At 59.7% G+C, this 57,671-nt stretch carries 45 protein-coding genes (1 of these 45 running past the window's edge); 23 read left to right on the top strand and 22 right to left on the bottom strand.

What is annotated here, in order from left to right:
• Window positions 1-726, bottom strand: the 5' portion of a protein-coding gene (locus PMI36_RS07595) for a 3-oxoacyl-ACP reductase family protein (protein ID WP_008074135.1). Its footprint begins 21 nt before the window's first position; only the first 726 of its 747 coding nucleotides appear in the window; the start codon lies at window positions 724-726; its stop codon lies off the left edge, out of view.
• Between the two features lie 124 nt (window positions 727-850).
• Here PMI36_RS07595 and PMI36_RS07600 point away from each other — a divergent pair, with 124 nt between their 5' ends.
• Complete coding sequence (locus PMI36_RS07600; RefSeq protein WP_008074133.1) at window positions 851-1,774, top strand: LysR family transcriptional regulator; 924 nt, start codon at window positions 851-853, stop codon at window positions 1,772-1,774.
• Between the two features lie 148 nt (window positions 1,775-1,922).
• On the opposite strand, the gene PMI36_RS07605 is transcribed toward PMI36_RS07600, so the two are convergent.
• Window positions 1,923-2,663 (bottom strand): phosphoadenylyl-sulfate reductase, encoded by a 741-nt coding sequence (locus PMI36_RS07605; protein ID WP_008074131.1) that lies wholly within the window; start codon window positions 2,661-2,663, stop codon window positions 1,923-1,925.
• Window positions 2,664-2,837: 174 nt separating this feature from the next.
• On the opposite strand from PMI36_RS07605, the gene thrH reads away from it, so the two are divergent.
• Window positions 2,838-3,455, top strand: a complete 618-nt coding sequence (gene thrH / locus PMI36_RS07610; protein ID WP_008074130.1) for a bifunctional phosphoserine phosphatase/homoserine phosphotransferase ThrH — start codon at window positions 2,838-2,840, stop codon at window positions 3,453-3,455.
• Between the two features lie 92 nt (window positions 3,456-3,547).
• Here thrH and pabB read toward each other — a convergent pair whose 3' ends face one another.
• The 4 genes from pabB to rloA form a co-directional block, all read right to left on the bottom strand.
• Window positions 3,548-4,885 (bottom strand): aminodeoxychorismate synthase component I, encoded by a 1,338-nt coding sequence (pabB, locus tag PMI36_RS07615; protein ID WP_008074128.1) that lies wholly within the window; start codon window positions 4,883-4,885, stop codon window positions 3,548-3,550.
• A 225-nt stretch (window positions 4,886-5,110) separates the two neighbouring features.
• Entirely contained in the window at window positions 5,111-6,097 is a 987-nt protein-coding gene (locus tag PMI36_RS07620; protein WP_008074104.1) for an alpha-L-glutamate ligase-like protein, read from the bottom strand.
• Window positions 6,097-7,632, bottom strand: coding sequence for an osmotic stress tolerance membrane protein RloB (rloB, locus tag PMI36_RS07625; RefSeq protein ID WP_008074102.1), 1,536 nt, complete (start codon window positions 7,630-7,632; stop codon window positions 6,097-6,099). The genes PMI36_RS07620 and rloB overlap by 1 nt, the downstream gene beginning before the upstream one ends.
• 5 nt (window positions 7,633-7,637) lie before the next feature.
• Window positions 7,638-8,174 carry a retropepsin-like aspartic peptidase RloA gene (rloA, locus tag PMI36_RS07630; RefSeq protein WP_007902103.1) on the bottom strand — a complete coding sequence of 179 codons (537 nt, stop codon included), beginning with the start codon at window positions 8,172-8,174 and terminating at the stop codon, window positions 7,638-7,640.
• A 301-nt stretch (window positions 8,175-8,475) separates the two neighbouring features.
• Between rloA and PMI36_RS07635 the strand changes: the two genes are divergently transcribed.
• The 6 genes from PMI36_RS07635 to prpD all read left to right on the top strand — a co-directional run bounded on the left by PMI36_RS07635 (window position 8,476) and on the right by prpD (window position 17,123).
• Window positions 8,476-9,195: a GntR family transcriptional regulator gene (locus PMI36_RS07635; RefSeq protein ID WP_177319500.1), complete on the top strand. Its 720-nt coding sequence runs from the start codon at window positions 8,476-8,478 to the stop codon at window positions 9,193-9,195.
• Window positions 9,192-10,082, top strand: a complete 891-nt coding sequence (prpB, locus tag PMI36_RS07640) for a methylisocitrate lyase (protein WP_007902093.1) — start codon at window positions 9,192-9,194, stop codon at window positions 10,080-10,082. Before PMI36_RS07635 ends, prpB begins: the two co-directional genes overlap by 4 nt.
• A 184-nt stretch (window positions 10,083-10,266) precedes the next feature.
• Entirely contained in the window at window positions 10,267-11,394 is a 1,128-nt protein-coding gene (gene prpC, locus PMI36_RS07645) for a bifunctional 2-methylcitrate synthase/citrate synthase (RefSeq protein ID WP_007902092.1), read from the top strand.
• Between the two features lie 205 nt (window positions 11,395-11,599).
• Window positions 11,600-14,194: a Fe/S-dependent 2-methylisocitrate dehydratase AcnD gene (gene acnD, locus PMI36_RS07650; protein ID WP_008074099.1), complete on the top strand. Its 2,595-nt coding sequence runs from the start codon at window positions 11,600-11,602 to the stop codon at window positions 14,192-14,194.
• A gap of 52 nt (window positions 14,195-14,246) precedes the next feature.
• Entirely contained in the window at window positions 14,247-15,437 is a 1,191-nt protein-coding gene (prpF, locus tag PMI36_RS07655; RefSeq protein ID WP_008074098.1) for a 2-methylaconitate cis-trans isomerase PrpF, read from the top strand.
• 201 nt (window positions 15,438-15,638) lie between these two features.
• The gene (prpD, locus tag PMI36_RS07660) at window positions 15,639-17,123 is read left to right on the top strand and encodes a 2-methylcitrate dehydratase (protein ID WP_008074097.1); all 1,485 of its coding nucleotides are present in this window, start codon (window positions 15,639-15,641) and stop codon (window positions 17,121-17,123) included.
• 135 nt (window positions 17,124-17,258) lie between these two features.
• Here prpD and ppsR read toward each other — a convergent pair whose 3' ends face one another.
• Window positions 17,259-18,077, bottom strand: a complete 819-nt coding sequence (gene ppsR, locus PMI36_RS07665) for a posphoenolpyruvate synthetase regulatory kinase/phosphorylase PpsR (protein WP_007902088.1) — start codon at window positions 18,075-18,077, stop codon at window positions 17,259-17,261.
• A 332-nt stretch (window positions 18,078-18,409) separates the two neighbouring features.
• Here ppsR and ppsA point away from each other — a divergent pair, with 332 nt between their 5' ends.
• The 8 genes from ppsA (at window position 18,410) to PMI36_RS07700 (ending at window position 26,613) form a co-directional block, all read left to right on the top strand.
• On the top strand, window positions 18,410-20,785 hold the full coding sequence (gene ppsA, locus PMI36_RS07670) for a phosphoenolpyruvate synthase (RefSeq protein WP_008074096.1): 2,376 nt from the start codon (window positions 18,410-18,412) through the stop codon (window positions 20,783-20,785).
• Window positions 20,786-20,978: 193 nt separating this feature from the next.
• A complete protein-coding gene (locus PMI36_RS07675) occupies window positions 20,979-21,968 on the top strand; it encodes an alpha/beta fold hydrolase (RefSeq protein ID WP_032830574.1) in 990 nt (329 codons plus the stop codon).
• Window positions 21,969-22,142: 174 nt separating this feature from the next.
• Window positions 22,143-22,634 carry a ribonuclease E activity regulator RraA gene (rraA, locus tag PMI36_RS07680; RefSeq protein ID WP_008074094.1) on the top strand — a complete coding sequence of 164 codons (492 nt, stop codon included), beginning with the start codon at window positions 22,143-22,145 and terminating at the stop codon, window positions 22,632-22,634.
• A gap of 25 nt (window positions 22,635-22,659) precedes the next feature.
• Complete coding sequence (locus tag PMI36_RS07685; RefSeq protein ID WP_008074093.1) at window positions 22,660-23,655, top strand: zinc transporter ZntB; 996 nt, start codon at window positions 22,660-22,662, stop codon at window positions 23,653-23,655.
• Window positions 23,656-23,718: 63 nt separating this feature from the next.
• A complete protein-coding gene (locus PMI36_RS07690; RefSeq protein ID WP_007902080.1) occupies window positions 23,719-23,967 on the top strand; it encodes a hypothetical protein in 249 nt (82 codons plus the stop codon).
• Window positions 23,968-23,969: 2 nt separating this feature from the next.
• Complete coding sequence (locus PMI36_RS07695; protein WP_007902078.1) at window positions 23,970-24,794, top strand: mechanosensitive ion channel family protein; 825 nt, start codon at window positions 23,970-23,972, stop codon at window positions 24,792-24,794.
• Window positions 24,795-24,880: 86 nt separating this feature from the next.
• Complete coding sequence (gene sigX / locus PMI36_RS0129810; RefSeq protein WP_032830573.1) at window positions 24,881-25,471, top strand: RNA polymerase sigma factor SigX; 591 nt, start codon at window positions 24,881-24,883, stop codon at window positions 25,469-25,471.
• Window positions 25,472-25,578: 107 nt separating this feature from the next.
• Window positions 25,579-26,613 carry an OmpA family protein gene (locus PMI36_RS07700; protein WP_008074091.1) on the top strand — a complete coding sequence of 345 codons (1,035 nt, stop codon included), beginning with the start codon at window positions 25,579-25,581 and terminating at the stop codon, window positions 26,611-26,613.
• Between the two features lie 170 nt (window positions 26,614-26,783).
• Here PMI36_RS07700 and cobA read toward each other — a convergent pair whose 3' ends face one another.
• The 8 genes from cobA to PMI36_RS07740 all read right to left on the bottom strand — a co-directional run bounded on the left by cobA (window position 26,784) and on the right by PMI36_RS07740 (window position 38,484).
• The gene (gene cobA / locus PMI36_RS07705) at window positions 26,784-27,551 is read right to left on the bottom strand and encodes a uroporphyrinogen-III C-methyltransferase (RefSeq protein ID WP_008074090.1); all 768 of its coding nucleotides are present in this window, start codon (window positions 27,549-27,551) and stop codon (window positions 26,784-26,786) included.
• Between the two features lie 10 nt (window positions 27,552-27,561).
• Window positions 27,562-30,276 carry a nitrate reductase gene (locus tag PMI36_RS07710; protein WP_008074089.1) on the bottom strand — a complete coding sequence of 905 codons (2,715 nt, stop codon included), beginning with the start codon at window positions 30,274-30,276 and terminating at the stop codon, window positions 27,562-27,564.
• Window positions 30,276-30,593, bottom strand: coding sequence for a nitrite reductase small subunit NirD (gene nirD, locus PMI36_RS07715; RefSeq protein WP_008074088.1), 318 nt, complete (start codon window positions 30,591-30,593; stop codon window positions 30,276-30,278). The genes PMI36_RS07710 and nirD overlap by 1 nt, the downstream gene beginning before the upstream one ends.
• Complete coding sequence (nirB, locus tag PMI36_RS07720; protein WP_008074087.1) at window positions 30,590-33,043, bottom strand: nitrite reductase large subunit NirB; 2,454 nt, start codon at window positions 33,041-33,043, stop codon at window positions 30,590-30,592. Before nirB ends, nirD begins: the two co-directional genes overlap by 4 nt.
• Before the next feature lie 387 nt (window positions 33,044-33,430).
• The gene (locus PMI36_RS07725; protein ID WP_008074086.1) at window positions 33,431-35,101 is read right to left on the bottom strand and encodes a bifunctional protein-serine/threonine kinase/phosphatase; all 1,671 of its coding nucleotides are present in this window, start codon (window positions 35,099-35,101) and stop codon (window positions 33,431-33,433) included.
• A 7-nt stretch (window positions 35,102-35,108) separates the two neighbouring features.
• Window positions 35,109-36,320: a nitrate/nitrite transporter gene (locus PMI36_RS07730; RefSeq protein WP_008074085.1), complete on the bottom strand. Its 1,212-nt coding sequence runs from the start codon at window positions 36,318-36,320 to the stop codon at window positions 35,109-35,111.
• Window positions 36,321-36,681: 361 nt separating this feature from the next.
• Window positions 36,682-37,257, bottom strand: a complete 576-nt coding sequence (locus PMI36_RS07735) for an ANTAR domain-containing response regulator (protein WP_007896978.1) — start codon at window positions 37,255-37,257, stop codon at window positions 36,682-36,684.
• 15 nt (window positions 37,258-37,272) lie between these two features.
• Window positions 37,273-38,484: a CmpA/NrtA family ABC transporter substrate-binding protein gene (locus PMI36_RS07740; protein ID WP_008074084.1), complete on the bottom strand. Its 1,212-nt coding sequence runs from the start codon at window positions 38,482-38,484 to the stop codon at window positions 37,273-37,275.
• Window positions 38,485-38,714: 230 nt separating this feature from the next.
• On the opposite strand from PMI36_RS07740, the gene PMI36_RS07745 reads away from it, so the two are divergent.
• A complete protein-coding gene (locus PMI36_RS07745) occupies window positions 38,715-39,734 on the top strand; it encodes a quinone-dependent dihydroorotate dehydrogenase (RefSeq protein ID WP_008074083.1) in 1,020 nt (339 codons plus the stop codon).
• A gap of 252 nt (window positions 39,735-39,986) precedes the next feature.
• Here PMI36_RS07745 and rmf read toward each other — a convergent pair whose 3' ends face one another.
• Window positions 39,987-40,202: a ribosome modulation factor gene (gene rmf, locus PMI36_RS30885; protein WP_003223300.1), complete on the bottom strand. Its 216-nt coding sequence runs from the start codon at window positions 40,200-40,202 to the stop codon at window positions 39,987-39,989.
• Between the two features lie 530 nt (window positions 40,203-40,732).
• Here rmf and rlmKL point away from each other — a divergent pair.
• Together rlmKL and PMI36_RS07755 are read left to right on the top strand one after the other, a co-directional pair.
• A complete protein-coding gene (gene rlmKL, locus PMI36_RS07750) occupies window positions 40,733-43,003 on the top strand; it encodes a bifunctional 23S rRNA (guanine(2069)-N(7))-methyltransferase RlmK/23S rRNA (guanine(2445)-N(2))-methyltransferase RlmL (protein ID WP_008074082.1) in 2,271 nt (756 codons plus the stop codon).
• A gap of 142 nt (window positions 43,004-43,145) precedes the next feature.
• The gene (locus PMI36_RS07755) at window positions 43,146-45,536 is read left to right on the top strand and encodes a sensor domain-containing diguanylate cyclase (protein WP_008074081.1); all 2,391 of its coding nucleotides are present in this window, start codon (window positions 43,146-43,148) and stop codon (window positions 45,534-45,536) included.
• A gap of 136 nt (window positions 45,537-45,672) precedes the next feature.
• Here the strand turns inward: PMI36_RS07755 and dacB are convergent, their stop codons facing one another.
• Entirely contained in the window at window positions 45,673-47,133 is a 1,461-nt protein-coding gene (dacB, locus tag PMI36_RS07760) for a D-alanyl-D-alanine carboxypeptidase/D-alanyl-D-alanine endopeptidase (RefSeq protein WP_008074080.1), read from the bottom strand.
• A 234-nt stretch (window positions 47,134-47,367) separates the two neighbouring features.
• On the opposite strand from dacB, the gene PMI36_RS07765 reads away from it, so the two are divergent.
• Entirely contained in the window at window positions 47,368-47,712 is a 345-nt protein-coding gene (locus tag PMI36_RS07765) for a YggL family protein (protein ID WP_007896965.1), read from the top strand.
• 148 nt (window positions 47,713-47,860) lie between these two features.
• Here the strand turns inward: PMI36_RS07765 and PMI36_RS07770 are convergent, their stop codons facing one another.
• Window positions 47,861-49,051, bottom strand: a complete 1,191-nt coding sequence (locus PMI36_RS07770) for a benzoate/H(+) symporter BenE family transporter (protein WP_008074079.1) — start codon at window positions 49,049-49,051, stop codon at window positions 47,861-47,863.
• 357 nt (window positions 49,052-49,408) lie between these two features.
• On the opposite strand from PMI36_RS07770, the gene PMI36_RS07775 reads away from it, so the two are divergent.
• The gene (locus PMI36_RS07775) at window positions 49,409-50,173 is read left to right on the top strand and encodes a GntR family transcriptional regulator (protein WP_008074069.1); all 765 of its coding nucleotides are present in this window, start codon (window positions 49,409-49,411) and stop codon (window positions 50,171-50,173) included.
• A gap of 192 nt (window positions 50,174-50,365) precedes the next feature.
• Here PMI36_RS07775 and guaD read toward each other — a convergent pair whose 3' ends face one another.
• From guaD to xdhA, 4 genes are all read right to left on the bottom strand, one after another.
• Entirely contained in the window at window positions 50,366-51,670 is a 1,305-nt protein-coding gene (guaD, locus tag PMI36_RS07780; protein ID WP_008074067.1) for a guanine deaminase, read from the bottom strand.
• 41 nt (window positions 51,671-51,711) lie between these two features.
• Complete coding sequence (gene xdhC, locus PMI36_RS07785) at window positions 51,712-52,557, bottom strand: xanthine dehydrogenase accessory protein XdhC (RefSeq protein ID WP_008074064.1); 846 nt, start codon at window positions 52,555-52,557, stop codon at window positions 51,712-51,714.
• Between the two features lie 124 nt (window positions 52,558-52,681).
• Complete coding sequence (gene xdhB / locus PMI36_RS07790; RefSeq protein ID WP_008074063.1) at window positions 52,682-55,081, bottom strand: xanthine dehydrogenase molybdopterin binding subunit; 2,400 nt, start codon at window positions 55,079-55,081, stop codon at window positions 52,682-52,684.
• Window positions 55,074-56,528 carry a xanthine dehydrogenase small subunit gene (gene xdhA, locus PMI36_RS07795; RefSeq protein ID WP_008074061.1) on the bottom strand — a complete coding sequence of 485 codons (1,455 nt, stop codon included), beginning with the start codon at window positions 56,526-56,528 and terminating at the stop codon, window positions 55,074-55,076. Before xdhA ends, xdhB begins: the two co-directional genes overlap by 8 nt.
• Before the next feature lie 266 nt (window positions 56,529-56,794).
• Here xdhA and PMI36_RS07800 point away from each other — a divergent pair, with 266 nt between their 5' ends.
• Both PMI36_RS07800 and PMI36_RS07805 read left to right on the top strand, forming a co-directional pair.
• Window positions 56,795-57,454, top strand: coding sequence for a GntR family transcriptional regulator (locus PMI36_RS07800; RefSeq protein WP_008074060.1), 660 nt, complete (start codon window positions 56,795-56,797; stop codon window positions 57,452-57,454).
• A gap of 2 nt (window positions 57,455-57,456) precedes the next feature.
• The coding region (locus PMI36_RS07805; protein ID WP_007943786.1) for an AAA family ATPase at window positions 57,457-57,671 on the top strand (215 nt) is incomplete at its 3' end.

Genomic DNA, 57,671 nt, shown 5'->3' with positions numbered 1-57,671 from the left:
GATGGTCAGGCTGGCACCGGTGATGTAGCCGGCTTCGGGGCCAACCAGATAAGCGACGAAGCTGGCGATTTCTTCCACTCTTCCATAACGACCCACGGCCATCAGCGGGATCAGGCTTTCAGCGAAGTCGCCGCTGGCGGGGTTCATGTCGGTGTCGACCGGGCCTGGTTGCACGTTGTTGATGGTGATACCCCGTGGGCCGAGGTCGCGGGCCAGGCCTTTGGTCAAGCCGACCAGCGCCGATTTGCTCATGGCGTACGGGCCACCACCGGCGAAGGGCATGCGCTCGGCATTGGTGCTGCCAATGTTGACGATGCGACCGCCTTCGGTCATGTGTTTGGCGGCTTCCTGAGTGGCGATGAACACACTGCGCACATTGATCGCCAGGGTCTGGTCGAAGTCTTCGAGTTTGAAGTCTTCCAGCGACGCGACGGCCAGAACGCCTGCGTTGTTGACCAGGATGTCCAGGCGACCGAAGGCTTCGACGGTGACCTTAACGGCATTGCGAATCGCGACGGCATCGGCGCTGTCGGCCTTGATGGCCAGGGCGTTGCCACCGGCGCTGGTGATGCTGTTTTGCAACTCTTCGGCTTTGGCGGTAGAGCTGACGTAAGTGAAGGCGACGGTAGCGCCTTCGGCGGCCAGGCGTTTGACGATGGCAGCACCGATGCCGCGTGAACCGCCTTGAATCAGAGCTACTTTACCGCTGAGGTGTTGAGTGGTCATGTCGATCTCCAGAAATTCAAGGCGGGCTGCCTTGTTGTTGGAGTCGAGTATCGGCTTCGCACTACTTCGCGGGTAGACCGTCATTGCTATAGTCTGTGTAAACCAGAAGTTTATAGTGACGCTTATGGAAACCTTCAGCAGTATCGAATGCTTCGTGCGTAGCGCCGAGGTTGGCAGCTTCGCCGAAGCGGCGCGGCGCTTGAGCCTGACGCCGGCGGCGGTGGGCAAGAGCGTTGCCAAGCTGGAGGCGCGACTGGGTGTGCGGCTTTTCCAGCGCAGCACGCGCAGCTTGACGCTGACTGAGGCCGGTCAGCTGTTTCTCGGCGAAGTCAGCGCCAGCCTGCACACGATCCAGAATGCCGTGGCCAACCTGGCCAGCGCCGAAGGACGTCCCGCCGGCACATTGAAAGTCAGCATGGGCACAGTGTTCGGGCGTTTGTACATCGTGCCGTTGCTGGGCGAGTTTCTGCAGCGCTTTCCGGCGATCAACCCGGACTGGCATTTCGATAACCGCCAGGTCGACCTGATCGGCCAGGGATTCGATGCGGCGATTGGTGGCGGATTCGAACTGCCCCAAGGGGTGGTGGCGCGCAAGCTGACGCCCGCCCATCGGGTGTTGGTGGCTTCAGCCGAGTACCTCGCGAAATACGAGGCGATCGTCGAGCCTGACGACCTCAAATACCACGACGGCATCTTGATACGCTCGCCGCAGACGGGACGCGTGCGTTCCTGGCAGTTGACCAGTCGCACCCGGCAACACAGCCCGCTAACGCTCAAGGCGCGGATGACCATGAGCGATTCGGAAGCCGCCTGCGCCACGGCGGCTCAGGGGTTAGGCATTGCGTTGGTGAGCATGCCGTTTGCCGTGGGTTATCTGGATGCGGGGACGTTGCAGCGGGTGTTGCCTGACTGGTACGTCGATGACGGCAACATCTCAATCTATTACGCCGAACACAAACTGCTACCGGGCAAGACCCGGGCGTTTGTCGATTTCATCATTGAGCAGTTTGCGGAGCAGGGGTTGGGGCAGCGGTTCAGTGCGCTGTGAGTCTGATTTAGAACCGAGGTGCGGCCTTCGCGAGCAAGCCCGCTCCCACAGGGTTTTGAGTCGTATAGTAATGATGTAAACGACACAAAACCTGTGGGAGCGTGGCTTGCCCGCGATGAACGATAACGCGGTCTAAGACTATGATTTTTTAAGCCTTGGATTTGCTGATGATGTTCCCGGCATGCAGCCCGCATTCTTTCTGCGTGGCTTCTTCCCACCACCAACGACCTTCGCGCTCATGCTGGTTCGGCAACACCGGACGGGTGCAAGGCTCGCAGCCGATGCTGATGAAGCCGCGCTCATGCAGGCTGTTGTACGGCAGCTCCAGCATGCGAATGTAGCCCCAGATCTCTTCGCTGGTCATTTGCGCCAGCGGGTTGAATTTGTACAGGGTGCGTTCCGGGGTGGAGAACGCGGTATCGATTTCCAGCACCGCGACCGCACTGCGGGTGCCCGGGCTCTGGTCCCGACGCTGGCCGGTGGCCCAGGCGGTTACGCCCGAGAGCTTGCGACGCAACGGCTCGATCTTGCGGATACCGCAGCACTCGCCATGACCGTCCTTGTAGAAACTGAACAGGCCCTTTTCCTTCACGAAAGGTTCGAGCTTGGTGTAGTCCGGCGACACGACTTCGATATCGATCTTGTAGTGCTCGCGCACCTGCTCGATGAAGCGGTAGGTCTCGGGGTGCAAGCGGCCGGTGTCGAGACTGAACACCTTGACGTTCTTGTTCAGCTTCCAGGCCATGTCCACCAGCACCACATCCTCGGCGCCGCTGAAAGATATCCACAGGTCATCGCCGAACTCGGCGAACGCGAGTTTCAGGATGTCCTGAGCGGATTTGTTGGCATAGGTCGTGGCGAGTTCCACGACATCGAACGATGGGCTCATCAGGGCGGCTTCCTACAGGTCGGTGGCGCTGGGCGCTCTATATGTGCCTGATGGTAACAAAATCCTGCGGCGGCTGGTGCGCCCTCTGCGTTGCACGGAGAAGGGCGAGTCGCTAGAGTTCGGCAGTCCTTTTGCTCGCTCGACTCAATAAACAGTACAAAATGGGAGTGTCTTGTGGAAATTGCCTGTCTGGATCTTGAAGGTGTGCTGGTCCCGGAAATCTGGATCGCCTTTGCCGAAAAAACCGGGATCGACTCCCTCAGGGCCACCACTCGGGACATTCCCGACTACGACGTGTTGATGAAGCAGCGCTTGCGGATTCTCGACGAGCACGGCCTGAAGCTTTCCGACATTCAGGAAGTGATCGCCACGCTCAAGCCTCTGGAAGGCGCCAGCGAATTCGTCGACTGGCTGCGTGAGCGCTTTCAGGTGGTGATTCTGTCGGACACCTTTTACGAATTCTCCCAGCCGCTGATGCGTCAACTGGGCTTTCCGACCTTGCTTTGCCATCGTCTGATTACCGACGATGCCGGTCGGGTCACGGGCTATCAGTTGCGTCAGAAAGATCCCAAGCGTCAGTCGGTATTGGCGTTCAAGAGCCTCTACTACCGGGTGATCGCGGCGGGGGATTCCTACAACGATACGACGATGCTGGGCGAGGCCGATGCCGGGATTCTGTTCCATGCACCGGACAATGTGATTCGTGAGTTTCCACAGTTCCCGGCGGTGCACAGCTTTGCGGAGTTGAAGCAAGAGTTCATCAAGGCTTCGAACCGGGCGTTGAGTTTGTAGTCGTCAGGGAGGGCCCCATCGCGGGCAAGCCCGCTCCCACAGGATTTGTGTTGATCACATAACCTGTGGGAGCGGGCTTGCCCGCGATTCTTTTAAAGGTTTTGCAGTGTATCGAGCAGCACCTTCACCTTGGTTATCGATTCCTGATATTCCGCCTGCCAGTCCGAATCCGCGACGATCCCGCCGCCACCCCAGCAGCACACCTGTCCATCCTTGACCAGCAAACTACGGATGGCGATGGAGCTGTCCATCTCGCCGCGCACGTCCAGGTACAGCAATGAACCGCAATACAATCCACGACGGGTCGGTTCCAGCTCATCGATGATCTGCATGGCACGAATCTTCGGCGCGCCGGTAATCGAGCCGCCGGGGAAGCTGCCGGCAATCAAGTCCAGCGCATCCTTGTCATTCGCCAGCTCGCCGGTAACGCTGCTCACCAGGTGATGCACGTTCGGATAGCTTTCCAGACTGAACAACTCCGGCACCCGCACCGAGCCGATGCGGCAGGTACGGCCGAGGTCGTTGCGCAGCAAATCGACGATCATCAGGTTTTCCGCACGGTCCTTGGGGCTGGCCAGCAGTTCGGCGGCGTTCGCCGCATCTTCAACTGCAGTCAGACCGCGGGGGCGGGTGCCTTTGATCGGGCGGGTTTCGACGTGGCGCTCACTGACTTTGACGAAACGCTCCGGCGACAGGCTCAGCACCGCGCCGCCGTCGGGCAGGCTCTGGAAACCGGAAAAAGGTGTCGGGCACGCCGCCCGCAGCGCGCAGTACGCGGCCCATGGATCGCCCTGGCATTGCGCACGAAAGCGCTGGGCGAAGTTGACCTGATAGCAGTCGCCGGCCTGAATGTACTGCTGAATGCGTTCGAAGGCTTGTCGATAGTCGTCGGCGCTCAGGTCGGCACTCATCGGGCCGTCGAGTTTGAAAGGCTCGGTTTTCTGAGGTGCAGGTTGCGTGAACAGTTCGAGCAGCCGCTGCCGCTCGCTGTCGATCAGCGCCGGGTGGAACACCAGTTGGCTGGTGGCCAAGTGGTGATCGCTGATCAGGGCCCAGTCGTACAGTCCAAAACGTGCGTCAGGCAATTGCAGGTCGTCCCGCGCCTGGCTCGGCAGGTTTTCCAGATGCCGGCCGAAGTCATAGCTCAGATAACCGATCAGGCCACCGGCGAAAGGCAGGTCGAAAGGAACAGTGGCTTTACCGAGTCGCTTCAGAGTGTCGCGAAGGCGTTGCAGGAAATGGCTGCCGCTTTCATCCGGTAACACAGCCAGTTGTTCCAGCGGCCAGGCGCTGAGCAGGTCATAACGCCCACGCTCGGCGCTCGGCCGGCCGCTGTCGAGCAGCACGGCACCGGGGGCATGACGAATCGCCGCGAAGTACTCGGCGGGGTTGGCGCGATAGGGCAGCGGGTGTACGGAACAGGTCAGCATGGGCGGGGCAGATCAGCCATCGAGGCGGGGGAGCGATTGTAGTCCTCTGCGGGATTTGCTCCTAGAGGGTATGTCGGGGATTGGCAGATTGGCGACAGGGTTGAGGGCTGTGGTGATTGGGAGTCAGTCTTCGCGAGCAAGCCCGCTCCCACATTGGATATATGTAACGCCGAAGATCCAATGTGGGAGCGGGCTTGCTCGCGAAGGGGGCGACTCGGTTTTGGATCAGCCCTCAACCGCTGGAATATGCCCAAACATTTCCTGAACGAACTCAACGCGTTCCTGCACCGTTTCGGTTATCCCGCGCGCTTTCAATTCTTCCAGTCGCGCTTCGACTGCGTGGGTGCGCAACGTCAACCCGCAGTCATTGGCGATCTGAATGTTCAACCCGGGCCGGGCGTTAAGCTCAAGAATCAGCGGCCCTTTCTCCTGGTCGAGCACCATGTCGACACCGATGTAACCCAACCCGCACAGCTCATAGCAGCCGGCCGCGAGCTTCATGAAACCGTCCCAGTAGGGCAGTTGCACGCCGTCCACGGCGTTGGTGGTGTCCGGGTGTTTGTTAATGATGTTGTTCAGCCAGGTGCCGCGCAATGTCAGGCCGGTGGCCAGGTCGACACCGACGCCGATGGCGCCTTGGTGCAGGTTGGCCTTGCCGCCAGACTGGCGGGTCGGCAGGCGCAACATGGCCATCACCGGATAGCCCATCAGCACGATGATGCGTATGTCCGGCACACCTTCATAGCTGATGCTTTTGAAGATCTGGTCCGGGGTCACGCGGTATTCGATCAGTGCGCGGTCACGGTGACCACCCAGGGAGTACAGGCCGGTCAGAATGCTGGAGATCTGGTGCTCGATTTCCTCGTGACTGATGATCTTGCCCGACACCGTGCGATAGCGACCCTCGAAGCGGTCGGCGATCACCAGAATGCCGTCGCCGCCGGCGCCCTGGGCCGGTTTGACCACGAAATCGGTACGCCCGCCGATGATCTCGCCGAGGTTGTCGATTTCTTTCTCGGTGGAGATCACGCCGTACAGCTCCGGCACATGAATGCCGGCGGCGATGGCGCGCTCCTTGGTGATGATCTTGTCATCGACGATAGGGTACAGGCTGCGCTTGTTGTACTTGAGCACGTAGTCTGCGTTGCGCCGATTGATCCCCATGATGCCCCGGGCCTCAAGGGCTTTCCAGGTCTTCCAGAGACCGAACATCAGGCGTCAACCTTCTTCAGGAAAGCCTTGAAACGCACCAGCTCGGTCAGGCGGTAACCGCGATAGCGACCCATGGCCAGCATGAAGCCCACCAGAATCAGCAGGATCGCCGGGAAGGTGAACACGAAGTACACCAGCTCAGGCACGCTCATGATCAGATGCGCCAAAGAGGCGGCGAACAGGGTACCGATCGCCACTTTCATGGCATGGCCGCCCCCGCGCTCTTCCCAGGTGATCGACAGGCGTTCGATGGTCATGGTCAGAATTACCATCGGGAACAGCGCCACCGACAAGCCGCGTTCCAGGCCGAGTTTGTGGCTGAACAGGCTGATCGCCGCGATCAGCACCACCACGAAGGTCAGCACCACCGATAGCCTCGGCAGCATTTGCAGCTTCAAATGTTCAAGATAGGAGCGCAGCGACAGGCCCAATGTCGTGATGATCGTAAATAGCACGATGCCGAAACCGAGCTGGGTTTCCCGGAAGGCGAGGGCGATCAGCACCGGGGTAAAGGTGCCGAGTGTCTGAATGCCGATCAGATTGCGCAGGATCAGGATCACCAGCACGCCGATCGGGATCATCACCATGATCATGAAGGTTTGCTGGGTTTCCAGCGGCAGGCCGTACAGCGAGTAATCAAGGAAGTTGGCGTCGGAGTTTTCGTCGGTCAGCTTGGCCAGGCGAATGGCGTTCATTTCGCTGTTGTTAAGGCTGAAGGTGACGTTGGCTTTTTTGCCGCCATCGACGGTGATCAGGTTTTCATCGCCGGTCCACCACTGCAAACGGTCGGTGGGCAGGCCCTGTTCGCCGGTTTCCGGGTTGAAGTACAGCCAGTCGGTGCCGTTGAAGCTGCGCAACCAGAGTTCAGGCATCTGGGGTTGATCGGCCACCAAGCGGATGGTGTGGACCTTTTCGATCGGCACGTGGGCGATGGACAGTACCAACTCGACGATTTTGGCTTTGTTCGCGGTGGACGGATCGCCGCCCAGCAGCAGTTTCACGTTGTCGTCATTAAGGTTGTTGACGCGCTTGATGGCTTCGCCGATGAAGGTTTCGACGTCGGCCGAGTGTTGGCGGATCGGCGCGAGCAGGGCTTCGGCGGCGATTTTCTCCGGGCCTTCGACGGCGATGCTGTCGCGGAAGGTCGGACCTTTGACCTTGGATTTTTCGCCGCTGTAGCGCTTGGTCAGCACCAGTCGGTAATAAAGGGTCTGATTGCCTTTGGCCCGACGCGCCGACCAGGTGACTTTGCGGTTGCCATCGACACGGTTCACCGCCACGCCGTAATTATTGGAAATGAAACTCTCGTTGAGGCTCACGTAGTCGCGGCTCAGCGGTGGCACGAACATCTGGATTTTGATCGGATCCTTGGCATTGGCGACGAACTCGACCTTGGCGTCGATGTTCCACAAGTCGTCGGTAGCGTCTTCGGTCACCGGAATTCCGAGCACGAAAATCTGATAGGCCGTAACTGAAATGCCCAGCACCACCAGGATGGCGATCAGCAGTTTCAGATGGAGGGTAAGAGCGCGCATTGGAATTACTCTGCGGTATGTGCGTCGGTGGCGCAGGCGGGTTTGCCAGCAGCGTATTTAAGACTGGGGTCGACCAGCGCATCGAAGCGTTTGAGCGCTTCGGAGCCGATCAGGAGCGGGTATTGGAAGGCACTGCGGTCGGTCAAGTTCACTTCGATGCTGCGTAAAGCCGAACCCATGCAAATATCCAGCTCGATGACCGGACGGGCGGTGTACTTTTTGCCTTCTTCCGGGTCGTAGTCACCGGCCCGGCGCTTGATCTTGCTGACACGGGCCAGCGGTCGTTCGATCGGGTGCGAATGCGCGGCGTCGATAGCCAGATAGAAACGCACCCAGGATTCGCCATTGCGTTTGAAACGTTTGATGTCGCGGGCACTCAGCGAAGCGGTTTTCGCCCCGGTGTCGAGTTTGGCGGCGACTTCCAGATTGATGCCGTCCAGCGAAGCGTACTCATTGAGGCCGTACACAGTCTTTTCCCCTGCCGCGGCGAAACCTGGCAGGCCAAAAAGACAAAGGAATGTGGTGAAGGGCTTGAGTCTCATAAATCCTGGTGCGCAGCGGTCCGTTCTTCAATTCAAGGCCCTGGCATTGCTGCACAAGCTCCCTCGTATGCCTATCTGTTTTTTATGACAGGCAATGCAGATGACAAGCAAATGCGGGCGGCATTCTAGCACGGTGGGTTTATGGCGCCAGCGCTGGCCGACGGCTATAACTTGAGGTGTTGCTTCCTTATGGTGCAGGGTGGTTATTAGACGATTGTCGACAATATAGAATTATCCTTTGACGTGACCGGCCATATTCGCTAGTTTTTGCGGCATTGGTTTTCAAGGTGTCGACAATATGTTGGATCAACTCGATCCCCCGGTCACGATTCAGGACGACTCGGAAACACTTTCCGAAAACGTCTTCCGACGCATTCAGGCGGCCATCGTCAAAGGCGAGATCGCCCCGGGGAGCAAGATCTCCGAGCCGGAGCTGGCGCGCACCTACGGCATTAGCCGCGGGCCGCTGCGTGAGGCGATTCACCGTCTGGAAGGCCAGCGCCTGCTGGTTCGCGTGCCGCACGTCGGCGCGCGGGTGGTGTCGCTGAGCCACGCCGAACTGCTGGAGCTCTACGAAATTCGCGAATCCCTGGAAGGCATGGCGTGCCGTCTGGCGGCTGAACGCATGACGGTCGAAGAAATCGACGAACTGCGCCGGGTGCTCGAAACCCACGAGCGCGATGCGGCGTTTCAGGCCGGTGTCGGTTACTACCAGCAGGAAGGCGATTTCGACTTTCATTACCGGATCATCCAGGGCAGCGGCAACCGCACCCTGACCCAGATGCTGTGCGGTGAGCTCTATCAGCTGGTGCGCATGTACCGCATCCAGTTTTCCACCACACCCAATCGGCCGCGCCAGGCATTTGCCGAACACCACCGAATTCTCGATGCCATCGCCGACCGTGACGGTGAATTGGCCGAGTTGTTGATGCGCCGTCACATCGGCGCCTCCAAACGCAATATCGCCCGTCACTATCAGGACGGCGCTAACCCGACAGCCACTGAACGAGGTGAGTCATGAGTTCCAACAAGAGCACTCCAGGCCAGCGTTTCCGCGATGCGGTCGCCAGCGAACATCCGCTGCAAGTGGTCGGCACGATCAACGCCAACCACGCACTGCTGGCCAAGCGCGCCGGTTTCAAGGCTATTTACCTGTCGGGTGGCGGGGTGGCTGCTGGCTCCCTCGGCGTGCCGGACCTGGGGATTACCGGTCTGGATGACGTGCTGACCGACGTGCGTCGCATCACTGACGTCTGCGACTTGCCACTGTTGGTGGACGTGGACACCGGTTTCGGTTCTTCGGCGTTCAACGTCGCCCGTACCGTGAAGTCGATGATCAAGTTCGGCGCGGCGGCGATTCACATCGAAGACCAGGTTGGCGCCAAGCGCTGCGGTCACCGTCCTAATAAAGAGATCGTCTCGCAGCAGGAAATGGTCGACCGCATCAAAGCGGCCGTCGATGCTCGCACCGATGACAGCTTCGTGATCATGGCCCGCACTGATGCGCTGGCGGTGGAAGGTCTTGAATCTGCGCTGGATCGCGCCGCGGCGTGCATCGAGGCCGGTGCCGACATGGTGTTCCCGGAAGCGATCACCGAGCTTGAGATGTACAAGCTGTTCGCCAGCCGCGTGAAAGCGCCGATCCTGGCCAACATCACCGAATTCGGCGCGACACCGCTGTACACCACCGAGCAGCTTGCTGCCGCCGACGTGTCCCTTGTGCTGTATCCGCTGTCGGCGTTCCGTGCCATGAACAAAGCTGCGGAAAACGTCTACACCGCGATCCGCCGCGACGGCACGCAACAGAACGTTATCGACACCATGCAGACGCGCATGGAGCTTTACGATCGCATCGATTACCACACCTTCGAGCAGAAGCTCGATGCGTTGTTCGCCGCGAAGAAATAAAGAACAAAAGATCAAAAGATCGCAGCCTCGTTTCACTCGACAGCTCCTACAGGGCTGTTGTCGAACGCGGTCAATGTAGGAGCTGTCGAGCGAAGCGAGGCTGCGATCTTTCGGCATCACAAAGAACCTGATGAAACACAATTTGCCGATTCCCTGACAAATTCAAGAAAAACTGGAGACAGCAATGGCCGAAGCAAAAGTACTCAGTGGCGCCGGGCTCCGTGGCCAGGTTGCCGGGCAAACCGCACTGTCCACCGTGGGCCAGTCGGGCGCCGGCCTGACCTATCGCGGCTACGATGTTCGCGAACTGGCGGCTGACGCACAATTCGAAGAAGTGGCTTACCTGCTGCTGTACGGCGAGCTGCCAACCAAAACGCAACTGGCTGCCTACACCGAGAAACTGAGCAAGCTGCGCGACCTGCCGCAAGCGCTGAAAGAAGTGCTGGAGCGCATCCCCGCCGACGCCCATCCGATGGACGTGATGCGCACCGGTTGCTCGTTTCTGGGCAACATCGAGCCGGAGAAAGACTTCTCCGAGCAGCACGACAAAACCGACCGCCTGTTGGCCGCGTTCCCGGCGATCATGTGCTACTGGTATCGCTTCAGCCACGACGGCAAACGCATCAATTGCGTGACCGACGAAGCCTGCATCGGCGGCCATTTCCTGCACCTGCTGCACGACAAGAAGCCGAGCGAGTTGCACGTCAAGGTGATGAACGTTTCGCTGATCCTCTACGCCGAACACGAGTTCAACGCCTCGACCTTCACCGCCCGGGTGTGCGCCTCGACGCTGTCGGATCTGTATTCCTGCATCACGGCGGCCATCGGCTCCCTGCGCGGCCCGCTGCATGGCGGCGCCAACGAAGCGGCGATGGAAATGATCGAGCGCTTTTCGTCGCCGGAAGAGGCGATCAAAGGCACTCTCGGCATGCTCGAGCGCAAGGACAAGATCATGGGCTTCGGCCACGCGATCTATAAGGACAACGATCCACGCAACGAGGTGATCAAGGCCTGGTCGAAAAAGCTCGCCGACGAAGTGGGCGACACGGTGCTGTTCCCGGTGTCCGAAGCCATCGACAAGACCATGTGGGAACAGAAAAAACTGTTCCCGAACGCCGACTTCTACCATGCGTCGACGTACCACTTCATGGGCATTCCGACCAAGTTGTTCACGCCAATCTTCGTCTGCTCGCGCCTGACCGGCTGGGCTGCACACGTGTTCGAACAGCGCGCCAATAACCGCATCATCCGTCCGAGCGCCGAATACGTCGGCGTCGAACAGCGCAAGTTCGTGCCAATCGAACAACGCTGAATGGTGGGGGCTACCGCGCTGGTTACTGAATGAACCGGGAACCAGTGTGGGAGCGGGCTTGCTCGCGAAGACGGACTGACATCCAACATTGATGTCGACTGACACACCGCTTTCGCGAGCAAGCCCGCTCCCACATTAGATTGGGTTCAGTTCAGTAGCCGCGCCAGGCCCCACCTTTTGTAACCACCGTGACCGAGTCCTGACGATGAACACTGAATTCCGCAAACCGCTGCCCGGCAGCCATCTGGATTATTTCGACGTCCGCGCGGCAGTCGATGCCATTTCGCCTGGCGCCTATGACACCCTGCCGTACACCTCCCGCGTGCTGGCGGAAAACCTGGTGCGTCGCTGCGACCCGGCCACGCTCACCGAATCGCTCAAACAATTCATCGAGCGCAAACGCGATCTCGACTTCCCATGGTTCCCCGCCCGCGTGGTATGCCACGACATTCTTGGCCAGACTGCCTTGGTCGACCTCGCCGGCCTGCGCGACGCCATCGCCCTGCAAGGCGGCGATCCGGCGCAAGTGAACCCGGTGGTGCCGACTCAGTTGATCGTCGACCACTCGCTGGCCGTCGAGCGTGGCGGCTTCGACCCGGAAGCGTTCGAGAAGAACCGCGCCATTGAAGACCGTCGAAATGAAGACCGTTTCCACTTCATCAACTGGACCAAAAAAGCCTTCAAGAACGTCGACGTGATCCCGCCGGGCAATGGAATCATGCACCAGATCAACCTGGAGAAAATGTCGCCGGTGATTCAGGTGCGCGACGGCGTGGCCTTCCCCGATACCTGCGTCGGCACCGACAGTCACACCCCGCACGTCGATGCGCTGGGCGTGATCGCCATTGGTGTTGGTGGCCTGGAAGCGGAGAGCGTGATGCTTGGTCGCGCATCGTGGATGCGTCTGCCGGAAAGCGTCGGTGTCGAGCTGACCGGTAAGCTGCAACCGGGCATCACCGCCACCGACATGGTGCTGGCGCTGACCGAATACCTGCGCAAACAAAAAGTCGTCGGCGCGTGGCTGGAATTCTTCGGTGAAGGTGCTTCGGCGCTGACCTTGGGCGACCGCGCGACCATCTCCAACATGGCCCCGGAATACGGCGCCACGGCGGCAATGTTCTACATCGATCAGCAGACCATCGACTACCTGAAACTCACCGGCCGTGAAGACGAGCAAGTGCAGTTGGTCGAGAGTTACGCCAAGCAGACCGGTCTCTGGGCTGACAGCCTCAAGGGGGCGCAATACGAGCGCGGCTTGACGTTTGACCTGTCCAGCGTCGTGCGCAACATGGCCGGCCCGAGCAACCCGCACGCCCGTGTGGCGGTTTCGGATCTGGCCGCCAAAGGTATCTCCGGCCAGTGGGACGACGTGCCCGGCCAGATGCCGGATGGCGCGGTGATCATCGCCGCCATCACCAGTTGCACCAACACCAGCAACCCACGCAATGTCATTGCCGCCGGCCTGCTGGCGCGCAACGCCAACAAGCTCGGGCTGAGCCGCAAGCCGTGGGTTAAATCCTCGCTGGCGCCGGGTTCGAAAACCGTGGCGCTGTACCTGGACGAAGCCGGCCTGACCTCCGAACTGGAGCAACTCGGTTTCGGCGTCGTGGCGTTCGCTTGCACCACCTGCAACGGCATGTCCGGCGCACTTGACCCGGTGATTCAGCAAGAGATCATTGACCGCGACCTGTACGCCACCGCTGTGCTGTCAGGCAACCGCAACTTCGACGGCCGAATTCACCCGTACGCCAAAAACGCGTTCCTGGCTTCGCCGCCATTGGTGGTGGCTTATGCCATCGCCGGGACCATTCGTTTCGACATCGAAAAAGATGTGCTGGGCATGGTCGATGGCAAGGAAATCCGCCTGAAAGACATCTGGCCGAGCGACGAAGAAATCGACGCGGTGGTCAAGGCCTCGGTGAAACCGGAGCAGTTCCGTCAGGTGTACATCCCGATGTTCGCGATCCACGAAGACACCGGTCCGAAGGTCGCGCCGCTGTATGACTGGCGCGAGATGAGCACCTATATCCGCCGTCCGCCGTACTGGGAAGGCGCGCTGGCCGGCGCTCGTCCGCTCAAGGGTATGCGCCCGTTGGCGGTGCTGCCGGACAACATCACCACCGATCACCTGTCGCCTTCCAACGCGATCATGCTCGACAGCGCAGCCGGTGAATACCTGGCGAAAATGGGCCTGCCGGAAGAAGACTTCAACTCCTACGCCACTCACCGCGGCGACCATTTGACCGCGCAGCGCGCGACCTTCGCCAACCCTAAACTGTTCAACGAAATGGTTCAGGAAAACGGCAAGGTCAAGCAGGGTTCCCTGGCGCGGGTCGAGCCGGAAGGCCAGGTCATGCGCATGTGGGAAGCCATCGAAACCTACATGGAGCGCAAGCAGCCGCTGATCATCATCGCCGGTGCCGACTACGGCCAGGGTTCGTCCCGCGACTGGGCAGCCAAAGGTGTGCGTCTGGCGGGTGTGGAAGCGATCGCCGCTGAAGGTTTCGAGCGCATCCACCGCACCAACCTGGTGGGCATGGGCGTGTTGCCGCTGGAGTTCCAGCCGGGCACCGACCGTCACACCCTGGCCATCGACGGCAGCGAAACCTACGACGTGATCGGCGACCGCACCCCGCGTGCGACGCTGACGCTGGTGATCAATCGCAAGAATGGCGAACGCGTCGAAGTGCCGGTGACCTGCCGCCTCGACACCGCCGAAGAAGTGTCGATCTACGAGGCCGGCGGCGTGTTGCAGCGTTTCGCTCAGGACTTCCTCGAAGAATCGGCGGTTGCCGTTTAACACGACGAGCCGCGCGGGGGGTTAAGCCCCGCGCTGGCCGATAAGGATCTATATGGCTCACACACCCCAGATCAAGATTCCTGCTACCTACATGCGCGGCGGCACCAGCAAAGGCGTGTTCTTCAGCCTGAAAGACCTGCCCGAAGCGGCACAGATTCCCGGCTCGGCTCGCGATGCGTTGTTGCTGCGAGTGATCGGCAGTCCCGACCCATACGACAAGCAAATCGACGGCATGGGCGGTGCGACGTCCAGCACCAGCAAAACCGTGATCCTGTCGAAAAGCCTCAAGGCCGACCATGACGTCGATTACCTGTTCGGTCAGGTCTCCATCGACAAGCCTTTCGTCGACTGGAGTGGCAACTGCGGCAACTTGTCGGCGGCAGTCGGTTCGTTCGCGGTCAGCAATGGCCTGGTGGACGCCAGCCGCATTCCGCACAACGGCGTGGCGGTGGTGCGCGTGTGGCAGGCCAATATCGGCAAGACCATCATCGCCCACGTACCGATCACCAACGGTGAGGTGCAGGAAACAGGCGATTTCGAACTCGACGGCGTGACCTTTCCGGCGGCCGAAGTGCAGCTCGAATTCATCGACCCGGCGGCGGAAGAAGAGGGTGAAGGGGGGGCGATGTTCCCCACCGGCAATCTGGTGGATGATCTCGAAGTGCCAGGCGTCGGTACGCTCAAGGCGACCCTGATCAACGCTGGCATCCCGACCATTTTCATCAATGCCGAAGACATCGGTTACACCGGTACCGAATTGCAGGGCGCGATCAACGGCGACCTGAAGGCCCTGGCGATGTTCGAAACCATCCGCGCTTACGGCGCGTTGCGCATGGGGCTGATTCAGCATCTGGACGAAGCGGCCAAGCGTCAGCACACACCGAAGGTGGCGTTCGTCGCCAAACCGGCGGATTACATTGCCTCCAGCGGCAAAAAGATCGCCGCCACCGATATTGATTTGCTGGTGCGCGCGCTGTCCATGGGCAAACTGCACCACGCGATGATGGGCACGGCAGCGGTGGCCATCGGCACGGCGGCGGCAATTTCCGGCACGTTGGTGAACCTGGCGGCGGGCGGCATCGAACGCAACGCCGTGCGCTTCGGTCATCCCTCAGGCACGTTGCGCGTGGGGGCCGAGGCCAGCCAGGTCAACGGTGAATGGACTGTGAAAAAAGCCATCATGAGCCGCAGTGCGCGGGTGTTGATGGAAGGTTACGTCCGCGTGCCGGGGGATTCTTTCTAACCCGACACTGAGCCAATGTGGGAGCGGGCTTGCTCGCGAAGGCGGTATATCAGGCAATATTGATTTCGACTGACACTCCCTCTTCGCGAGCAAGCCCGCTCCCACAGTTAATTGCATTTCAATAACAAGAATAGCGTCACCAACTAAGATTGATCCTGAACCGAGGTCCCATCAGCGAACCACTGACCGAGTGAATCGAACATGAGCGCCAACGTCGACCTGAACAACCGCCCCGACTACGACACGGTCCTGCAGGACATCGCTGACTACGTCCTCAACTTCAAAATCGAATCTCCGGAAGCGCTGGATACCGCCCGCAATTGCCTGATGGACACCCTCGGCTGCGGTCTGTTGGCGCTGCGTTTTCCCGAATGCACCAAACACCTGGGCCCCATCGTCGAAGGCACGGTCGTTCCCTTCGGTGCTCGCGTGCCGGGCACCAGTTACCGTCTCGATCCGGTCAAAGCGGCGTGGGACATCGGTTGCATCGTTCGCTGGCTCGATTACAACGACACCTGGCTCGCCGCCGAATGGGGTCATCCGTCCGATAACCTCGGCGCCATTCTCGCGGTGGCTGACCACCTGTCGCAAAAGCGCCTGGCCAATGGCGATGCACCGCTGACCATTCGCGTGGTGTTGGAAGCGATGATCATGGCGCATGAGATTCAAGGCGTGATCGCGCTGGAAAATTCCTTCAATCGTGTCGGTATCGATCACGTCATCCTGGTGAAAGTCGCCTCGACCGCCGTCACCGCCAAGCTCATGGGTGCCAATCGTGAGCAACTGCTGTCGGCGTTGTCCCATGCCTTTGCCGACGGCCAGGCGCTTCGCACTTACCGGCATGCGCCCAATGCCGGGTCGCGTAAATCCTGGGCGGCGGGGGATGCGTCCAGTCGTGGCGTGCGTCTGGCGGACATTGCGATGCGCGGGGAGATGGGTATTCCCGGTGTGCTGACCGCCAAACAATGGGGTTTCTACGACGTATTGTTCAGCCACACCAACAACGATCTGGCGCTCAAGCCTGAAGACAAACGTGCCTTCAGCTTCTCCCGGTCGTTCGGCAGCTACGTGATGGAAAACGTGCTGTTCAAGATCAGCTTTCCCGCCGAGTTTCACGCGCAAACTGCCTGCGAGGCCGCCGTCACCTTGCACCCCTTGGTCAGGAATCGCCTGCACGAAATCGACAGGATCGTTATCACCACCCACGAATCGGCGATCCGCATCATCTCCAAGGTCGGCCCGCTGGCCAACGCCGCGGACCGCGACCACTGCATCCAGTACATGATCGCCGTACCCTTGGTGTTCGGTAATCTGGTGGCCGAGCAATATGAAGACGATTTCCACGCCGTGCATCCGATCATCGACGTGCTGCGCGACAAAATGGTCATCGTCGAAGACCCGCGTTTCACCCGCGAATACCTGGAGCCGGATAAACGCTCCATCGCCAATGCGGTGCAGGTGTTCTTCAAGGACGGCTCCAGCACCAAGAACGTGGTGGTGGAATACCCGATCGGCCATCGCCGTCGCCGCGCCGAGGGTATTGCGTTGCTGGAGGACAAGTTCAAGGCGAACCTGGCGACGCGCTTCACGGCTCAGCGCAGTGCCGAGATCTTTGCGTTGTGCAAGGACCAGACGCGGCTTGAGGAGACGGTGGTGAACCGGTTTGTGGATTTGTTTGTGATCTAGGAGACCGGGTTATCGTTCTTCGCGAGCAAGCCCGCTCCCACATTTGATCTTCAGCGAACACAGACTTTGTGTACGACACAGATCAAATGTGGGAGCGGGCTTGCTCGCGAAGGCGGCCTGACAGGCGCTGAAAAACTACTTGAACCGCCGCTCCACACCTTTCTCCACCAGAATCTTCGCCGAAATCTCTTCTACCGAGAAATGCGTGGAATTGATGTGGGCAATGTTCTCGCGGCGAAACAGATTCTCCACCTCGCGCACTTCGAATTCGCACTGCGCGTAGCTCGAATAGCGGCTGTTGGGCTTGCGCTCATTGCGAATCGCCGTGAGGCGGTCCGGGTCGATGGTCAGGCCGAACAGCTTGTGATGATGGGCGCGCAGGGCGGTTGGCAGTTGCAGGCGCTCCATGTCGTCTTCGGTGAGCGGGTAATTGGCCGCGCGGATGCCGAATTGCATGGCCATGTACAAACACGTCGGGGTTTTACCACAGCGCGACACACCCACTAGTATCAGGTCAGCTTTGTCGTAATAGTGCGTGCGGGCGCCGTCGTCGTTGTCGAGGGCGAAGTTCACCGCCTCGATGCGCTCCATGTAATTGGAGTTGCCACCGATGGAGTGGGATTTGCCGACGGTGTAGGAAGAATGCTCGGTCAGTTCCTGTTCCAGTGGCGCCAGGAAGGTCGAGAAAATGTCGATCATGAAACCATTCGACGTCGCGAGGATCTCACGAATGTCCTGATTGACGATGGTGTCGAAAATAATCGGACGAAAACCATCGTTTTCGGCGGCTTTGTTGATTTGTTGTACCATGGCCCGCGCTTTATCCGCGTTGTCGATGTAGGGCCGCGTGATTTTGCTGAAGGTAATGTTTTCGAACTGCGCCAACAGGCTTTGACCGAGGGTTTCGGCCGTAATGCCCGTGCCATCGGAGATAAAGAAAGCAGATCGTTTCATTTGCACCTTGGGCCTTAAGTGAGTGTCCTGTGTCACAAATGCGTTCCTTTTTGACGGCGCCTGTGGCCGCCATACTGCGTTGCCGCTCCTCGCCATAGCCAGCTATGACTCGTCGCGGCGCCTTGTCTGGCAACAACAGTCACTCGCCAAAAAAGAACGCATTTGCAACACAGGACACTTGTGACGATTCTTGGATATAGTAGGCGCGATTTGTCGGCCGCCAGTGGCCAGCATTCTCACTTATTTTCCAGGTCCAGGCCATACAGCCGGCAAATGCTCCCCCGAGTCGCCGGCTTCTGAGCTTTTCCAACACAGTTAGTGGAGAGATCACCTTGGTAGAGTACGTAGTTTCCCTCGATAAGCTCGGCGTCCATGATGTAGAGCATGTGGGGGGCAAGAACGCATCCCTGGGCGAGATGATCAGTAACCTTGCAGGTGCCGGTGTATCGGTGCCCGGTGGCTTCGCCACGACAGCTCAGGCGTATCGTGATTTCCTGGAGCTGAGCGGTCTGAACGATCAGATCCACGCCGCCCTCGACGCGCTGGATGTCGACGATGTCAACGCCCTGGCCAAAACCGGCGCCCAGATCCGTCAATGGATCATGGAAGCCGAGTTCCCCGAGAAGCTCAACGCCGAGATCCGCACTGCGTTCGCCACGCTGTCGGCCGGCAACCCTGACATGGCCGTGGCCGTGCGCTCTTCCGCTACCGCCGAAGACTTGCCGGACGCTTCCTTCGCCGGTCAGCAGGAAACCTTCCTGAACATCCGTGGTGTCGAAAACGTTATTCGTGCCGCCAAAGAGGTGTTCGCTTCCCTGTTCAACGATCGTGCGATTTCCTACCGCGTCCACCAGGGCTTTGACCACAAGCTGGTTGCCCTGTCGGCCGGCGTGCAGCGCATGGTCCGCTCCGAAACCGGCACTGCCGGCGTGATGTTCACCCTCGATACCGAATCGGGCTTCCGTGACGTGGTGTTCATCACCGGCGCTTACGGCCTGGGTGAAACCGTCGTACAAGGCGCGGTGAACCCGGATGAATTCTATGTCCACAAAGGCACGCTGCAAGCCGGTCGTCCGGCCATCCTGCGTCGCAACCTGGGCAGCAAAGCCATCAAGATGATCTACGGCGAAGTGGCCACGGCCGGTAAATCGGTCAAGACCATCGACGTGGACAAGGCCGATCGTGCACGTTTCTGCCTGAGCGACGCTGAAGTCAGCGAGCTGGCCAAACAAGCGATGATCATCGAAAAGCACTACAAGTGCCCGATGGACATCGAATGGGCCAAAGACGGCGACGACGGCAAGCTCTACATCGTGCAGGCTCGTCCGGAAACCGTGAAAAGCCGCACCCAGGCCAACGTCATGGAACGTTACCTGCTGAAAGAAACCGGCACTGTGCTGGTGGAAGGTCGCGCTATCGGCCAGCGCATCGGCGCCGGCAAAGTGCGGATCATCAAGGATGTGTCCGAGATGGACAAAGTCCAGCCGGGCGATGTCCTGGTGTCCGACATGACCGACCCGGACTGGGAACCGGTGATGAAGCGCGCCAGCGCCATCGTCACCAACCGTGGCGGTCGTACCTGCCACGCGGCGATTATCGCCCGTGAGCTGGGTATTCCGGCCGTGGTCGGTTGCGGCAACGCCACCCAACTGTTGCAAGACGGCCAGGGCGTGACCGTTTCCTGCGCTGAAGGCGACACCGGTTACATCTTCGAAGGCGAATTGGGTTTCGACATCAAGAAAAACTCCGTGGATGCCATGCCGGATCTGCCGTTCAAGATCATGATGAACGTCGGCAACCCGGACCGCGCCTTCGACTTCGCGCAGCTACCGAACGCCGGTGTGGGCCTGGCCCGTCTGGAATTCATCATCAACCGCATGATCGGCGTGCACCCCAAAGCGCTGTTGAACTACGACGGCCTGCCGCAAGAAATCAAGGACAGCGTCGACAAGCGCATCGCCGGTTACGACGATCCTGTTGACTTCTATGTCGACAAACTGGTTGAAGGCATCAGCACCCTGGCCGCTGCGTTCACCCCGAAAAAGGTCATCGTGCGTCTGTCGGACTTCAAGTCCAACGAATACGCGAACCTGATCGGCGGCAAACTCTACGAGCCGGAAGAAGAAAACCCGATGCTGGGCTTCCGTGGCGCTTCGCGTTACATCAGCGAATCGTTCCGCGACTGCTTTGAGCTCGAGTGCCGCGCCCTCAAGCGCGTGCGCAACGAGATGGGCCTGACCAACGTTGAAATCATGGTGCCGTTCGTTCGTACCCTCGGCGAAGCCAGCCAAGTGATCGATCTGTTGGCCGAAAATGGTCTGGCTCGCGGCGAGAATGGTCTGCGCATCATCATGATGTGCGAGCTGCCGTCCAACGCGATCCTGGCTGAAGAGTTCCTCGAGTTCTTCGACGGTTTCTCCATCGGCTCCAACGACCTGACTCAGCTGACACTGGGTCTGGACCGTGACTCCGGGATCATCGCGCACCTGTTCGACGAGCGTAATCCTGCGGTCAAGAAGCTGCTGGCCAATGCTATTCAGGCCTGCAACAAGGCCGGCAAGTACATCGGCATTTGCGGTCAGGGCCCTTCGGACCACCCTGATCTGGCCAAATGGCTGATGGAGCAGGGCATCGAAAGCGTTTCGCTGAACCCCGATTCCGTGCTGGAAACCTGGTTCTTCCTGGCTGAAGGTCAGGCTTCGGCCTGATGGTGTGGACGGGCCGCTCTCTGTGGGAGCGAGCCTGCTCGCGATGGTCGTAAACGATAACGCGTACTTGCTGGATAAACGCGTTGTTCTGACGTCCTTCGCGAGCAGGCTCGCTCCCACACTGGCCGGCTCTTTCAGATATTCAAGTAGGGCGGGCTCCTCTGGATGCCGCCCTTTTTTGTGCAAGAGCATTATGCAAAGCAGCAGCAACCTATTTCCTGTCGCCCTGATCAGCGCCGAGCGGCGCGGTGATCTGAGCGAAGACGTCTATCGCTTGAAACCCGGCAACAGCCCCGACGGCACCGTCGAACTGGCTGTGACACGCCTGGGTCTGGCCGATGAGCCGACGGTGCGTGGCGTGCCGGTGATTCTGTTGCACGGCAGCTTTTCCAATCGGCGGTTCTGGTTCTCTCCCAAAGGTCTGGGGTTGGGGGCTTATCTGACGCGTCTGGGCTTCGATGTGTGGATCCCGGAAATGCGCGGTCATGGTCTGTCTCAGCGCAATCAGGACTATCGCAAGAACCGCGTTGCCGACTACGCGCGTTACGACTTGCCGGCCATTGGGGCCTTTGTGCGCGAACAGAGCGGCCAGGTCCCACACTGGATCGGTCACTCGCTGGGTGGCATTACGCTGGCGGCGGCGCTGGGTGGGGAATACATCGGCGAGCCTGTCGTCGCGTCTGCCGCGTTCTTCGGCACGCAGGTCAGCCGTACCTACTGGCCGTTGAAGTTTCCACCGGTTGAGTGGAGCGGGCGTTTCATCCTCAAGCGGTTTGCTCAACTGTCAGGTTCACGCCTCAAGCGCGGCCCGGAGGACGAGCCGATTGGCCTGGCCCTGGAAAGCATGCGCTGGTACGGGCTGTTCGGGCGTTTTGGCGATGCCGACAAGGACTGGTGGGCGGGTTTGGCCGAGATTCAGTTACCGGTGTTGGCCGTGAGTGCCGCGGGCGATCATCAGGACCCGACCTGGGCCTGCCGCAAGCTGTTCGATCAGGTCGGCTCCGAGCACAAGCAATTCATCACCCTTGGCCGCGAGCAAGGCTTTGGCGATAATTTCGGTCATGTGGAAATGCTTGTCAGCAAATCTGCGCAAACTGAAGTCTGGCCGTTGGTGGCGCGTTGGCTGGCAGATCAACAGACGCCTTTGCTGGGTGAAAAGCCGGATTTGGCCTCGGCCGTTTGAACCTGATGCTCTAACAAGGGCATTTCGCTCTGAACGGCTTGCGGCTAAGATATGACGCATTAAGCGGTTCTGGTCACTTTTGGTGACTGTTTCGCTCTGCGCGTTTGCGGCGGTTCAGCCTTGGCCCGCGTATGCTGCCTACTCGATTGTCTTCCTTCCTACAGGAGTTTCTCGATGAACCATTACCTCACGCCTGACCTGTGCGATGCCTATCCGGAGCTGGTGCAGGTGCTGGAACCGATGTTCAGCAATTTTGGTGGCCGTGATTCTTTCGGCGGCGAAATCGTGACCATCAAATGTTTCGAAGATAATTCGCTGGTCAAGGAGCAAGTAGCGCTCAAGGGTGACGGTAAAGTACTGGTGGTCGACGGTGGCGGTTCCCTGCGCCGCGCGCTGTTGGGCGACCTGCTGGCCGAGAAAGCCGCCAGTAACGGTTGGGAAGGGCTGGTGATCTACGGTTGCATTCGCGACGTCGACGTCATCGCGCAAACCGATCTGGGGGTTCAAGCCCTGGCCAGTCACCCGATGAAAACCGACCGGCGCGGTGTGGGTGAACTCAATATTGCCGTGACCTTCGCGGGTGTGACCTTCCACCCGGGTCACTATGTTTATGCGGATAACAACGGCGTGATCATTTCGCCAAGCCCGCTGAAGATGCCTGAATAAAGCGCGTTTCATTAAAGGGGTGAGGATGTTCGAGGAAGAAAACGCGCAGTGGGGGCTGGTGCATGCCCTGGTGCTGGACGGTAAAGGCGGTGCGCGTTCGATAGCCCGGACTGAACTCGATGACTTGCAGTTGCAGGCCCATGAAAGCCTGTGGCTGCACTGGGATCGCAGTCATCCGCAAACCCAGACCTGGCTGCGTAAATACAGCGGTCTGAGTGAATTTAGTTGCGACTTGTTGCTGGAAGAGAACACCCGGCCGCGCCTTTTGCCGCTGCCGGACGCCGAGCTGTTGCTGTTTTTGCGCGGGATCAACCTCAATCCAGGTGCCGAGCCGGAAGACATGGTCTCGGTGCGGATCTTCGGTTCGGCCCAGCGCGTGATCTCCCTGCGTCTGCGGCCGTTGCGCGCCACCGATGAGTTGCTGGTGCAACTGGCTGAAGGCAAAGGGCCGAGAACCGCCTCCGAACTCATTCTTTATATGGCGCAGTACCTGACTAACAAAGTGCAGGATCTGGTCAGCTGCCTCTCGGAAATCGTCGATGAGGAAGAAGAAAAGCTGGATACCGACGAACGGTATACACCTGAGCATGGGGCCGTTTTGCAGATCCGTCGCAGGGCGGCCGCACTGAAACGTTTTCTGGCACCGCAGCGGGATATTTTCGGTCAGTTGACACGAATAAAACTACCGTGGTTCGTCGAAGACGATGGCGATTACTGGAACGAATTGAACAACAGCCTGACCCGTTATCTCGAGGAGCTGGAATTGACCCGGGAGCGCGTGGGGCTGGTCCTGGAGGCCGAAGACCGGCGTCTGAGCGTGCGCATGAACCGCACGATGTACCGCTTCGGGATCATCACCGGAATTTTTTTGCCGATGAGTTTTCTGACCGGTCTTTTGGGCATCAACGTCGGCGGTATTCCGTTCTCCACCAGCCCCTATGGCTTCCTGATCGCCTGCCTTCTGGCAGGCTCGGTAGCGCTGGGGCAGTGGTTGCTATTCCGACGTTTGCGCTGGTTCTGATGATGAGTCATGTGACCCGACCAAATTTGACCGCGTCTTTCACAGATATCACGAGAGGTGCGTATGCACGATCCGTTTGAACAGTCTTTGCGTGACATGCTCAAAGCTTCGCCGTCCAGCCGTGACGACGATGCCTGCCTGGGCCGCGTGCTGAAAACCGCCAACCGCCAGGTCGGTGCCGGCGATCTGTTCAGCCTGCTGGGCCGCTGGTTGCCCGCGCTGATGATCGCCCTGAATAACGGATCGGCCCATATCTCGCCGGTTTCCCGTCTTCGTAAACCTACCGCTCGCACTGCTGATAAGGCTGATTGAATATGGAACTTGATCTCTGGACTCAGAGCCTCGTCACTGCAATGACTGCGTTATGGACCAAGGTTGCAAACTTCATTCCGAACCTGTTTGGCGCACTGGTTGTGCTACTGCTGGGTTTTGTCGTGGCCAAACTGCTGGACACACTGCTCTCCAAATTGCTCGCCAAACTGGGCCTCGATCGCCTGATGGGCGGCACCGGGTTGACCAAATTGCTATCCCGAGCAGGCCTTCAGGTGCCTATCTCGACGTTGATCGGTAAAATCGTGTATTGGTTTGTTCTGCTGATATTTCTGGTTTCTGCCGCAGAATCTCTTGGACTTGAGCGAGTTTCGGCTACGCTGGACATGTTGGCGCTGTATTTGCCGAAAGTATTCGGTGCTGCGCTGGTACTGCTGGTGGGTGTCTTGCTGGCGCAACTGGCCAATGGGCTGGTGCGTGGCGCGGCTGAAGGCGTAGGGCTTGATTACGCCGCGGGTCTGGGGCGAATTGCCCAGGGCCTGGTGATCATCATCAGTATTTCGGTTGCGATCAGCCAGTTGGAGGTCAAGACTGACCTGCTCAACCATGTGATCGTGATCGTCTTGATTACCGTTGGTCTGGCGGTTGCGCTGGCCATGGGGTTGGGAAGCCGGGAAATTGCCGGTCAGATTCTTGCGGGAATCTATGTGCGTGAGTTGTATCAGGTTGGGCAACAAGTGCGAGTTGGCGAGGTCGAAGGTCAGATCGAAGAGATCGGAACGGTTAAAACCACCGTGCTGACCGATGAGGGTGAGCTAGTCTCTCTCTCGAATCGGATTCTCTTGGAGCAGCATGTGAGTAGCCGCTAACCCGGCAAATCCTGCTAATGTATGCCGCCGCAAAATGTCCTGAAGGACTGCGGCGGACATTGACCTGACTGTCGGCCAGACTTGTTTTGAATAAAGCTCAATCGCTCTCCACGCGCTACGACCCCCGCGAGCTCTCTGATGAGGAGTTGGTCGCGCGCTCGCATACCGAGCTGTTTCACGTAACGCGCGCTTATGAAGAACTGATGCGGCGTTACCAGCGAACATTATTTAACGTTTGTGCACGGTATCTTGGGAACGATCGTGATGCAGACGATGTCTGTCAGGAAGTGATGTTGAAGGTGCTCTACGGCCTGAAGAACTTCGAGGGCAAATCGAAGTTCAAGACATGGCTATATAGCATCACGTACAACGAGTGCATCACGCAGTATCGGAAAGAACGGCGAAAGCGTCGCTTGATGGACGCTTTGAGTCTGGACCCCCTCGAGGAAGCATCTGAAGAAAAGATGCCGAAACCCGAGGAAAAGGGCGGACTTGATCGCTGGCTGGTGTATGTGAACCCGATCGACCGAGAAATTCTGGTGCTACGATTTGTCGCAGAGCTGGAATTTCAGGAGATCGCAGACATAATGCACATGGGTTTGAGTGCAACAAAAATGCGTTACAAACGCGCTCTAGACAAATTGCGTGAGAAATTTGCAGGCATTGCTGAAACTTAGTTCGGCGCAAATATCTCTTACGTGTAGGCAAGTTCTGATAGACTTGCCGCCGAGTTGTCCCCCGGTTTGCGGGACTGCTTCACAATCACCAGATGGGGATTTAACGGATGAAACTGAAAAACACCTTGGGCTTGGCCATTGGTTCTCTTATTGCCGCCACTTCGTTCGGCGCTCTGGCACAAGGCCAAGGCGCAGTTGAAATCGAAGGCTTCGCTAAGAAAGAAATGTTCGATAGCGCTCGTGACTTCAAGAACAACGGCAACCTGTTCGGCGGTTCGATCGGTTACTTCCTGACCGACGACGTTGAACTGCGTCTGGCCTACGACGAAGTGCACAACGCACGTGCCGAAGATGGCCGTAACATCAAGGGCTCCAACACTGCTCTGGATGCTCTGTACCACTTCAACAACCCGGGCGACATGCTGCGTCCGTACGTATCGGCTGGTTTCTCCGACCAGAGCATCGGTCAGAACGGTTCCGGTGGTCGTAACGGTTCCACCTTCGCCAACGTTGGCGGCGGTGCCAAGTTGTACTTCACCGACAACTTCTACGCCCGTGCCGGCGTTGAAGCTCAGTACAACATCGACCAGGGCGACACCGAGTGGGCTCCTAGCGTTGGTATCGGTGTGAACTTCGGTGGCGGCTCCAAGCCTGCTGCTGCTCCAGTTCCAGCACCAGCTGAAGTCTGCGCCGACAGCGACAACGATGGCGTTTGCGACAACGTTGACAAGTGCCCGGACACCCCAGCCAACGTAACTGTTGACGCTGATGGCTGCCCAGCAGTTGCTGAAGTTGTTCGTGTTGAGCTGGACGTGAAATTCGACTTCGACAAGTCGGTAGTCAAGCCTAACAGCTACGGCGACATCAAAAACCTGGCTGACTTCATGAAGCAGTACCCATCCACCACTACTACTGTTGAAGGTCACACTGACTCCGTCGGTCCTGACGCTTACAACCAGAAACTGTCCGAGCGTCGTGCAAACGCCGTTAAGCAAGTTCTGACCAACCAGTACGGTGTTGAATCGTCCCGCGTTCAGTCTGTTGGCTACGGCGAATCCCGCCCAGTTGCTGACAACAAAACTGACGCTGGTCGCGCTGTAAACCGTCGCGTAGAAGCGCAGGTTGAAGCTAGCGCTAAGTAATTAGCTCGCAGCTCTGGAAAAGCCCGGCTTAGGCCGGGCTTTTCTTTGTCTGCGATTTGGGTTGCAGCGTTGGTTTTGCGTTGTTTCTAAAAGATCGCAGCCTGCGGCAGTTCCTTGGGATAAATGCCAAATCCATGTAGGAGTTGCCGCAGGCTGCGATCTTTTGATCCTTACAAGGATAAACACCGAGCCAATGCAGGAGCTGCCGCAGGTTGCGATCTTTTGATCTCATCGCAGGCCGCCACCGCACCGATCACGAGGATCGCCGGGCTTTTGAGCTGGAAGTCACAGGCATCGTTTTCCATGGCTGCCAAGTCGCTGCGACATTCCCGTTGGTGCGGCAGGGAAGCATTTTCGATCATCGCCACAGGCGTATCGGCAGCCATTCCGCCGGCCAGCAGTTGCTCACGAATTTCACTGAGTTTCGCCACGCCCATATAAATCACCAGTGTTGTGCCCCCTTGTGCCAGGGCCTGCCAGTTCAGGCTGCTGTCATCCTGAGTGTGCGCGGTGACCAGTGTCACACCACGCGCGACACCCCTCAGCGTCAGCGGGATATCGCATTGGGTCGCACCGGCAAGGCCAGCGGTGATGCCATTGACCAGTTCAACCTCGACGCCACGCTCACGCAGCCACTGCGCTTCCTCACCGCCGCGCCCGAAGATGCACGGATCACCACCCTTGAGCCGCACCACGCATTTGCCGTGACGGGTATAACGCAACATCAGGCGATGAATGAAGGCTTGAGGCGTGGAGCGACAGCCACCGCGCTTACCCACAGGAATGATTCGCGCGTTCGGGCAATGCTCCAGCACCGCCTCATTGACCAGATCGTCGATCAGCACCACGTCCGCTTCGCGCAACGCTCGAACCGCCTTGAGGGTCAGCAATTCAGGGTCGCCAGGACCCGCACCCACCAGCCAGACTTTTGCGCTCATAGTGTTTTCCTCACGAGATGACGGCGACTGGCTGCGCGGTGGCGGCCAGCAAACGCTTGATTTCCGGGACGCAGGAGCCGCATTGCGTGCCACAACCCAGTTCTTGTTTCAAACCCTGCAAATCCAGGCCACGGCCAATGCCGGCACACACCGCGTTCTGGCTGACGTTCATGCAGTTGCACAGGGTTTTGGTGCCCGATGCCGGACCGCCAGCACTGCCCGGTGGCGCACTCAAAGGCGCCAGCAGCCAACGGCGTAGCTGTTCGTCGGCGCGACCTTCGAGCCACAGACTTTGCAGCCAGTGTTGGGCCAGCGTTTCACCGGCCAGGCGAATCGCGGTAATCCGACCGTTTTCAATGCGTACCCGTTTGCCGATCGAACGCCGAGGATCGTCGTAGGCCAATACTGGGCCTTCGTTGAGCCCCAGGCATTGATCGATATCACGCAACAACTGCGGCTCCGGGGCGGCGGCGCTAGCGGCACGTATCAGCAGCGCAGGACGCTCACGGCCGGTCAGGCTGAGGCTAGCGTAGGAAAACGCCTCGCAAAGCGGTCGTAGCGTCTCCAAGTGCTGTTGAACATCGCCCTCTATCAGGGCGAAAAGCTGCCAAGGCAGTTGCACAGGCTCAAGTCGCACACCGCTGTGTTTGAGTTCCGGTTGTTTCGACAACGGGTCGAAGGCGGGAAGGGTGAGGGTATTCACGCCGCCCTTGAGAAAGCGGTCGCCCCAATGCATGGGCAGAAACGTCTGGCCCGGCCGTACGCTGTCATCGCTGCTGACCGGCACGATCACCGAGCCCCGGCGACTTTTCAGGTTGATCAGATCGCCAGGTTGCAGGCGATGCCGACGCAGTTCATCCGGGTGCAGGCTCAACACGGCTTCACTGACATGGCCGAATAGCTGCGCGGCGGTGCCGGTGCGGCTCATACCGTGCCATTGATCGCGCAGGCGGCCGGTGATCAGGGTCAGGGGGAAGCGCGCATCGCGTTGTTCCTTGGCGGCGCGATACGGGTCGGTGATGAACTGTGCACGCCCGCTGGCGGTCGGGAAAACTCCGTCGAGATACAGCCGCGCCGTGCCTTCGCGAGCCCCGGCGGGGAAGGGCCATTGCTGCGGGCCGAGCTGGTCGATCAGCGCATGGCTGATTCCAGACAGGTCGAGGTCGCGGCCGCACGTCAGGTGTTTGTATTCGTCGAAGACCTGCGCCGTGGTTTCAAAGGCAAACAGGCTGGTGGCTCCAGGGCGCAGATGTTTTTCCAGGCGCTGTGCGAAATCCACGGTGATCGCCCAGTCGGGCCGTGCTTCACCGGGTGCGCCGATGGCCTGACGGACGTGGGAAATGCGCCGTTCGGAGTTGGTGACCGTGCCGTCCTTTTCACCCCAGCTGGCGGCGGGCAGCAGCAAGTCGGCGAACGCGGCGGTTTCGGTGGTGCGAAAGGCTTCCTGCAACACCACGAACGGACAGGCCTGCAGTGCCTCGCGCACAGCGGTCTGGTCCGGCAGCGACTGTGCAGGGTTAGTGCAGGCGATCCACAGGGCTTTGATCTTGCCGCTGCGCATCTGCTCGAACAGCTCGATGGCCGTTAGGCCGGTGTTCGCGGGCAGTTGATCAACGCCCCAGTAGTCAGCCACTTGCGCGCGGTGTTCGGCATTGGCTGCTTCGCGATGGCCTGGCAGCAGGTTCGACAAACTGCCGGTTTCCCGGCCGCCCATGGCATTTGGCTGACCAGTCAGCGAGAAAGGTCCTGCACCGGGCTGGCCGATTTGTCCGGTGGCCAGGTGCAGATTGATCAACGCGCTGTTCTTCGCGCTGCCAGCAGTGGACTGATTCAGCCCCATGCACCACAGCGACAGAAAGCTCGGTGAAGTGCCGACCCATTGCGCGCATTGATGCAGTTGCTCGACGCTGATGCCGCACAGTTGCGACACCATTGTCGGGGTGTAATCACGCACCAGGTTTTTCAGCTCGGCCAGGCCTTCGGTGTGGGCCTTGATGAAGTCGCGGTCGACCCAGTCTTCCCACAGCAACAGGTGCAAAATCCCATGGAACAAGGCGACATCGGTGCCGGGCAGAATCGCCAAATGCATGTCGGCCAAATCGCAGGTGTCGGTGCGCCGTGGGTCGATGACGATGACTTTCATCTGTGGGCGGCGGGATTTGGCTTCTTCCAGGCGACGAAACAGTACCGGGTGGGCGTAGGCCATGTTGCTGCCGACGATCATCACGCAGTCGCTCAATTCCAGGTCTTCGTAGTTGCAGGGCGGAGCGTCGGCGCCGAGGCTGCGCTTGTAGCCAACCACCGCTGAAGACATGCACAGCCGTGAATTACTGTCGATGTTGTTGGTGCCCACCAGCGCTCGCGCCAGTTTGTTGAAGGCGTAGTAGTCCTCGGTCAGCAACTGCCCGGAGATATAGAACGCAACGCTGTCCGGGCCATGCTCGGCGATGGTTTCGGCGAAGACGTTGGCGGCGTGATCGAGGGCAGCGTCCCAGTCGGTGCGGCTGCGGGCCAGGCCTTTGCCCAGGCGCAGTTCCGGGTACAACGCCCGTGCCGTCAGGTCGCCGGTCAGGTGCAGGGTCGAACCTTTACTGCACAATTTGCCGAAGTTGGCCGGGTGTGCCGGATCGCCGCTGACGCCGAGGATGCGCTCGCCGTCGTGCTCGATCAGCACACCACAGCCGACCCCGCAGTAGCAGCAGGTGGAGGCGGTGATCTGGTTCATCAGCTTGCTTCCCGCAGGGACAGCAGCACCCGGCCGTTCTCGACCCGTGCCGAATGATGGTGGGCGCAGCCAATATCAGGGGCCTGGGCCTCGCCGGTTTCCAGGTCGATCTGCCAGTTGTGCAGCGGGCAGGCCACTCGTTTGCCGTAGATCAAACCCTGGGACAACGGCCCGCCCTTGTGCGGGCAGCGATCGTCGAGGGCGAAAACCTCATCGTCGCTCGTACGAAAAATCGCGATGTCGCCTTTCGGGCCGGCGATGATCCGCGAGCCAAGGGTGTTGATCTCTTCCAGTGCGCAGATATCCAGCCAGTTCATGCCTGCACCTCCAGGTTCTTCACGGGAATGACCTCGAATTCTTTTTTCAGCAGCGGCTGTTCGAGGCGTTCCTTCCAGGGGTCCTGCTCGAACGACAGGGAAAATTGCAGGCGATCGTTCAGTGCCTTGCGCCGTTCCGGGTCTTCCAGCACGGCTTTCTTGATGTGTTCCATACCGACCCGTTGCAGGTAGTGCACGGTGCGCTCGAGGTAGAAGGCTTCTTCGCGATACAGCTGCAGGAAAGCGCCGTTGTATTCGCGCACTTCTTCGGCGGTTTTCAGTTTGACGAAGAATTCCGCGACTTCGGTTTTGATCCCTCCGTTGCCACCGATGTACATCTCCCAGCCGGAATCCACGCCGATAATTCCGACGTCTTTGATCCCCGCTTCCGAGCAGTTGCGTGGGCAACCGGAGACGGCCAGTTTCACTTTGTGCGGCGACCACATGTTGAACAGGTCGTGCTCAAGCTCGATGCCCAGTTGCGTGGAGTTCTGGGTGCCGAAGCGGCAGAACTCGCTGCCGACACAGGTTTTTACCGTGCGGATGGATTTGCCGTAGGCGTGACCGGACGGCATGTCCAGGTCTTTCCAGACGCCTGGCAGGTCCTGCTTTTTGATCCCCAGCAAGTCGATGCGCTGGCCGCCGGTAACCTTGACCATCGGCACGTTGTACTTGTCGGCCACGTCGGCAATGCGCCGCAGCTCTGAAGGATTGGTCACACCGCCCCACATCCGCGGGACTACAGAGTAAGTGCCGTCTTTCTGAATGTTGGCGTGGGCGCGTTCGTTGATCAGGCGCGATTGCGGGTCGTCCTTGGCTTCGCCCGGCCAAGTGGAAATCAGGTAGTAGTTGAGCGCCGGACGGCACGTGGCGCAACCGTTCGGGGTGCGCCAGTTCAAGTAGCTCATAGTGCCGGCGATGGTCAGCAGGTGCTGGTCGCGGATGGCCTGGCGGATTTGCCCGTGGTTGAGGTCACTGCAACCGCAGATGGCTTTCTCGCTTTTCGGCTTGACGTCCGCCGCACCGCCCACGGTGTTGATCAGGATCTGCTCGACGAGGCCGGCGCAGGAGCCGCAAGAACTGGCAGCTTTGGTATGTTTTTTCACGTCATCGACGCTGAACAGGCCATGTTCCTGGATGGCCTTGACGATGGTGCCTTTGCACACGCCATTGCAGCCGCAGACTTCGGCGGTGTCGGCCATGCTCATGGCTTTGTCCTGGCCCTGGTGTCCTACGTCGCCCAAGGCGTTTTCGCCGAACATCAGGTGATCGCGGATCTCGCCGATGGCATGGTTCTCACGAATCTGCCGGAAATACCAACCGCCATCTGCCGTATCGCCGTACAGACAAGCCCCGACCAGCACGTCATCCTTGATCACCAGTTTTTTGTAGACCCCACCGATCGGGTCGGAGAGGGTGATGGTCTCGGTGCCTTCGCCGCCCATGAAGTCGCCGGCGGAAAACAGGTCGATGCCGGTGACTTTCAATTTGGTCGACGTCACCGAGCCCTTGTAGGTGGCGAAACCCAGTTGGGCGAGGTGGTTGGCGCACACCTTGGCCTGTTCGAACAGCGGCGCGACCAGGCCGTAGGCGATGCCACGGTGGCTGGCGCATTCGCCGATGGCGTAGACCCGAGGGTCGTAGGTTTGCAGGGTGTCGTTGACCAGAATCCCGCGGCTGCAAGGGATGCCGGATTTTTCCGCGAGCTCGGTGTTGGGACGAATACCGGCGGCCATCACCACCAGGTCGGCAGGGATGATGTCGCCGTTCTTGAACTCAACCGAGCCAACCCGGCCATTGCCGGCGTCGTGCAGGGCCTGGGTCTGTTCGCACAGGCGGAAATGCAAGCCTCGGCCTTCCAGGGCGGTTTGCAGGAGTTGGCCGCTGGTTTTGTCCAGTTGCCGTTCCAGCAGCCATTCGCCGATGTGCACCACGGTAACGTGCATGCCGCGCAGCAGCAGGCCGTTGGCGGCTTCAAGGCCCAGCAGGCCGCCGCCGATGACCACGGCGTGCTTGTGGGTCTTGGCGGTGTCGATCATCGCCTGTGTGTCGGCAATGTCGCGGTAGCCGATCACGCCCTGCAAGGTGTTGCCGGGGATTGGCAGGATGAACGGGGTCGAGCCGGTGGCAATCAGCAGGCGGTCGTATTCGGCCTCGGTGCCGTCTTCGGCGATGACCCGACGTTTGACCCGATCGATCTCCACCACTTTACGGTTGAGCAGCAGCTTGATGTTGTTTTCCAGGTACCAGTCCAGATCGTTGAGCACGATTTCTTCGAACGTCTGCTCGCCGGCCAGTACGGGCGACAGCAGGATGCGGTTGTAGTTGGTATGGGGTTCGGCGCCGAAGACCGTGATGTCGTACAGCTCATTACTCAGCTTGAGCAGTTCTTCCAGGGTACGAACCCCGGCCATGCCGTTGCCGATCATCACTAGTTTTAGTTTTTTCATCAGGTTCTCCGGGGAGCTCGGGCCTGCCTCATCAGGGCATTCAGGCCTTGCTCGACAAAATTTTGCGCAAACAAAAAAAGGCGTCCCGCTAGTTAACTAGCGAGGACGCCTTTGTCCTTGTCCCGTTCTCTCGGGCAGCGCAGCCTTCTACGTTGAAGGTTGGGCTTTATGTATGTTGGGAAAGGTAATGCAGTGGTTGTGCCAAGTCGCACAAATGCGGAATTTATGGGCTCTCAGCACGGGAGGAGGGTGTTTGTGTGCACCGGTTCAAGGCGCGATGCCCGGTTTTGAAGCAGAAAAAGATCAAAAGATCGCAGGCTTCGCCAGCTCCTACAGGAGATCGTGGGCACCCGTAGGAGCTGCCGAAGCCTGCGATCTTTTGATCTTTTAACCATGAAACAGCAAAAACAGCAGCACCAGATTCACCAGCAACGACACCAGCGCCAACGTCCTCCAGACTTTCAGCGGTTCGCGCTCCAGCAACGGTCTGGGGCGCACGCTCAAACTGCGGCGTTCTCCCTGTTCCACTAGCAACAACCATTCTTCCGCCGTTTCAAAGCGCTGATCCGGAGCTGCCGCCACCGCGCGCTCCAGACTTTGCGCAATCCATTCCGGCAGGTCGGGCCGGTAGCGACTGGCGCTGACAGGCACACCAAACCGAGGGCGCTGGAACGCTTCGATTTCGCCGTAGGGATAATGCCCGGTCAGCAGGTAATACAAGGTTACGCCGACCGCATACAAATCCTGCTGTGGTGTAGGAGGATCACCTCGAAAAGCTTCCGGCGCGATATAGCTGGGCGTTCCGGGCAGTGCGCAGGCTTGATCTTCGGACAGGCCGGGGCAGTAGGCGAGGCCGAAATCCAGCAGGCGCAGCTCACCGTCGTCCCCCAGCAGCAGGTTCTCCGGTTTGATATCGCGATGCAGAATTTGCCGTCGATGCAATATGCCGATGGCCCGCAGCAGACGTTCGGCCAGGTCCAGCCATTGAGCCAATGGCAGCGTTGCGACACGCTCATGCAGCTCAGCCAAGGTAGACCCGCAATATTCCCGCATCACGTAGTACAAATGCTGACGCTGACTGGCGGCATGGACTTCAGGAAAATGCCGCCCGGCCACACGCTTGAGAAACCATTCCTCTGACAACAACGCCTGCCCGGCCTGGTGATCGTCACGGAGCGCACTGGGCAAGGTTTTCAGCAGCCAGGGCTGTTGTTGTGCGTCGCGCACCCGGTAGAGCAGCGATTGCTGGCTCTGGCCGAGGATCCCTTCGACCTGCCAGCCTTCGAAAGTCTGGCCCGGCTTCAGTGCAGGCGGGAGTGGCCATTGCTGCAGATGAATCAGCGCGTCGCCAATGCTGGTTTCACCGAGGGCATCGACCCGCACCAACAGGGCGCTGGCGTTGTCCTGACTGCCGGCCAGATGTGCAGCGTTGACCAGGGTCTGCGCGGCACTGTTCAGGTCGGGTTGATCGCGCAGAATCGCCGCAATGGCCGTGTCGCCCAGCACGGCCCAGATGCCGTCGCTGAGCAGCACGAAACTCTCGTTCAGGCGCAGTTCGCCATCGAGAAAGTCCAGCACCAGGTGTTGATCCAGCCCAAGGGCCCGTTTGAGCACATGCTGCATGCCCGGCTGGTCCCAGACGTGATCCTCACTCACCCGTTGCAGTGTGTCGGCGTGCCAGCGATAAACCCGGCAATCGCCGACATGCGCCAGGGTGAAACGCCGGCCGCGCATCACCAAGGCACTGACCGTGGTCAGCAGCGGTTGCCCGCCGCCGTTAGCCTGCAACCAGCGATTTTGCGCCAGTAGCAGACGGTCCAATGCCTGGGCGACACCCCAGGTTTCCGGGGTGGCGTAGTAGTCCAGCGCCAAGGCCTGCAAGGTTGAACGGGCCGCGAGACCGCCATCGGCACATTGGCTGACGCCGTCGGCGATGGCGAACAGGTAACCCTTGCTCGCCGCCAGCGCCGGGGCCGGAGTGACCAGGCGCACAGCGTCCTGGTTCTCCTCGCGGGGGCCGATGGCGCTGTGTTCGGCGAAGCTCAGTTGCAGGCTCATTCAGTCCTCACACCCGCGCTGCGGTAACGGCTGCCGAACCCCAAGTGGTTCTCCAGCGACGTTTCACACCATGCAGACCAAACCAGGCGAGTACGCCGAGGCTGGCGAACAACCACAAGGCCATTTGATAGCTGCCGGTGCTTTGCTTGATCGCGCCCATGCCGGCCGCCAGTGCGAAGCCACCGATGCCGCCGGCCATGCCAATCAGGCCGGTCATCACACCGATCTCCCGACGAAAACGCTGCGGGACCAACTGGAATACCGCACCGTTGCCTGCACCCAAACCGAGCATAGTGCAGACGAAAAGCGCCAACGCGGCGTAGGAACTCGGCAGATTGAAACCTACCGTTGCAATGCAGATCGCTGCCACGGTGTACATCGCCAGCAAGGTGCGAATCCCGCCGAAGCGATCCGCCAGCGCGCCGCCCAATGGACGCATCAGGCTGCCACCGAACACACAAGCGGCGGTGTAGTAGCCGGCAGTCACCGGGCTCAGGCCATATTGGTCATTGAAGTAGCCAGGCAGGGCGCTGGCCAGACCGATGAAACCGCCGAAGGTCACGCTGTAGAAAAACATGAACCACCAGCTGTCGCGATCACCCAAGGCCTTGAAATAGTCAGACACGGACTTGGCTTTCGGGCGCTCGGGTGCATTTTTGGCCAGCCAGGTGAAGACGATCAGGGTCAGGACCAACGGGATCAGGGCGAAGCCGAACACGTTGCTCCAGCCAAACGCGGCGGCCAGCACCGGGGCAATCAAGGCGGCCAGCACGGTGCCCGAGTTACCGGCACCGGCGATGCCCATGGCTTTGCCTTGGTGCTGCGGCGGGTACCATTGCGAGGCCAGCGGCAGGGCGACGGCGAAGGACGCACCGGCCATACCGAGGAACAGGCCCAGCAACAGCGCTTGCTCGTAACTGTGGATGCCGACTTTCCAGGCGACGAACAGGGCGCAGATGACGATCACCTGGCCGATGATCCCGGCGGTTTTTGGCGACAGGCGATCAGCCAGCAGGCCCATCGCAAAGCGCAATACGGCCCCGGCCAGAATTGGCGTGGCCACCACCAGCCCGCGCTGTTGGGTGGTCAGGTGCAGGTCAGCGGCGATCTGCACCGCCAGAGGGCCGAGCAGGTACCAGACCATGAAGCTCAGATCGAAATAGAGGAAGGCTGCGAACAGTGTCGGGGTATGGCCGGATTTCCAGAAGCTTGAATTCATCGCGCACCTCAGCTGTCAGGCGTATCAAGAAGGAGTCATGAGCTTGCAGGTGGGGCGCCGCAACGGCCGCACCACCGGCCCCGGTCTCTGGGGCCAAAACGGAAAAACGCCGCTACCCGATCCGCCAGGGGGCGAATGAGGTGAGCGACGTCTTCGTCGTAGGTGGGGCAACCGCCGTTGGTTACCTTGCAGCGATTTACTTAGCGAGATTTGTGCCAACACGTGAGATCGCGTTGTGGCCATTCGCGAGCAAGCCCGCTCCCACAGGGGAATTGCGTCGTTCACGACATTGAAGTTCGACACAAATCAAATGTGGGAGCGGGCTTGCTCGCGAAGGCGATAGATCATTCACAGCAGGGCTTCAGCCAAGCAGTTCACTCATGGCAATGATCTGCTCCGCCACCTGTATCAGCTTCTGCTGTCGGCTCATGGCCTGGCGGCGCATCAGGGTGTAGGCCTGTTCTTCGTTGCAGTCCTTCATCTTCATCAGCAGCCCCTTGGCCAGCTCGATGCGCTTGCGCTCGGCCAGTTGCTGGTCGCGGGCGTGCAGTTGCGCGCGCAGGGCCTGGTCGCTTTCAAAGCGCGCCATGGCCACGTCGAGAATCGGCTGCAAGCGTTGTGCGTGAATGCCTTCGACGATGTAGGCACTGACGCCGGACTTGATCGCGCGGCGCATCACGTCGGGGTCGTGCTCGTCGGTGAACATCACAATCGGCCGTGGTTGGTCACGGGTCACCAGCACCACTTGCTCCATCACATCGCGGCTCGGTGACTCGGTATCGATCAAGATCACGTCCGGACGCACCGTTTCGACGCGCGCGGGCAGGTCAATGGTCAGGCCGGACTCGTCGATGACCTCGAACCCGGCTTCGGTCAGAGCCGCCTTCAGGCGCCCGACTTTTTTCGCAGTGTCATTGATCAGCAGGATACGCAACATATTCGCAGGCTCCTGTCAGCGGCTGGCGAGAAGGGGAGCGCTGTCGCTCATGGCGTGCAGCGTGAAGCTGCGGGCATAGCCGGCCGGGTCCGAGCCGTCCCAGACTTTGCCGTCGATCAGTTGACTGCTGCGCATTTCCTGACTCCGGGCGGGCACACCGACAGCAGTGGCGGCCTCACGGTATAAGTCTAGTTGCTGGACCTGACGGGCCACGCCGAGGTAATCCGGGTCGTCACGCAACAAACCCCAGCGCCGGAACTGGGTCATGAACCACATACCGTCGGACAAATACGGCAGATTGACCTCGCCACCACCGTGGAAACGCATGGCGTGTGGGTCTTGCCAGCGATTCCCCAGACCGTCGGCGTAGTCACCGAGCAAGCGCGGTTCGATGCAATCGAGCGGTGCATCCAGATATTCCGGCGCACTCAACAGTTGCGCGGTGCTGTGGCGATTTTCGTGGCTGGCTTCGATGAATCGGCTGGCTTCGAGGATTGCCATCACCAATGCCCGTGCGGTGTTGGGGTATTGCTCGACAAAGGCGCGGGTGCAGCCGAGGACTTTTTCCGGGTGGTCGGGCCACAGGGTCTGGCTGGTGGCCATCGTAAACCCGAGATTCTGCTGTACCGCACTGGCCGCCCACGGCTCGCCGACGCAGAAACCGTCGATGCGCCCGGCTTGCAAGTGAGCGACCATTTGCGGCGGCGGCACCACCACGCTGTCGACATCCTGCAACGGATGAATGCCCTGACTCGCGAGCCAGTAATACAGCCACATGGCGTGGGTGCCCGTAGGAAATGTCTGGGCGAAGGTCAGTTTTGGGCGACTTTGGTGCACGTGACGATCGAGTGCTTCAGGACTGGTCACACCCAGGGCCTGCAAGCCGTGGGAGAGGTTGATGCTCTGACCGTTCTGGTTCAGGCCCATGAGCACGGCCATGTCGGTGGAGGCTACGCCGCCGATGCCCAGGTGCACGGCGTAAATCAGGCCGTACAGGCTGTGGGCGGCGTCCAGTTCGCCGCTGACCAGTTTGTCTCGCAGGTTGGCCCAGGACGATTGGCGCTTGAGGTTCAGAGTCAGGCCATAAGGTTGGGCAAAGCCCTGAGTGGCGGCGACTACCACTGAGGCGCAGTCGCTCAGGGCCATGAAGCCGAGGTTGATTTCAGTCTTTTCCGGGGCATCGCTGCCGTTGACCCAGGCCAGAGGGCCGGCTGATGGTTCGTTCATCGATTTCGCACCTTCCAAAAAAAAGCGTCGTCCCAAGGCCCTTGCGTGGGCAAAGCCGGGTGACGACGCCATTGTCCTTCCACTCATCCCGCCGTTGGCATGAGTGCTGATGCCTGTAATTGGTGCAAGGCATATGCCATCGCCGGCTGATTTTGTTGCGCGCCTCGCCTGTGGACCCGATGCGCGGCTATAATCGCCGCCTCTCATCGCCAACCGAGTCAAGCCTGCCCATGTACACCCTGGCCCGTCAGCTGCTGTTCAAACTTTCCCCGGAAACCTCCCACGATCTGTCCCTGGACCTGATCGGCGCGGGCGGGCGTTTGGGCCTTAACGGCTTGCTGTGCAAGGCGCCGGCGAAACTGCCGGTAACGGTCATGGGCCTGGAGTTCCCGAACCCGGTGGGTTTGGCGGCCGGTCTGGACAAGAACGGTGCGGCGATCGATGGTTTTGCCCAATTGGGTTTCGGTTTCGTCGAAATCGGCACCATTACGCCGCGACCGCAACCGGGCAACCCGAAACCACGGATTTTCCGCTTGCCGGACGCCGAGGCGATCATCAACCGCATGGGCTTCAACAACCTCGGCGTCGATCACTTGCTCGCTCGCGTGGCGGCGGCCAAGTACAAGGGCGTGCTGGGCATCAACATCGGCAAGAACTTCGATACCCCGGTTGAACGTGCGGTCGATGACTACCTGATTTGCCTGGACAAGGTCTATGCCCACGCCAGCTACGTGACGGTCAACGTCAGTTCACCGAATACCCCGGGCCTGCGCAGCCTGCAATTCGGCGATTCGCTCAAGCAATTGCTCGCCGACCTGGCCACCCGCCGGGCGGAACTGGCCCTGCGTCACGGCAAGCATGTTCCGTTGGCGATCAAGATCGCGCCGGACATGACTGATGAAGAAACCGTTCAAGTCGCTCAAGCGTTGATCGAAACCGGGATGGACGCGGTGATTGCCACCAACACCACCCTGAGCCGCGTTGGCGTCGAAGGCATGGAGCATGGTGACGAGGCGGGCGGGTTGTCTGGCGCACCGGTTCGCGACAAGAGCACTCACACTGTGAAGGTCCTGGCGGCGGAACTGGCCGGTCGCTTGCCGATCATTGCCGTGGGCGGCATCACCGAAGGCAAGCACGCGGCTGAGAAAATCGCCGCGGGTGCGAGTTTGGTGCAGATTTACTCTGGCTTTATCTATAAAGGCCCGGCGCTGATTCGTGAATCGGTGGATGCCATAGCGGCCCTGCGCTAAATCCCGGTAGGAGCTGCCGAAGGCTGCGATCTTTTGATCTTGATTTTTTGTTCTCGCACGGATCGCCGAGAAACAAAATCAAAAGATCGCAGCCTTCGGCAGCTCCTACAGGGGATCGTGTTCGGTCTGCAATGCAGGCATAAAAAAGGGCTCCTCGAAGGAGCCCCTGGGCCGAAGCCCGCCGTCCGGATGGGACGTGCGTGGTTAAGTCGTTGCGTAATCAGATTGTCGTGTCGGAGTGTGTGCCCTGTATTAGCCGACGGCGTGAAGTTCGTTGAGTCTGTGGATTCCCGCAGTGCCGGTCATACCGTCCCAGTTGTCGCCGCGTCCTTCTCGCCAGCCATTGATCCAGGCTTGGCGTACCGACGGTAGAGTAAAAGGGCAAAGCTCACGGGATTTACCACCAACGCCATATTGATATCCGCGCAAAAATGCTCTTTCCAACGGATCACGCTTAAGTCTTCTCATAGGGTGTTTCCCTCACTTGTTGACTGTTTTTATCGCGTCGACCTCAATCGAGGTCAGGCAGAAAAATCCTGCCGTTGGCGGCTCGCTGCCGGCGTCGCGAGCCAAGGTGTTGACGCCGTTGCGACGTCAACCTGAGTTGAGTTCTAACCAATGCGTCACACCGAGGGAATGATCGTTTTGTCATAAGAACGTAACCATAAAGATGCTATGGCCATAAGTAACACGATATTTGTCCCGTGTTCATTGGCCAAAGCCCGGTATGATCGGCCCTGCGCGGGATGAGAGGGTTGAGGCCTTTAACGAGAATGACACCCGTTCACTTGGGGACTATTCGACGAAGGGTCGACTTATGACATTTTGTTGCATCAACTTTTTTATCTGCCCTGGCATCTAAGCTCTTTTAACCCGAGCAGTCAGGGTGGGACGGCACACCTTCGTGCCACGCGGGCGTTCTGTTAGAAAAACGCCTGATTGAAAACCGGATCGGCAATGCGTTGCCGGTTCACTTAGCTAAAGGCTCTGGAATTACCATGTCCGATCGTTTCGAACTCTTCCTCACTTGCCCCAAAGGCCTTGAAGGCCTGCTCATCGAGGAAGCCGTCGGGCTTGGCCTTGAGGAAGCACGTGAGCACACCTCGGCTGTGCGCGGCATGGCCACCATGGAAACCGCCTATCGCCTGTGCCTGTGGTCGCGTCTGGCGAACCGCGTGCTGCTGGTGCTCAAGCGCTTCCCGATGAAAGACGCCGAAGACCTCTACCACGGCGTGCTGGATATCGAGTGGCAAGACCACATGCTCAATGACGGCACCCTGGCCGTCGAATTCAGCGGTCACGGTTCGGGCATTGATAACACGCACTTCGGCGCCTTGAAGGTCAAGGATGCGATCGTTGATAAACTGCGCACCCCCCAGGGCGACCGTCCATCCATCGACAAGCTCAACCCGGACCTGCGCATTCACCTGCGTCTGGACCGTGGCGAAGCGATTTTGTCCCTCGATCTGTCCGGTCACAGCCTGCACCAGCGTGGCTACCGCTTGCAGCAGGGCGCGGCGCCGCTGAAGGAAAACCTCGCGGCGGCGATTCTGATCCGTTCCGGCTGGCCACGGATTGCCGCCGATGGCGGCGCACTGGCTGACCCGATGTGCGGTGTCGGTACGTTCCTGGTCGAAGCGGCGATGATCGCCGCCGACATGGCGCCGAACCTGCGTCGTGAGCAGTGGGGCTTCACCGCCTGGCTCGGTCACGTGCCGGCGCTGTGGAAAAAACTTCACGAAGAAGCCACCGAACGCGCCGCAGCTGGCCTGGCCAAGCCACCGCTGTGGATTCGCGGTTACGAAGCTGACCCGCGCCTGATTCAACCGGGCCGCAATAACGTCGAACGTGCCGGCCTGAGCGAGTGGATCAAGATCTACCAGGGCGAAGTCGCGACGTTCGAGCCGCGTCCGGACCAGAACCAGAAAGGCCTGGTGATCTGCAACCCTCCGTACGGCGAGCGTCTGGGCGATGAGGCGAGCCTGCTCTACCTCTACCAGAACCTCGGCGAACGTCTGCGTCAGGCGTGCCTGAACTGGGAAGCGGCGGTGTTCACCGGCGCCCCGGACCTGGGCAAGCGCATGGGCATCCGCAGCCACAAGCAGTACTCGTTCTGGAACGGCGCCTTGCCGTGCAAATTGCTGCTGATCAAGGTCACGCCGGACCAGTTTGTCACCGGCGAGCGTCGCACTCCGGAACAGCGCCAGATCGAGCGCGAACAGGCCGAATCCGACGCTCCATCGAACATCGAAGCACCGGGCAAATACGAGAAGTACAACAAGAACGGCAACCCGATCAAGCCGGCCCCGGTGGTGATCGAGCAACCGCGCTTGAGCGAAGGCGGGCAGATGTTCGCCAACCGTCTGCAAAAAAACCTCAAGGCTTTGGGCAAGTGGGTCAAGCGTGAAGGCATCGACTGCTACCGCGTCTACGATGCCGACATGCCGGAGTATTCCATGGCCATCGACCTGTATCACGACTGGGTCCACGTTCAGGAATACGCCGCTCCGAAATCCATCGATCCGGAAAAAGCCTCGGCACGGATGTTTGATGCCTTGGCGGCGATCCCGCAGGCGCTGAACATCGACAAGAACCGCGTGGTGGTCAAACGTCGCGAGCGTCAGAGCGGCACCAAGCAGTACGAACGCCAGAGCGCACAGGGCAAGTTCAATGAGGTCAACGAAGGCGGCGTGAAGCTGCTGGTGAACCTCACCGACTACCTCGACACCGGGCTGTTCCTCGACCACCGGCCGATGCGCATGCGAATCCAGAAAGAGGCGGCCGGCAAGCGCTTCCTCAACCTGTATTGCTACACCGCGACCGCCAGCGTTCATGCAGCCAAGGGCGGTGCGCGCAGCACCACCAGCGTCGACCTGTCGAAAACCTATCTGGATTGGGCGCGTCGCAACCTGTCGCTGAACGGTTTTTCCGACAAAAACCGTCTGGAACAGGGCGATGTGATGGTCTGGCTCGATGCCTGCCGTGACGAGTACGACCTGATCTTCATCGACCCGCCGACCTTCTCCAACTCCAAGCGCATGGAAGGGATCTTCGACGTGCAGCGTGATCAGGTGCAGTTGATCGACTTGGCGATGGCTCGTCTGGCGCCGGGCGGGGTGTTGTACTTCTCCAACAACTTCCGCAAGTTCACGCTTGAGGAAAACCTCACCGAGCGTTATGCCGTTGAAGAAATCACCGCCCAGACCATCGATCCGGATTTCGCCCGTAATGGCAAGATCCATCGTGCCTGGAAGATCACTGCACGCTGACACTTGAGCCTGATTGGATCCAGAGCCTTGATTTTTAAAGGCTCTTGGGTTCTTTCAGTGCTGGTCAAATTAGTGGCTAATAGCTATAACTCAATGCATGGCCAATGGGCTTTTCCGGCACCTGGCGTTTTGAGTTGTATCTATGTCGCTGCACGCCGTGCGCCCCAAGATCCTGGGTTTTATCCGCGAAGATGTTTCGGCCTGGCTGGTCGCACTGTTGGCATTGCTTGTCGGCGGTGTTCTCACGGGATTGCTGGCCTGGGCGACGTTCAATCAGTTTCATCAGCAATTGCGGCAACGTTTCCAGCTGCTCGCCAGTGAACGTTACAGCCGTATCGAAGAACGTTTCGAAGATCAGGAGCAGCGCCTTGACGGCCTGCGTCGGTTCTTCGTCAATTCCGAATCGGTGTCCCGCGAGGAATTTGACGGTTACGCCAAACCTCTTTTGCGTCGCACCCAGGCCTACTCCTGGGCCCCTCGGGTTTCCCGCACTGAACGACCGCTACTTGAACGCGCGGTGAGCGCAGAGGGATTGAGCGATTTCACCTTTCGCGAACTCAACGCCGATGGTCAGTTGCAACTAGCCGGCTTGCGAGATGAGTACGTGCCCGTGCTCTACACCCAAACCCAAAGCCGACTGCCCACGCCGCTGGGTTACGACCTGCTGGCCCAGCCCCTGCGCCGTTCGACCCTGGAACGCGCCGATCGCAATGGCCGTATGGCCGTGTCGCAACCGTTGCATCTGGTAGGCATCGAGCCCGCCTATTCGCGGGGCGTGTTGCTAGTGACTCCGGTCATCCATCAGAACATCCCCAATGCTGCGCCCGCCGGCTATGTCATGGCGGTGATCAGCATGCGTCAGCTGCTGGCGGACGGGCTGCCGGAAGGGAATCAGGACTCTCTCTCGGTGCGTATCCTCGATTTGTCCACCGCGGATCAGCACGAAGTATTGTACGAGTCGACCAACACGGCAGGGGCCAGTGGCTTGTCCTCCACGCGTTTGCTACGTCTGGCCGACCACGATTATCAAGTGGATATGCGTCCCAGCGCCGCGTTCCTGAAAGCCAACCATTCCTCGGTGGCCAGTCTGGTGGTACTCGGCGGTTTGCTCAGCCTGCTGCTCAGTGTGTTTCTCTATGTGTTGGTCAGCCAGCGCCAGCGAGCGCTGAAAATGGTGGAGCTGCGGACCCGGGAACTTCACGACCGTGAGCAAGAGTTACGCGGCACGCATGGCCAGTTGCGCGGTGTGCTGGATGCCGCGACTCAGGTGGCAATCATCGCCACCGACTTGCGCGGGGTGATCAGCACCTTCAATGCCGGTGCAGAGCAAATGCTCGGTTACACCAGTGCTCAGGTCGTAGGCCATATGACCCTGGAAAGCCTGCACCTGCCCCGGGAACTCGAAGCGCGCTCGGCCGAGTTGAGCGCGCGCTATGGCAAGCCCATCCCGACGTGTCAGGCGATGCTGGTCGAAGGCGGGGAAGAGGGCGGTCACGAAGCCCGTGAGTGGACGCTGGTGCGCCACGACGCCAGTCACTTGACGGTGAACATGCTGGCGACCCCGGTACTCGACGAGCAAGGCTTGTGGGTCGGGCACCTGGCGATTTGTATCGACATCACCGAGCGCAAGCGCGTCCACGAAGCCCTGGCGGCACGGGACCTGTTGTTGAAGAAACTCAGCGCCCATGTGCCCGGCGGGATCTACCAGTTCAAGATGGAATTCGATGGGCGCTTCAGCGTGATCTACGCCAGCGACGGTATGCGCGATATCTACGAACTCGAGCCGGAGGTGCTGTTGCTCAACGCCGAAGCGGTGTTCGCGCGGATTCATCCTCAGGACACGCGCCGGGTCCGCGCTTCGATCCTGGCCTCGGCGGACACCCTCAGCCCCTGGCGTGAAGAGTACCGCGTGCAATTGCCTGAGCGCGGTCTGCGTTGGGTCCGCGGCGAAGCGACGCCGGAGGAACTGCCTGGTGGCGGTGTTCTGTGGCATGGCTACATTTCCGACATCTCCGACCTCAAGCGAGTGGAAGAGGAATTGCGCGCACTGTCGGTGACCGACTCCCTGACCGGGATCCATAACCGTCGCTACTTCCAGGAGCGCCTGACCACCGAAATGGCTCGGGTCGAGCGCGGCGGTGGCGAGTTGTCGGTGATCATGCTCGACATCGATCACTTCAAACGCATCAACGATCAGCACGGTCATGCCGTGGGTGATCGGGTATTGCAGGCCGTGTGCGAGCGCATTGGCGGTCGCTTGCGGCGCACCGATGTGTTCTGTCGCCTGGGCGGTGAAGAGTTCATGGTGCTCTGTCCGGATATCGACGGCGAACAGGCTCATGTGCTGGCCGTGGAGTTGTGGCAAGGGTTGCGCAGTGCGCCGATCGACGAGGTCGGGATCGTCACCGCGAGTTTCGGGATTGCCAGTTGGCGGGCCGGAGAGGGCGCGGATGCGCTGCTGTTGCGGGCGGACTCAGGGGTATATGCGGCGAAGCAGGCGGGAAGGGATCGGGTTGAGGGGCAGATGAGCTAAGACAGCATGCGGACCCTGTGGGAGCGGGCTTGCTCGCGAATGCGGTGTATCAGTCGACATTAATGCTGAATGACACACCGCATTCGCGAGCAAGCCCGCTCCCACATTTTTGATCTCCAGTGTCTGGACGATCGGGTTACAACACCGAAGCCGTTTCCGGCAATTTCGGCTGGCGGTACAGGTCCAGCAGTACCTGATCCAGCACCGAGGAGGCGCCAAACGGTGCCTTGTCGTTGAGGATCGCCACCACCGCCCAGGTATTGCCATTGATGTCGCGGCTGTAGCCGGAGATGGCGCGCACGGTGTTCAGGGTGCCGGTCTTGACGTGGGCTTCACCGCGCATCGCGGTGGTCTTCAGGCGTTTGCGCATGGTGCCGTCGGTGCCGGCAATTGGCATCGAGCTGATGAACTCGGCGGAATACGGGCTGCGCCAGGCGGCTTGCAGCATTGCGGCCATTTCACGGGCACTCACGCGCTCGGCGCGGGACAGGCCGGAGCCGTTCTCCATCACCAGGTGTGGCGCAGTGATGCCTTTCTTCGCCAGCCACTGACGCACCACGCGCTGGGCTGCCTTGGCATCATCACCGTCGGCATCCGTGCGGAACTTCTGGCCCAGGCTCAGGAACAACTGCTGAGCCATGGTGTTGTTACTGTATTTGTTGATGTCGCGAATGATCTCCGCCAGGTCTGGCGAGTAGGCCCGGGCCAGCACCTTGGCGTTGCTCGGCGTCGGTGCCAGACGATCCTGGCCCTGGATGCTGCCGCCCAATTCCTTCCAGATCGCCCGCACAGCGCCAGCGGTGTAGGTCGCGTGGTCGAGCAGCGACAGATAGGTCTGGGAGCTGCAGCCTTCGCCCAACTGGCCGCCAACGGTCACGGTGACGCTGCCATCAGCCTGGGGCACCGGGTTGTAACGCACGCCACCGGTGCATTGCTTGGAGTTGAGCGCCTTGACCTGATTGTCGATGCGGATGCTGGCAATCGGTGGCTCGACCGACACCAGGACCTTGCCCGAGTCGTTGCGGGCCACGAAGCGCAGGGCCTTGAGGTTGACCAATAGCGCGTCGGGCTTGACCAGGAACGGCTTGTTATCGTCGTTGCCGTCGTCATTGAATTCAGGCAGTTGCGGTTGCACGAAGAAGCCGCGGTCCAGCACCAGGTCGCCGGTGACCTGGGTCACACCGTTGGCGCGCAAATCACGCATCAGCAGCCAGAGCTTTTCCATGTTGAGCTTCGGATCGCCGCCACCCTTGAGGTAGAGGTTGCCGTTGAGGATGCCGCCGCTGAGGGTGCCGTCGGTGTAGAACTCGGTTTTCCACTGGTGGTTCGGGCCGAGCATTTCCAGCGCGGCGTACGTGGTCACCAGCTTCATGGTCGAGGCCGGGTTAACCGAAACATCAGCGTTATGAATGGTTGGGGTGCCCGGGCCGTTAAGCGGGATCATCACCAGCGACAGGGCACTGTCTTGCAGTTTGCTGGCCTTGAGGGCCTTTTCGACGTTGGGCGACAGGGCGGTGTTGATCGAGGCGGCGGAAACGGGGAGGGCCAGGGGCAGAAGAAGGCTGGCCAGCAGCAATGGACGCAAAGATTTGATCATTTGAAATAAAACCCTACAGCCGAGGGGAAAAAAGACGAGGGCATGGAGATAAATTCCCTCAGCGGTCATGAAAGTGTCGGCATTATGCCCCAAGGTGCAACAGCTTGTGCCGTACCCCGGTCGTCTAATCCGCTATTTTTTTACCGGCGGTAGGTGTTGCGGCATTCTGAGACGGGCAATCGGCGCCTTAAACTGCTAAAGTGCGGCCCGTTAATACTTTTGAGGATTGTTCCAATGGCGACTAACCGTTCCCAGCGTCTGCGCAAAAAACTGTGCGTCGATGAATTTCAAGAGCTGGGTTTCGAACTGAACCTGGATTTCAAAGAAGATTTGGCTGATGAAGCCATTGATGCTTTCCTCGACGCGTTCCTGAAAGAAGCCATGGAAGCCAACGGTCTGGGCTATGTTGGCGGCGACGACTTCGGTCTGGTTTGCCTGCAAAAGCGTGGCTCGGTCTCCGAAGAGCAGCGTGCCGCTGTTGAAGCCTGGCTCAAAGGCCGCAGCGAACTGACCGAAGCAACCGTCAGCCCGCTGATCGACGTCTGGTACCCGGAAAAGCCGATCAATCCGGTAGCTTGATGTTCTAAAAAACGGCGACCCAAGGGTCGCCGTTTTTTTTGAAGATCAAAGGATCGCAGCCTCGTTTCACTCGACAGCTCCTACACAGCGCCTACCATCGAATGCGTTGCCCTGTAGGAGCTGTCGAGTGAAACGAGGCTGCGATCTTTTAGGCTCCACGCCAATTCAAGATAACCAACGTCAACACCCCCGCCACAATCCCCCAGAACGCCGAACCGATGGAAAACAGCGTCAACCCCGATGCCGTGACCATAAAGGTAATCAGCGCTGCTTCCCGTTCCTGCACTTGCGCCATGGCAATGCTCAACCCATTGATGATTGAGCCGAACAGCGCGAGCGCGGCAATCGACAGCACCAGCTCTTTAGGCAGTGCGGCAAACAACGCCGCCAGCGTCGCGCCGAACACCCCGGCAATCCCGTAGAAAATCCCGCACCAGACGGCGGCCGTGTAGCGCTTGTTACGATCCTCATGGGCATGCGGCCCGGTGCAGATTGCCGCGCTGATGGCGGCCAGGTTGATCCCATGGGAGCCGAAGGGCGCCAACAGCAACGAGGCAATGCCGGTGGTGGTGATCAGTGGCGAGGCTGGCACGTTGTAGCCGTCGGCGCGCAATACGGCGATACCCGGCATGTTCTGCGAGGTCATCGCCACCACGAACAGCGGAATGCCAATGCTGATGGTCGCGGCCAGGGAGAAATGCGGTGTAGTCCAGACCGGTGTCGCGACTTCCAGATGGAAGCCACTGAAATCCAGCAACCCCATAAATCCTGACAGCACAGTGCCGATCAACAGCGCGGCGAGCACGGCGTAGCGCGGCGACAGGCGTTTAACCACCAGATAGGTGAAGAACATTCCCAGGACCAGCGCAGTGCGGTGCTGGGCGGCGACGAAAATCTCGCTGCCAATTTTGAACAGAATTCCCGCCAGCAACGCCGCCGCCAATGAGGCCGGAATCTTTTTCACCAGCCGTTCGAAACTGCCGGTCAGGCCGCAGAGGGTCACCAGCACCGCGCAAGTTATATAGGCGCCAATCGCCTCGCCGTAGCTGACACCGCCAAGGCTGGTGATCAGCAACGCCGCGCCGGGGGTCGACCAGGCGATGGTGATCGGGGTGCGGTAGCGCAAGGACAAGCCGATCGAGCATACCGCCATGCCGATAGAGATCGCCCAGATCCACGACGAAATCTGCCCGCTGGTCAGGCCCGCTGCTTGCCCGGCCTGGAACATCAGCACCAGTGAACTGGTGTAGCCGGTCATCATGGCAATGAACCCGGCGACGATGGCCGAGGGTGATGTGTCAGTCAGAGGGCGAAGCTGCGTGTGCGTGGCGTCGGTCATGACAGCGTTGTTCCTTATACATGAAGATGTCCGAAGCGACGCTGAACCCTGTGGGAGCGTGGCTTGCCCGCGAAGGCGTAGTGTCAGTCGACATCAATGCTGAATGACACGGCGCCTTCGCGGGCAAGCCACGCTCCCACAAGGGATTGTGTTCAGGCTGCGGATTCTGCGTTCAAGCCTAAACTGAAAAGTAACCGGTCGTTGCAATACAGCGAGGGCGACAAACAGCCGTACAGTCGTGTTGCCACCTTCCATTGTGTACAATCGCGGTGTTTTTTACGCGATACTTGCCAGCGACCCACTGTGCCGTATTACAGTCACGGTCAATTCGCCGCAGTTCTCCCGACTCGAGTGCCCATGAACGAACAGTTGCAACCCCTCAAGAAACAACCGCGAGCAGGCAAAGCCGGCCGCAGCGGTACCCAGGACGATATTGTCTACGCGCATATCTTCGAGGCTATCCTCGAACAGCGTCTGGCGCCCGGCACCAAGTTGAGCGAAGAAGCGCTGGGGGAAATTTTCGGGGTCAGCCGCACCATCATTCGCCGCGCGCTGTCGCGTCTGGCCCATGAAGGCGTGGTGTTGCTGCGACCGAATCGCGGTGCTGTCGTGGCCAGCCCGAGTGTCGATGAGGCCCGTCAGGTGTTTATGGCCCGGCGTCTGGTGGAGCGGGCGATCACTGAATTGGCGGTTCAGCATGCCACTGCCGAGGAGATTGCCGACTTGCGGCAGATGGTCAACGACGAACGCGACAGTTTCTCCCGGGGCGATCGTGGTGCCGGAATCCGTCTGTCGGGCGAATTTCACTTGAAGCTGGCCGAAGCGGCGAAAAACACGCCGCTGATCAGCTTCCAGCGCAGCCTGGTGTCCCAGACTTCGTTGATCATCGCCCAGTACGAGAGCGGCAACCGTTCCCACTGTTCCTACGATGAACACACTCAGTTGATCAACGCCATCGAAGCGCGGGACGCGACGCTGGCGGTGGACCTGATGATGCATCACATGGACCACATCGACAGCAAACTCAACCTTGACGAAGAAAGTGCGTCGGATGATTTGCATGCGGTGTTTTCGCATTTGTTGCAGACCAAGAAGCCTGGGCGGCCTGTCGCCAAATTCTGATGTGATTCAGGGGCACCGCGTCGAACCCTTCGCGAGCAAGCCCGCTCCCACATTGGATCTGCTGTGTTCACACAATGTGTGGCTAGCGCAGTTCAAATGTGGGAGCGGGCTTGCTCGCGAAGGCGGCCTCAAAAACACAAAAAAATCCCCCGCAACCAACGATTGCGGGGGATTTTTTTTGCCCGGAATAGCTTAACGCTGATGCACCAGATTCCCCGCCGCATACGTCTGCAGAACAGTCCGGTCATCCCCCAGCGTCATCAATACAAACAACGTCTCGGCAATGTTATTGGCCTGTTTCAGGCGATAGCTGAGCAGTGGCGTGGCGTTGTAGTCCAGCACCAGGAAGTCCGCGTCGGTGCCCGGCTGCAAGGTACCGATCTTGTCTTCCAGACGTAGTGCGCGGGCGCCGCCGAGGGTGGCCAGGTACAGCGACTTGAACGGGCTCAGCCGCGCGCCTTGCAGTTGCATGACTTTGTAGGCTTCGTTCAGGGTTTGCAGCAGCGAGAAGCTGGTGCCGCCACCGACGTCGGTACCGAGGCCGACATTGAGTTTGTGCTTCTCGGCCATTGGCAGGTTGAACAGACCGCTGCCGAGGAAGAAGTTCGAGGTCGGGCAGAAGGCGATCGCCGAGCCGGTTTCCGCCAGCCGCGCACACTCGTCGTCGCACAGGTGCACGCCGTGAGCGAACACCGAGCGCTCGCCGAGCAATTGGTAGTGATCGTAGACATCCAGGTAGCCCTTGCGCTCCGGGAACAGCGCCTTGACCCACTCGATTTCCTTGAGGTTTTCGCTGATGTGGGTCTGCATGTACAGATCCGGGTATTCGCTGAGCAACTGGCCGGCGAGGGTCAGTTGTTCCGGGGTGCTGGTCGGTGCAAAACGCGGAGTGACCGCGTAGTGCAAGCGACCCTTGCCGTGCCAGCGCTCGATCAGCGCCTTGCTTTCGACGTAGCTCGATTCGGCGGTGTCGGTCAGGTAGTCCGGCGCGTTGCGATCCATCATCACCTTGCCGGCAATCATTCGCAGGTCCAGCTGTTCGGCGGCCTCGAAGAACGAGTTCACCGACTGCGGATGCACGCTGCCGAACACCAGGGCCGTGGTGGTACCGTTGCGCAGCAGTTCCTTGATGAAAATGTCCGCGACTTGGTCCGCATGGTTCTTGTCGGCGAACTGGCTTTCACAGGGGAAGGTGTAGGTGTTCAGCCAGTCCAGTAGTTGTTCGCCATAGGCGCCGACCATGCCGGTTTGCGGCAGGTGGATGTGGGTGTCGATGAAGCCCGGGGTGATCAGCGCGTCCTGATAATGGGTGATCTCGATGTCGGCCGGCAGGGTCGGCAGCAATTCGCTGGCGTGGCCGATGGCACTGATCTGGCCGTTATCGACCACCAGCAGGCCGTCTTCGAAATACTCGTACGAGGCTTCGATACCCACTTCGGCAGGGTCGGCGATGCTGTGCAGAATGGCGGCGCGGTAGGCTTTGCGAGTCAGGGGCATGAGCGTTCTCAATTAGTTCGAAGCTGTTCAGTTCGAAGCTTTCAGTTCAAAGCTTGGCTGCGGCGTGAAGCAGGCAGCAGTTTGGCGATCGATGATCCGGCGCTGGCGGTGTGCTGGCCGAAATTCGCGTTATAGGTGGCGATGATTTCGCCGGCGATGGAGATGGCGATTTCCACAGGCAACTTGCCTTTGACTTCGCCAATGCCCATCGGGCAGCGCATGCGTTGCAGCACGGTGCTGTCGAAGCCGCGGTCACGCAGGCGGTGTTCGAACTTCACCCGTTTGGTCTTCGAACCGATCAGGCCAAAGTAGGCGAAGTCGTTGCGCTTGAGAATCGCGGCGGTGAGTTCAAGGTCGAGCTGGTGGTTGTGGGTCATGACGATGCAGTAGCTGCCGGCGGGCAAGTCATCCACTTCATCCAGCGGTTCTTCAGTGACTATTTTGCGCACGCCATGGGGGATCTGATCGGGGAATTCAGCTTCCCGCGAGTCGATCCAGCGCACCCTGCAGGGCAGGCTGGCGAGCAGCGGCACCAGCGCCCGGCCGACGTGGCCGGCGCCAAACACAGCGATCTGCGCCTGGACCTGGCCCATCGGTTCGAACAGCAATACGGTCACGCCACCGCAGCACTGGCCCAGGCTGGCGCCTAGGCTGAAGCGTTCCAGATGGGTGTCCTGTCGGCCGCTGGCCAGCATCTCGCGGCCGATCTGCATGGCCTTGTACTCCAGATGCCCGCCACCGATGGTGTCGAATGTTTGCGTGGCGCTGATGACCATCTTCGAGCCGGTATTACGCGGCGTCGAGCCGAGCTCTTCGATGATGGTCACCAACACACAGGGTTCGCCCCGGGTTTGCAGGTCGGCGAGGGCGTCGATCCAGTTGTACATGTTTCACCTCGACATCTCTGTTGTCTGTTCGGCCGTCTTCGCGAGCAAGCCCGCTCCCACATTGGATTGGTGTTCACAATTCCCTTGTGGGAGCGGGCTTGCTCGCGAAGGCCGCACCTCGGTCTTACAGCGAAGCCAACTCGACTTCAGCCTCAACAGGCTTCAAAGACTTCAACTGGCGCATCTGCTCACAGCCCCACAACACCCGCTCCGGGGTCGCCGGTGCGTCGATTTTCGGTTGATGCTGGTAGTCGCCCAAACTGGCCACGGCGTCCTTGATCGCGCACCACGCGGCGATGCCAAGCATGAACGGCGGCTCACCCACGGCCTTGGAATGGAACACCGTGTCTTCCGGATTTTTGCGGTTTTCCACCAGCTTCACCCGCAGGTCCAATGGCATGTCTGCCACCGCCGGGATCTTGTAGCTGGCCGGGCCGTTGGTCATCAGTTTGCCTTTGTTGTTCCACACCAGTTCTTCCATGGTCAGCCAGCCCATGCCCTGGATGAAACCGCCCTCGACCTGACCGATGTCGATCGCCGGGTTCAGCGAGTCGCCGACATCGTGAAGAATGTCGGTACGCAGCATCTTGTACTCGCCGGTCAGGGTGTCGACGATCACCTCGGCGCAGGCTGCACCGAAGGCGTAGTAGTAGAACGGCCGACCCCGCGCCTGGCTGCGGTCGTAGTAGATTTTCGGGGTCTTGTAGAAGCCGGTGCTCGACAGCGACACCTGAGCGAAATACGCCTGCTGGATCAGCGATTCAAACGTCAGGATGTGATCGCGGACCCGAACGTGACCGTTGTGGAACTCCACGTCTTCTTCACTGACCTTGTATTGCCGCGCGGCGAATTCCACCAGGCGTTTCTTGATGATTTCAGCCGCGTTTTGCGCCGCTTTACCATTGAGGTCGGCGCCGCTCGAAGCAGCGGTTGGCGAGGTGTTCGGCACCTTGTCGGTGTTGGTCGCAGTGATCTGCACGCGGTCCATTTCCACCTGGAACACTTCAGCCACGACTTGCGCAACCTTGGTGTTCAGACCCTGGCCCATTTCAGTGCCGCCGTGGTTCAGGTGGATGCTACCGTCGGTGTAGATGTGGATCAGTGCGCCGGCCTGGTTGAGGAAACTGGCGGTGAAGGAGATACCGAATTTCACCGGGGTCAGCGCCAGGCCTTTTTTCAGGATAGGGCTGTTGGCGTTGTAGCGACGGATCGCTTCGCGACGCTCGGCGTACTGGCTGCTTTCTTCCAGTTCGGCGGTCATTTCCTCGAGCATATTGTGCTCGACGGTCTGGTAGTAATGGGTGATGTTGCGCTCGGTCTTGCCGTAGTAGTTGGCCTTGCGCACGGCCAGCGGATCGAGGCCCAGATGCCGGGCAATCGCGTCCATCACTTCTTCGATGGCGACCATGCCTTGCGGGCCGCCGAAACCACGGTAAGCGGTGTTCGACGCGGTGTTGGTCTTGCAGCGGTGACCGTTGATGGTCGCGTCGCCCAGGTAGTACGAGTTGTCGGCGTGGAACATCGCGCGGTCGACAATCGATGCCGACAAATCCGGTGAGCAACCGCAGTTGCCGGCCAGTTCCAGCGCAATGCCATGCAAGCGACCGGTGCTGTCGAAGCCCACGTCGTACTCGACGTAGAACGGGTGACGCTTGCCGGTCATCAGCATGTCTTCGACACGCGGCAGGCGCATTTTGGTCGGCTGACCAGTCAGGTGCGCGATCACCGCGCACAGGCACGCCGGGCTTGCCGCTTGAGTTTCCTTGCCGCCAAAACCACCGCCCATGCGGCGCATATCAACGACGATTTTGTTCATCGACACGTCCAGAACTTCGGCCACCAGTTTTTGCACTTCGGTGGGGTTCTGGGTCGAGCAGTAAACGATCATGCCGCCGTCTTCAGTCGGCATCACCGAAGATATCTGGGTTTCCAGATAAAAGTGTTCCTGGCCGCCGATGTGCAGCGTGCCCTGGATGCGATGTTCGGCAGTAGAAAGCGCAGTGGCCGAATCGCCACGTTGGTGGGTGTGGCTGTCGAGCACGAAATGGCGTTTGCGCAGCGCTTCGACCACGTCCAGAACCGGTTCCAGATCTTCATATTCGATGATCGCGGCCATCGCTGCTTTGCGCGCGGTTTCCAGGTCTTTCGCTGCGACGGCGAGTACCGGTTGACCGACGAACTGCACGTCATCGATGGCCAGCAATGGATCGCCCGGCAACAGCGGGCCGATGTCTTTCAGGCCTGGTACATCTTCGTGGGTGATGGCGATGCGCACGCCTTCGAAGGCGTAACAAGGCTTGGTGTCGATGCTGATGATTTTCGCGTGGGCGCGGTCCGACAGTCGTGCGTAAACGTGCAACTGATTGGGAAATTCCAGCCGATCGTCGATGTACTGCGCTTCACCGGACACATGCTTGTCGGCGCTGTCGTGCTTGACGCTGCGGCCGACACCGGTGGTCAGGTCCTTGGCGAACAATTCAGCCAGTTCGGCTTGGGTCTTCTCTACAGCGTGATGATTAGACATAAGCGGTCACCCGAGTCTCGATGTGCGGTGTTTGCAGTTCGATGAAGTATTTACGCAGCAGGTTTTGCGCGCTGAGCAGGCGGTATTCCTTGCTGGCGCGAAAGTCCGAGAGTGGCGTGAAGTCTTCGGCCAATGCAGCGCAGGCGCGTTCGAGGGTGGCGTTGTTGAACGGCGCACCGAGCAGGGCGGCCTCGCAGTTTTTGGCGCGTTTTGGAATGGCCGCCATGCCGCCGAAAGCAACGCGGGCGTCGGCGATCACTCCGGTGTCGATGCGCAGGTTGAACGCGGCACAAACGGCGGAAATGTCATCGTCCAGACGCTTGGAAACCTTGTAGGCGCGGAACAGTTGTTCAACGCTGGCGCGCGGCACGATGATCTTTTCGATGAACTCGCTTTCCTGGCGCGCGGTCACCCGGTAATCGATGAAGTAATCTTCCAGCGCCATGGTGCGGCGGGTTTCGCCTTTACACAGGACGATCTGCGCGCCGAGGGCGATCAGCAGCGGTGGTGAGTCACCGATCGGCGAGGCGTTGCCGATGTTGCCGCCTAGGGTGCCCTGGTTGCGGATCTGCAAGGACGCGAAGCGCTGCAGCAATTCGCCGAAGTCCGGGTACTCGGCCTTCAAGGCGTCGTAGCAGTCGGAGAGGGCGGTGGCGGCGCCGATTTCCAGGCGATCGTCGAAGCGTTCTATGCGTTTCATTTCGGCGACGTTGCCGACGTAAATCATCACCGGCAAGGTGCGGTGGAACTGGGTGACTTCCAGCGCCAGATCAGTGCCCCCGGCCAACAAACGGGCCTGTGGATAAGCGTCGTAGAGGTCGGCCAGATCGGCCACGGTCAGCGGCACCAGGCAGCGCTTGTCGCCACTGTTGAGTTCGCCGATATCGGTGGGGGCGATGGCTTTCAGGCGAGCGATAGTTTCCGCTTCGCGAGCATCGAATTGGTCGGGTTGTTTGCCACAGCATGATTGCTCGGCAGCGGCCAGGATCGGCCGATAACCGGTGCAACGGCAGAGGTTGCCGGCCAGGGCTTCGTGGGCTTTATGAGAATCGGGTGCGTCGCTGTTCTTTTGCAGCGCGAACAGAGACATCACGAAGCCCGGCGTGCAGAAACCGCATTGCGAGCCATGGCACTCGACCATGGCTTTTTGCACGCTGTGCAGCTCGCCCTGGTGCTTGAGGTCTTCGACGCTGATCAGTTGCTTGCCGTGCAAGGAGGAGACGAACGTCAGGCACGAGTTGAGGCTGCGATAGCGAATGTGTTCGCGGCCATCGTCGTCCGTCTGCAGCTCACCGACCACCACGGTGCAGGCGCCACAGTCACCGCTGGCGCAGCCTTCTTTGGTGCCGGGTTTGCCCACATGTTCGCGCAGATAGTTGAGCACGGTCAGGTTCGGGTCCAGGGCGTGCTCGCTACGGAGTTCCTGGTTTAGTAAAAACTGGATCACGGAAGGCCTCGCAAACTCATTATTGTTGTTTACCGACATGAGCCGAATTTATCAGGTCTGACTTTTCGGTCAATGATTTTCTGACTTAAAGGTCAGGAAATAGCGTTTTGTCGATCAACAACTCGTTTCTTCATTATTGACCCTCTAGAGGTAGCTTGCCTTTTGCTTGAATCGTGCCAAAAACCGCTGGGTGGGCACTCCGCCATGACCCATCAATTGCGCTACACTGCGCCGCTTGTGCAGATCGAAGAGTTTGAAGGACAACCATGACGTTCAAGGCGCCGGACAGCCTCGCCGAGCAAATCGCTCACCACCTCGCCGAACGTATCATTCGCGGCGAAATGAAGCCGGGGGAGCGCATCCAGGAACAGAAGGTCACGCTGGCCCTCAATGTCAGCCGCGGTTCAGTCCGTGAAGCCTTGCTGATCCTTGAGCGCCGCCACTTGATCGCGATTTTGCCGCGACGTGGTGCCCACGTGACCGAACTCACGGCGCACAAGGTACAAAGCCTGTGCACGCTGATGAGCGAGTTGTACATTTTGCTCGGCAACGCCGTGGCCAACGGCTGGCAAGTCCAGGCCGACATGGCGCCGTTCGTGGAGATCCAGCAGCGCCTGACCGCCAGCTACGAACGCCAGGACATCCGCACGTTCGTCGACGACAGCTTCAGTGTGATGCGCGCCGCCTATCCGTTCGCCAACAACCCGTACTTGCAGGAAACCGTCGAGAATCTGCAGCCGGCCATGAGCCGCGCGTATTTTCTCGCGCTGGATCAGCGCAAGGCCTCGATGAGCGAGTTTCTCGAGCTGTTCGAACGCTTGCTCGCTGCCGTGCTGGCTCGTGACTTTCCTCAGATCCGCGTGGTGCTGACGGCGTATGCCCAGCGCAGCTGCGATCTGGTGGTCTCTGCCCTGACGGTCGCTTAAGCGTGCGGCTCAAGTGCATCAAACTGGCGGGGTTCAAATCCTTCGTCGACCCGACCACGGTAAACTTCCCCAGTAACATGGCGGCGGTGGTCGGGCCCAATGGTTGCGGCAAGTCGAACATCATCGACGCCGTGCGTTGGGTGATGGGCGAGAGCTCGGCCAAGAACTTGCGCGGCGAGTCGATGACCGATGTCATCTTCAACGGCTCCACCAGCCG

The organism is Pseudomonas sp. GM79 (assembly GCF_000282495.1).
Lineage (GTDB): Bacteria > Pseudomonadota > Gammaproteobacteria > Pseudomonadales > Pseudomonadaceae > Aquipseudomonas.
This window is presented reverse-complemented; position numbering and strand designations above follow the sequence as displayed.

Bases quoted from the DNA above. Each gene is read 5' to 3' on its own strand.
- PMI36_RS07600 (WP_008074133.1), top strand. From the start codon at position 851: ATGGAAACCTTCAGCAGTATCGAATGCTTCGTGCGTAGCGCCGAGGTT.
- PMI36_RS07605 (WP_008074131.1), bottom strand. From the start codon at position 2,663: ATGAGCCCATCGTTCGATGTCGTGGAACTCGCCACGACCTATGCCAAC.
- pabB (WP_008074128.1), bottom strand. From the start codon at position 4,885: ATGCTGACCTGTTCCGTACACCCGCTGCCCTATCGCGCCAACCCCGCC.
- PMI36_RS07620 (WP_008074104.1), bottom strand. From the start codon at position 6,097: ATGTTCGGTCTCTGGAAGACCTGGAAAGCCCTTGAGGCCCGGGGCATC.
- rloB (WP_008074102.1), bottom strand. From the start codon at position 7,632: ATGCGCGCTCTTACCCTCCATCTGAAACTGCTGATCGCCATCCTGGTG.
- rloA (WP_007902103.1), bottom strand. From the start codon at position 8,174: ATGAGACTCAAGCCCTTCACCACATTCCTTTGTCTTTTTGGCCTGCCA.
- prpB (WP_007902093.1), top strand. From the start codon at position 9,192: ATGAGTTCCAACAAGAGCACTCCAGGCCAGCGTTTCCGCGATGCGGTC.
- prpC (WP_007902092.1), top strand. From the start codon at position 10,267: ATGGCCGAAGCAAAAGTACTCAGTGGCGCCGGGCTCCGTGGCCAGGTT.
- acnD (WP_008074099.1), top strand. From the start codon at position 11,600: ATGAACACTGAATTCCGCAAACCGCTGCCCGGCAGCCATCTGGATTAT.
- prpF (WP_008074098.1), top strand. From the start codon at position 14,247: ATGGCTCACACACCCCAGATCAAGATTCCTGCTACCTACATGCGCGGC.
- prpD (WP_008074097.1), top strand. From the start codon at position 15,639: ATGAGCGCCAACGTCGACCTGAACAACCGCCCCGACTACGACACGGTC.
- ppsR (WP_007902088.1), bottom strand. From the start codon at position 18,077: ATGAAACGATCTGCTTTCTTTATCTCCGATGGCACGGGCATTACGGCC.
- PMI36_RS07675 (WP_032830574.1), top strand. From the start codon at position 20,979: ATGCAAAGCAGCAGCAACCTATTTCCTGTCGCCCTGATCAGCGCCGAG.
- rraA (WP_008074094.1), top strand. From the start codon at position 22,143: ATGAACCATTACCTCACGCCTGACCTGTGCGATGCCTATCCGGAGCTG.
- PMI36_RS07685 (WP_008074093.1), top strand. From the start codon at position 22,660: ATGTTCGAGGAAGAAAACGCGCAGTGGGGGCTGGTGCATGCCCTGGTG.
- PMI36_RS07690 (WP_007902080.1), top strand. From the start codon at position 23,719: ATGCACGATCCGTTTGAACAGTCTTTGCGTGACATGCTCAAAGCTTCG.
- PMI36_RS07695 (WP_007902078.1), top strand. From the start codon at position 23,970: ATGGAACTTGATCTCTGGACTCAGAGCCTCGTCACTGCAATGACTGCG.
- PMI36_RS07700 (WP_008074091.1), top strand. From the start codon at position 25,579: ATGAAACTGAAAAACACCTTGGGCTTGGCCATTGGTTCTCTTATTGCC.
- cobA (WP_008074090.1), bottom strand. From the start codon at position 27,551: ATGAGCGCAAAAGTCTGGCTGGTGGGTGCGGGTCCTGGCGACCCTGAA.
- PMI36_RS07710 (WP_008074089.1), bottom strand. From the start codon at position 30,276: ATGAACCAGATCACCGCCTCCACCTGCTGCTACTGCGGGGTCGGCTGT.
- nirD (WP_008074088.1), bottom strand. From the start codon at position 30,593: ATGAACTGGCTGGATATCTGCGCACTGGAAGAGATCAACACCCTTGGC.
- nirB (WP_008074087.1), bottom strand. From the start codon at position 33,043: ATGAAAAAACTAAAACTAGTGATGATCGGCAACGGCATGGCCGGGGTT.
- PMI36_RS07725 (WP_008074086.1), bottom strand. From the start codon at position 35,101: ATGAGCCTGCAACTGAGCTTCGCCGAACACAGCGCCATCGGCCCCCGC.
- PMI36_RS07730 (WP_008074085.1), bottom strand. From the start codon at position 36,320: ATGAATTCAAGCTTCTGGAAATCCGGCCATACCCCGACACTGTTCGCA.
- PMI36_RS07735 (WP_007896978.1), bottom strand. From the start codon at position 37,257: ATGTTGCGTATCCTGCTGATCAATGACACTGCGAAAAAAGTCGGGCGC.
- PMI36_RS07740 (WP_008074084.1), bottom strand. From the start codon at position 38,484: ATGAACGAACCATCAGCCGGCCCTCTGGCCTGGGTCAACGGCAGCGAT.
- PMI36_RS07745 (WP_008074083.1), top strand. From the start codon at position 38,715: ATGTACACCCTGGCCCGTCAGCTGCTGTTCAAACTTTCCCCGGAAACC.
- rmf (WP_003223300.1), bottom strand. From the start codon at position 40,202: ATGAGAAGACTTAAGCGTGATCCGTTGGAAAGAGCATTTTTGCGCGGA.
- rlmKL (WP_008074082.1), top strand. From the start codon at position 40,733: ATGTCCGATCGTTTCGAACTCTTCCTCACTTGCCCCAAAGGCCTTGAA.
- PMI36_RS07755 (WP_008074081.1), top strand. From the start codon at position 43,146: ATGTCGCTGCACGCCGTGCGCCCCAAGATCCTGGGTTTTATCCGCGAA.
- dacB (WP_008074080.1), bottom strand. From the start codon at position 47,133: ATGATCAAATCTTTGCGTCCATTGCTGCTGGCCAGCCTTCTTCTGCCC.
- PMI36_RS07765 (WP_007896965.1), top strand. From the start codon at position 47,368: ATGGCGACTAACCGTTCCCAGCGTCTGCGCAAAAAACTGTGCGTCGAT.
- PMI36_RS07770 (WP_008074079.1), bottom strand. From the start codon at position 49,051: ATGACCGACGCCACGCACACGCAGCTTCGCCCTCTGACTGACACATCA.
- PMI36_RS07775 (WP_008074069.1), top strand. From the start codon at position 49,409: ATGAACGAACAGTTGCAACCCCTCAAGAAACAACCGCGAGCAGGCAAA.
- guaD (WP_008074067.1), bottom strand. From the start codon at position 51,670: ATGCCCCTGACTCGCAAAGCCTACCGCGCCGCCATTCTGCACAGCATC.
- xdhC (WP_008074064.1), bottom strand. From the start codon at position 52,557: ATGTACAACTGGATCGACGCCCTCGCCGACCTGCAAACCCGGGGCGAA.
- xdhB (WP_008074063.1), bottom strand. From the start codon at position 55,081: ATGTCTAATCATCACGCTGTAGAGAAGACCCAAGCCGAACTGGCTGAA.
- PMI36_RS07800 (WP_008074060.1), top strand. From the start codon at position 56,795: ATGACGTTCAAGGCGCCGGACAGCCTCGCCGAGCAAATCGCTCACCAC.